The 48,488-nt window shown below is 71.3% G+C and carries 46 protein-coding genes (1 of these 46 cut by a window edge); 24 read left to right on the forward strand and 22 right to left on the reverse strand.

The genetic code is table 11. From position 1 onward, the window contains the following. From ACFOYY_RS29210 to ACFOYY_RS29245, 8 genes are all read left to right on the forward strand, one after another. Positions 1–836, forward strand: partial view of a hypothetical protein gene (locus tag ACFOYY_RS29210; RefSeq protein ID WP_386193888.1) — the 3' portion only. It extends 340 nt beyond the left edge of the window; 836 of the gene's 1,176 nt are visible here — the last part of the coding sequence; its start codon lies beyond the left edge, outside the window; its stop codon occupies positions 834–836. Beyond that, on the forward strand, positions 821–2,422 hold the full coding sequence (locus ACFOYY_RS29215; protein WP_386193891.1) for a Cas10/Cmr2 second palm domain-containing protein: 1,602 nt from the start codon (positions 821–823) through the stop codon (positions 2,420–2,422). Before ACFOYY_RS29210 ends, ACFOYY_RS29215 begins: the two co-directional genes overlap by 16 nt. Next, positions 2,419–4,776: an RAMP superfamily CRISPR-associated protein gene (locus ACFOYY_RS29220; protein WP_386193894.1), complete on the forward strand. Its 2,358-nt coding sequence runs from the start codon at positions 2,419–2,421 to the stop codon at positions 4,774–4,776. Before ACFOYY_RS29215 ends, ACFOYY_RS29220 begins: the two co-directional genes overlap by 4 nt. After that, on the forward strand, positions 4,773–6,362 hold the full coding sequence (locus ACFOYY_RS29225; protein WP_386193897.1) for an RAMP superfamily CRISPR-associated protein: 1,590 nt from the start codon (positions 4,773–4,775) through the stop codon (positions 6,360–6,362). Before ACFOYY_RS29220 ends, ACFOYY_RS29225 begins: the two co-directional genes overlap by 4 nt. Then, entirely contained in the window at positions 6,359–6,928 is a 570-nt protein-coding gene (csx19, locus tag ACFOYY_RS29230) for a type III-D CRISPR-associated protein Csx19 (protein WP_362773070.1), read from the forward strand. The genes ACFOYY_RS29225 and csx19 overlap by 4 nt, the downstream gene beginning before the upstream one ends. Continuing rightward, a complete protein-coding gene (locus tag ACFOYY_RS29235; RefSeq protein WP_386193899.1) occupies positions 6,925–9,129 on the forward strand; it encodes a TIGR03986 family type III CRISPR-associated RAMP protein in 2,205 nt (734 codons plus the stop codon). Before csx19 ends, ACFOYY_RS29235 begins: the two co-directional genes overlap by 4 nt. Positions 9,130–9,173: 44 nt before the next feature. Then, on the forward strand, positions 9,174–11,411 hold the full coding sequence (locus ACFOYY_RS29240; protein ID WP_386193902.1) for a hypothetical protein: 2,238 nt from the start codon (positions 9,174–9,176) through the stop codon (positions 11,409–11,411). 157 nt (positions 11,412–11,568) lie between these two features. After that, positions 11,569–12,570, forward strand: coding sequence for a hypothetical protein (locus tag ACFOYY_RS29245; protein WP_386193905.1), 1,002 nt, complete (start codon positions 11,569–11,571; stop codon positions 12,568–12,570). Between the two features lie 48 nt (positions 12,571–12,618). Here ACFOYY_RS29245 and ACFOYY_RS29250 read toward each other — a convergent pair whose 3' ends face one another. Beyond that, on the reverse strand, positions 12,619–12,825 hold the full coding sequence (locus ACFOYY_RS29250; RefSeq protein ID WP_386193907.1) for a DUF397 domain-containing protein: 207 nt from the start codon (positions 12,823–12,825) through the stop codon (positions 12,619–12,621). Continuing rightward, complete coding sequence (locus ACFOYY_RS29255) at positions 12,807–13,643, reverse strand: helix-turn-helix domain-containing protein (RefSeq protein ID WP_386193910.1); 837 nt, start codon at positions 13,641–13,643, stop codon at positions 12,807–12,809. The genes ACFOYY_RS29250 and ACFOYY_RS29255 overlap by 19 nt, the downstream gene beginning before the upstream one ends. Before the next feature lie 139 nt (positions 13,644–13,782). On the opposite strand from ACFOYY_RS29255, the gene ACFOYY_RS29260 reads away from it, so the two are divergent. Then, on the forward strand, positions 13,783–14,232 hold the full coding sequence (locus ACFOYY_RS29260) for an ATP-binding protein (protein WP_362773088.1): 450 nt from the start codon (positions 13,783–13,785) through the stop codon (positions 14,230–14,232). A gap of 10 nt (positions 14,233–14,242) precedes the next feature. On the opposite strand, the gene ACFOYY_RS29265 is transcribed toward ACFOYY_RS29260, so the two are convergent. Both ACFOYY_RS29265 and ACFOYY_RS29270 read right to left on the reverse strand, forming a co-directional pair. Then, a complete protein-coding gene (locus ACFOYY_RS29265; protein ID WP_386193914.1) occupies positions 14,243–15,976 on the reverse strand; it encodes a glycerol-3-phosphate dehydrogenase/oxidase in 1,734 nt (577 codons plus the stop codon). Positions 15,977–16,057: 81 nt separating this feature from the next. Next, entirely contained in the window at positions 16,058–16,936 is an 879-nt protein-coding gene (locus tag ACFOYY_RS29270) for a LysR family transcriptional regulator (RefSeq protein WP_352015529.1), read from the reverse strand. Between the two features lie 79 nt (positions 16,937–17,015). On the opposite strand from ACFOYY_RS29270, the gene ACFOYY_RS29275 reads away from it, so the two are divergent. Further along, the gene (locus ACFOYY_RS29275; RefSeq protein ID WP_386193919.1) at positions 17,016–17,912 is read left to right on the forward strand and encodes an EamA family transporter; all 897 of its coding nucleotides are present in this window, start codon (positions 17,016–17,018) and stop codon (positions 17,910–17,912) included. Continuing rightward, positions 17,909–18,538, forward strand: coding sequence for an NAD(P)-dependent oxidoreductase (locus ACFOYY_RS29280; protein ID WP_386193922.1), 630 nt, complete (start codon positions 17,909–17,911; stop codon positions 18,536–18,538). The genes ACFOYY_RS29275 and ACFOYY_RS29280 overlap by 4 nt, the downstream gene beginning before the upstream one ends. Here ACFOYY_RS29280 and ACFOYY_RS29285 read toward each other — a convergent pair. The 5 genes from ACFOYY_RS29285 to ACFOYY_RS29305 all read right to left on the reverse strand — a co-directional run bounded on the left by ACFOYY_RS29285 (position 18,532) and on the right by ACFOYY_RS29305 (position 23,123). Continuing rightward, a complete protein-coding gene (locus ACFOYY_RS29285; protein WP_362773103.1) occupies positions 18,532–19,236 on the reverse strand; it encodes a DUF5710 domain-containing protein in 705 nt (234 codons plus the stop codon). The two genes, ACFOYY_RS29280 and ACFOYY_RS29285, sit on opposite strands and share 7 nt — an antisense overlap. 79 nt (positions 19,237–19,315) lie before the next feature. Then, positions 19,316–19,870 (reverse strand): hypothetical protein, encoded by a 555-nt coding sequence (locus ACFOYY_RS29290; protein WP_352015533.1) that lies wholly within the window; start codon positions 19,868–19,870, stop codon positions 19,316–19,318. Positions 19,871–19,873: 3 nt separating this feature from the next. Continuing rightward, the gene (locus ACFOYY_RS29295; protein WP_352015534.1) at positions 19,874–21,022 is read right to left on the reverse strand and encodes a hypothetical protein; all 1,149 of its coding nucleotides are present in this window, start codon (positions 21,020–21,022) and stop codon (positions 19,874–19,876) included. 182 nt (positions 21,023–21,204) lie between these two features. Next, positions 21,205–21,609 carry a FixH family protein gene (locus ACFOYY_RS29300; protein ID WP_352015535.1) on the reverse strand — a complete coding sequence of 135 codons (405 nt, stop codon included), beginning with the start codon at positions 21,607–21,609 and terminating at the stop codon, positions 21,205–21,207. Then, entirely contained in the window at positions 21,606–23,123 is a 1,518-nt protein-coding gene (locus ACFOYY_RS29305) for a hypothetical protein (protein ID WP_386193927.1), read from the reverse strand. Before ACFOYY_RS29305 ends, ACFOYY_RS29300 begins: the two co-directional genes overlap by 4 nt. Positions 23,124–23,367: 244 nt before the next feature. Here ACFOYY_RS29305 and ACFOYY_RS29310 point away from each other — a divergent pair, with 244 nt between their 5' ends. The 5 genes from ACFOYY_RS29310 to ACFOYY_RS29330 all read left to right on the forward strand — a co-directional run bounded on the left by ACFOYY_RS29310 (position 23,368) and on the right by ACFOYY_RS29330 (position 28,459). Continuing rightward, on the forward strand, positions 23,368–24,570 hold the full coding sequence (locus tag ACFOYY_RS29310) for a sensor histidine kinase (protein WP_386193930.1): 1,203 nt from the start codon (positions 23,368–23,370) through the stop codon (positions 24,568–24,570). 42 nt (positions 24,571–24,612) lie between these two features. Then, positions 24,613–24,981, forward strand: a complete 369-nt coding sequence (locus tag ACFOYY_RS29315; protein WP_386193933.1) for an ArsR/SmtB family transcription factor — start codon at positions 24,613–24,615, stop codon at positions 24,979–24,981. Next, entirely contained in the window at positions 24,978–25,199 is a 222-nt protein-coding gene (locus ACFOYY_RS29320; protein WP_386193935.1) for a hypothetical protein, read from the forward strand. The genes ACFOYY_RS29315 and ACFOYY_RS29320 overlap by 4 nt, the downstream gene beginning before the upstream one ends. A 141-nt stretch (positions 25,200–25,340) precedes the next feature. Further along, positions 25,341–27,608, forward strand: a complete 2,268-nt coding sequence (locus tag ACFOYY_RS29325) for an MMPL family transporter (RefSeq protein ID WP_386193938.1) — start codon at positions 25,341–25,343, stop codon at positions 27,606–27,608. A gap of 188 nt (positions 27,609–27,796) precedes the next feature. Beyond that, positions 27,797–28,459, forward strand: coding sequence for a response regulator transcription factor (locus tag ACFOYY_RS29330; protein WP_352015538.1), 663 nt, complete (start codon positions 27,797–27,799; stop codon positions 28,457–28,459). 5 nt (positions 28,460–28,464) lie between these two features. Here ACFOYY_RS29330 and ACFOYY_RS29335 read toward each other — a convergent pair whose 3' ends face one another. From ACFOYY_RS29335 to ACFOYY_RS29350, 4 genes are all read right to left on the reverse strand, one after another. Then, positions 28,465–29,472 carry a hypothetical protein gene (locus tag ACFOYY_RS29335; protein ID WP_386193941.1) on the reverse strand — a complete coding sequence of 336 codons (1,008 nt, stop codon included), beginning with the start codon at positions 29,470–29,472 and terminating at the stop codon, positions 28,465–28,467. A gap of 87 nt (positions 29,473–29,559) precedes the next feature. Further along, positions 29,560–30,522, reverse strand: a complete 963-nt coding sequence (locus tag ACFOYY_RS29340) for a hypothetical protein (RefSeq protein WP_386193944.1) — start codon at positions 30,520–30,522, stop codon at positions 29,560–29,562. Between the two features lie 111 nt (positions 30,523–30,633). After that, a complete protein-coding gene (locus tag ACFOYY_RS29345; RefSeq protein WP_386193947.1) occupies positions 30,634–31,161 on the reverse strand; it encodes a MarR family winged helix-turn-helix transcriptional regulator in 528 nt (175 codons plus the stop codon). A gap of 102 nt (positions 31,162–31,263) precedes the next feature. After that, positions 31,264–32,034 carry a DeoR/GlpR family DNA-binding transcription regulator gene (locus ACFOYY_RS29350; RefSeq protein WP_352015542.1) on the reverse strand — a complete coding sequence of 257 codons (771 nt, stop codon included), beginning with the start codon at positions 32,032–32,034 and terminating at the stop codon, positions 31,264–31,266. Positions 32,035–32,138: 104 nt separating this feature from the next. On the opposite strand from ACFOYY_RS29350, the gene ACFOYY_RS29355 reads away from it, so the two are divergent. From ACFOYY_RS29355 to ACFOYY_RS29370, 4 genes are read left to right on the forward strand one after another with little or no spacing between them, the layout of a single operon-like run. Continuing rightward, a complete protein-coding gene (locus ACFOYY_RS29355; protein ID WP_386193951.1) occupies positions 32,139–33,020 on the forward strand; it encodes an SIS domain-containing protein in 882 nt (293 codons plus the stop codon). A 37-nt stretch (positions 33,021–33,057) separates the two neighbouring features. After that, a complete protein-coding gene (nagA, locus tag ACFOYY_RS29360) occupies positions 33,058–34,194 on the forward strand; it encodes an N-acetylglucosamine-6-phosphate deacetylase (protein ID WP_352015544.1) in 1,137 nt (378 codons plus the stop codon). Beyond that, positions 34,191–35,180: a 1-phosphofructokinase family hexose kinase gene (locus ACFOYY_RS29365; RefSeq protein WP_386193954.1), complete on the forward strand. Its 990-nt coding sequence runs from the start codon at positions 34,191–34,193 to the stop codon at positions 35,178–35,180. Before nagA ends, ACFOYY_RS29365 begins: the two co-directional genes overlap by 4 nt. A gap of 12 nt (positions 35,181–35,192) precedes the next feature. Further along, positions 35,193–36,014, forward strand: a complete 822-nt coding sequence (locus ACFOYY_RS29370) for a class II fructose-bisphosphate aldolase (protein WP_362916293.1) — start codon at positions 35,193–35,195, stop codon at positions 36,012–36,014. Between the two features lie 26 nt (positions 36,015–36,040). Here the strand turns inward: ACFOYY_RS29370 and ACFOYY_RS29375 are convergent, their stop codons facing one another. The 3 genes from ACFOYY_RS29375 to guaB form a co-directional block, all read right to left on the reverse strand. Beyond that, positions 36,041–36,985: a hypothetical protein gene (locus tag ACFOYY_RS29375; RefSeq protein WP_352015547.1), complete on the reverse strand. Its 945-nt coding sequence runs from the start codon at positions 36,983–36,985 to the stop codon at positions 36,041–36,043. Positions 36,986–37,276: 291 nt separating this feature from the next. Further along, positions 37,277–38,395 (reverse strand): GuaB3 family IMP dehydrogenase-related protein, encoded by a 1,119-nt coding sequence (locus ACFOYY_RS29380; RefSeq protein ID WP_352015548.1) that lies wholly within the window; start codon positions 38,393–38,395, stop codon positions 37,277–37,279. A gap of 85 nt (positions 38,396–38,480) precedes the next feature. Further along, on the reverse strand, positions 38,481–39,962 hold the full coding sequence (guaB, locus tag ACFOYY_RS29385; RefSeq protein ID WP_352015549.1) for an IMP dehydrogenase: 1,482 nt from the start codon (positions 39,960–39,962) through the stop codon (positions 38,481–38,483). A gap of 547 nt (positions 39,963–40,509) precedes the next feature. Here guaB and ACFOYY_RS29390 point away from each other — a divergent pair. Together ACFOYY_RS29390 and ACFOYY_RS29395 are read left to right on the forward strand one after the other, a co-directional pair. Then, positions 40,510–41,508, forward strand: a complete 999-nt coding sequence (locus tag ACFOYY_RS29390) for a helix-turn-helix transcriptional regulator (RefSeq protein WP_352015550.1) — start codon at positions 40,510–40,512, stop codon at positions 41,506–41,508. A gap of 98 nt (positions 41,509–41,606) precedes the next feature. Continuing rightward, positions 41,607–41,984: a DUF5319 family protein gene (locus tag ACFOYY_RS29395; protein WP_352015551.1), complete on the forward strand. Its 378-nt coding sequence runs from the start codon at positions 41,607–41,609 to the stop codon at positions 41,982–41,984. Here ACFOYY_RS29395 and ACFOYY_RS29400 read toward each other — a convergent pair. The 5 genes from ACFOYY_RS29400 to ACFOYY_RS29420 all read right to left on the reverse strand — a co-directional run bounded on the left by ACFOYY_RS29400 (position 41,945) and on the right by ACFOYY_RS29420 (position 45,871). Continuing rightward, positions 41,945–42,148, reverse strand: a complete 204-nt coding sequence (locus tag ACFOYY_RS29400) for a hypothetical protein (RefSeq protein ID WP_362773147.1) — start codon at positions 42,146–42,148, stop codon at positions 41,945–41,947. The two genes, ACFOYY_RS29395 and ACFOYY_RS29400, sit on opposite strands and share 40 nt — an antisense overlap. Before the next feature lie 91 nt (positions 42,149–42,239). Beyond that, complete coding sequence (locus ACFOYY_RS29405; protein ID WP_352015615.1) at positions 42,240–42,878, reverse strand: sigma-70 family RNA polymerase sigma factor; 639 nt, start codon at positions 42,876–42,878, stop codon at positions 42,240–42,242. Positions 42,879–43,150: 272 nt separating this feature from the next. Then, positions 43,151–44,773, reverse strand: coding sequence for a chaperonin GroEL (groL, locus tag ACFOYY_RS29410; protein ID WP_352015553.1), 1,623 nt, complete (start codon positions 44,771–44,773; stop codon positions 43,151–43,153). 90 nt (positions 44,774–44,863) lie between these two features. Then, complete coding sequence (groES, locus tag ACFOYY_RS29415; protein WP_184712660.1) at positions 44,864–45,175, reverse strand: co-chaperone GroES; 312 nt, start codon at positions 45,173–45,175, stop codon at positions 44,864–44,866. A gap of 183 nt (positions 45,176–45,358) precedes the next feature. Continuing rightward, the gene (locus ACFOYY_RS29420; RefSeq protein ID WP_386193962.1) at positions 45,359–45,871 is read right to left on the reverse strand and encodes a MarR family transcriptional regulator; all 513 of its coding nucleotides are present in this window, start codon (positions 45,869–45,871) and stop codon (positions 45,359–45,361) included. Positions 45,872–45,971: 100 nt separating this feature from the next. Between ACFOYY_RS29420 and ACFOYY_RS29425 the strand changes: the two genes are divergently transcribed. Continuing rightward, complete coding sequence (locus ACFOYY_RS29425; RefSeq protein WP_386193964.1) at positions 45,972–47,312, forward strand: FAD-dependent oxidoreductase; 1,341 nt, start codon at positions 45,972–45,974, stop codon at positions 47,310–47,312. 138 nt (positions 47,313–47,450) lie between these two features. Next, positions 47,451–48,098 (forward strand): Uma2 family endonuclease, encoded by a 648-nt coding sequence (locus tag ACFOYY_RS29430; RefSeq protein WP_386193966.1) that lies wholly within the window; start codon positions 47,451–47,453, stop codon positions 48,096–48,098. 170 nt (positions 48,099–48,268) lie between these two features. Here ACFOYY_RS29430 and ACFOYY_RS29435 read toward each other — a convergent pair whose 3' ends face one another. Then, complete coding sequence (locus ACFOYY_RS29435; protein ID WP_386193968.1) at positions 48,269–48,466, reverse strand: hypothetical protein; 198 nt, start codon at positions 48,464–48,466, stop codon at positions 48,269–48,271. Positions 48,467–48,488: the final 22 nt, after the last annotated feature.

The raw sequence follows: 48,488 nt of genomic DNA on the forward strand, positions 1-48,488 counted from the left end.
TCACCGTACGGCGGACCGTCCCTGCGTCCGGATCCGGCACCGAAAGGAAAGCCGGGGAGAACGCCGGGGGTGAGGCGGCCCGTGAGGACGCACTGGAGGTGGCCTACGAGCTGGTGAGCGCCCGGCTGACCGAGCTGTCCGCGGCCGACCCCTCGACGCCGGTGTCCCTGTACGTCAACGCCGCCCTGCCCGACGCCTTCGAGCTGGGCGCGAAGTTCAAGTTCCACATCCAGCGTGAGCTGCGGGGGATGCACGAGATCCCGGAGCGGGTCACGCTGCCGCAGCGTTCCGAACGCCCGCACACGGACTTCTTCCCCGCCGTCCGGATCAGTGGCCGGTTGAAGGACCCGCTGAGCCCGGCGGAGGCCGTACGGGCGGCGAAACTGGCCGAGGTGGTCGAGGAGCCGGACTTCGAGAGCGACCCCGAGGGGCGGGCCGTCGCCGTCGTCGTGCACCTGTCGGACAACCCGCTGATGGTCGCCCAGGCGCTGCGCGCGGCGGGCACGGGGTGCGCGGACACCCGGGGAGAGTGGGCGCGGTGCCGGGCCGCGCTGGTCGTCGACGGTGGCCCGGCCAACCTTCCCGAGACGACCGCCGACTTCGAACTGGTCGTACGGCATGTCTACGCGGCGTGGCGCGCCTGGACCCGGGCCAGACCGCAGTACGCGGGTCTGACCCACCGGCTGTTCATCGCCGCCCCCGCCAGCGTCGCCTTCACGCTGGGCTGGCTGTTCGGCCACACGGTGCGGGTCGTCGAGCCCTCCCACGGAACGCCCCCGCGCTCCCCCGGGACGGAGCCCCCTCACGAGACAGGAGAGACATGCACCTCGTCATGATCGGCACAGCCGGTCTCCAGCGCTACATCTTCGCCTCGGGCAAACGCCGGCAGATCGTCGGGGCGTCCGACCTGATCGCCCGGGTCGAGGGCGAGTGGGCCGACCACGCGCTGGAGCAGGTCTTCCCCGGCTTCGACAGGAACGGCTGGCGCGTCGACACCCATGACGCGGAGCTGCTGGTCGCGGGCGCGGGCGGAGTCACCGTGCTCGTCAGGGACAGAGCGGCCGGGAGACGGCTGGTGACGCGGATGAGGCTGGTCGCGCTGGAAACCGCCCCGGGGCTGGACATGTGCGGCGTGATCGTCGACTACGAGGAGGGTTCGCTGGCCTCCGCCGTACAGGAGGCGCGCAGGAGGCTGCCGACGGTGCGCGAACGACAGCCGGGACCGCTGGCGCGCTTCCCCCGCCTGCCCATCGTGGCGGACTGCGCGTCGGACGGGCTTCCCGCGAAGGGCCTGCACGCCGAGGGAGAGGGCGAGGCCGCCCGTCCCGAGTCCGCCGTGTCCGAGGCGAAACGCGTATCACGTCCGAACGCGCTCTCCCGGATGTCCGCCATCGCCGGAACGGACCGGGCCACGATGAGCGGGATCATCGACCGGCTCGGGTTCGAGGCCGAGTGGGTGGCGGTGGTCCACGCCGACGGCAACGGCCTCGGCGAGGTCTTCGGCGGCCTGGACGACCTCAGCGCGGAGGGCGCTTCCCTGCCGCCCGGAGAACGGGACCGCCGCCACGCGGAGAGGTTGCGCGCCCTCTCCCGCGGTGTGGACGGCTGCGCCAAACGGGCGTTCGCCGCCGCGCTGCGGCTCACCGCCGGCGAACTCGCCTCCCGCGAGCCCGTCCCCGTCCTGCCGTTGATCATCGGAGGGGACGACCTGACCGTGGTGTGCGAGGGAACGGTCGCGCTGTCCTTCGCCCGGCACTACCTGGAGCGCTTCGAGCAGCTGACGAAGGAGGACCTCCTGCTGCGTCCCGTCCTTGAACGGCTCGGGCGCGACGGTCTGAGCGCCGCGGCCGGGGTGGCGATCGTCAAGCGCAACTACCCCTTTCACTTCGCCTACGAGCTGGCCGAGGAGCTGACCAGGGAGGCAAAGGGGGTCAAGAGCTGGAGCTCGGCCCTGTCGTTCGTCGCGCTGTTCGAGAGTTCGGCTCCCGACCTGGGCCGTATCCGAAGCTCGGCCGCCCTGTCCGGCGGCGGGGGCCGGTCGGCCTCGCCGTACCTCGTGGGAGCGGGCTGTGCGAACGGCCTGGCGTCCGGGCGGCGCTGGGAGGACCTGCTCGAAGGGGTCGCCGCGCTGCGGCGGCGTGACCCGGTCTCGGGGGAGGTGCTCCTGCCCGGCGGTCTCGTGCACGAACTGCGCGAGGGGATGTGCCTGGGGGAGGAGGTCGCGACGTCCCGCTTCGAGCTGGCGCGCCGCCGCTTCGAGAAGGACGCCGTGCGCACCGGGGCCCTGCTCGCCCTGGCCCGGGACGGCGGCCTCACATGGACCGACCCCGAGGGGAGAACCGTGACAAGACTGCTGGACGTGCTGGCGGCCCGGCCGTTCGTCCCGGAGGGACCGGAAAGGTCAGAGGGAGGAAACGCGTGACGGGCGAGTTCACGATCTCGTTGTTCATGGTGAGCGACTGGGGGGTGGGCACGGGAAGGGGGGCCTCCGGATACGTCGACCGGCTCGTCCAGCGCGAGGAACAGTCGTCCGCCCTTGCTCCCGCTCCCCCGGTCGTGCCCGCCAAGACCCTGGTCGGCGTCTGGCGCGACTCCTGCGAGCTGGCGGCGTACGCCCTGGACAGCGGCTTCGTGGGGGTGTGGCACGCCTGGGTGAGATACCTGTTCGGCGGCCAGTACGCCCTCGCGAGCAGGACCCCGGAGGCGGCGAACAGGACGTCGAGCCCGGCGGCGCTGACACTGGACGGCCCGTTGCGACTGCCCGGCAGACTCTCCGAGGTGCTGCGGGAGCGGCCGCACGTCGCGCTGGCGACGACCTTCCGCAAGCCGGGTGTGGCGGTCGATCCGCGCACCGGCGGCGCGGAGGAGGGCATGCTCCGCTTCGAGGAGATGGCCAGGAACGGCGTCACCTTGGAGGGCCGGGCCAGGATCGACGGATTCGACAAGCTCGATGAGGCCCAGCGGGAGGCCGCCGTCGCCCTGTTGGACGCCGGGGCACGGTTGCTGGAACGGATCGGCGGCAAGCGGCGGCGTGGTCCTGGCCGCTGCCGGATGACCCTCGACGGCCCCGGCGTCTCCCCCGAGTGGACGCCGCCGCCCCCGGACGGTGTCCCTCCGCCGCCGGGCGGTCCACGGCACGAGGTCGCCGACCGCCCGGAACCGGCGGGGACGGCGGGCCCGGGATGGGAGCGCGTGGAACTGCTCGTCACCGTGGAACAGCCGGTGCTCGTCGCGGCCACCGTGCTCGGCAACGTCGTCAGGGGCGCCGACCACCTCCCCGGCTGGTGCCTGATGCCGGAGGTGGCCAGGAGGCTGGGCGGCGGGGCGCACGCCCTCGTCCGCACCGGAGACCTGGTGGTCACGGCGGCCTTCCCCGTGTCTCCCTCGGGAGCCGGGACGCTGCCGGTGCCCAGGGTCCTGGTGCACGAGAAGAACGCGGACGGCACGGTGATCGGCAACCAGATGGCGGAAGGCGGGCCGTCCAGGGGCAAGCCGTACCGGGAGGGGTACCTCGTGCCCGAAGGGCCGGAGAGGTACACGGTCGTCACCCCGGCCGGCACGGTACGCATGCACAACACCATCCAGGACGACCTGCAGCGGCCTACCCGGGAGGTCGGCGGCGTCTACGTCTACCGGGCGCTGGCGACCGGGACGGTGCTCCGCGCCGAGGTGCGGGTCCGTACGGGCACGCTGGACGACGGCTGGGCGAGGCGGCTGGCGGGACGCTGGCGGATCGGCCGCTCGGCCAAGGACGACTACGGAAAGATCCAGGTCACGGCAACCCCGGTCAGCGCTCCGGCCGGCGTTCCCCCGGCGGGTGGGCGCGGCGACGGCGAGCTCAGGATGTGGTTGCTGTCCGGCCTGCTGGTCCGTGACCGCAGACTCCGGCCGAGCATGGACCCGCGTGACGTCGCACGGGCGCTTGAGCGGGCGTTCGCGAAGGCGGGAGCCCCCGGTGTACGGCTGGAGCCGGTCACCGGGACCGAAGAAAGGCCAACGTCCACGACCACCGGGAGGGGAGTCACCTCCGCCCTCGGCGAGCAGCGCACCGACAGCTGGCACCGGGGGTGGAACCTTCCCCGCCCCACCCTGTACGGCCTCGCGCAGGGAAGCTGCCTGACCTTCACGGTGAAGGACGGCGCACTCACCCCGGAGGTCCTCGCCGAGGTACGGGCCGCGGGGGTGGGTGAGCGCAGGGCCGAGGGGTTCGGCCAGGTGGAGTTCGACCACCACGTCCTGCTCTGCCCCGTCGACGCCTCCCCGTCCGTGTCTCCCGTACCGGCCGGGCCCGCCGGGCCCGTCGAACCGCTCGCGCCGGACGAGAAGGGACACCGGGAGGCACGCGTCTTCGAGCGCGCCACCTGGCGTGCGGAGATCCACCGGGCCTGCGAGCGGATCAGGGCCGACCCGGCGTCGCGTGCCCGGGTCGTCCCCGCCCGGGTCTCCGGAACCCAGCTCAACGCGCTGCGGCGGATCGTCCGCGGCCTGCCGTCCGGCCGCGCGGAGAGCGAACTGCTCTGGCTCACCAGGGACAAGGCGGGACGGCCCTCCTGGCCGAAGGAGGCGGTGACGGCCCTCAGAAGGCTGCTGACCGACCCCGACACGGTCTGGGAGCTGCTCGAACTGCCGCAGGACCGGCTCGTCGTCACCCGCGACGGGATCGAGAGCCTGCGGGCCGAGCTCCGGCACGAGGCGGTGCGCGTGCTGACGGACTCCTGCCTCGCCGCGCACGTCCGCGACGAGGCGACTTCGACGGGCACCGGGAGCGAGAGATGAACCCGAGGGCGAGACACCGTTTCACCAGCAGGATCAGGGCACGCGGCTGGCTGCTCACCACGACGCCGTTGCACGTCGGCGGCCTGGGGCACGACCCGTCCGAGCCGTTGCCGATCGCGCTCGACGGCCAGGGCAGGCCGTACGTCCCCGGCACCACCCTGGCCGGAGTCCTGCGGCACTGGATGGACGGCGCCTCACCCGGCGCGCTGGACGACCTGTGGGGGTCGACGGACGAGGAGGGCCGCGCCAGCCGCGTGGTCGTCGCCGACGGCCTCGTGACGACAGAGCACCGTCTCGACGAACACGGCCTGCCCGCCGCCCCGCTCGACGTCGCCGCCCTGGAGTTCCGGCCCTCGGTGGGCATCGACAGGGTGACGGGGGCGGCGGCCCCCGGGTTCCTGTACGGCAGGGCCGTCGTCCCGGCGGGGCACCACGTCAGGCTGGAGATCGACATCGAGTCGGACGATGACGCCGCTCTCGACGAGGCCAGGATGGACGCGATGCTCACGGCGCTGCGTGCGGGGAAGGTGCGTTTCGGCGCGGCGACCGGCAGGGGTCTGGGCGCGGTACGGCTGCTCGACGACCCGTTCGAGCTGGTCGTCGACCGGTTCGACTCCCCCGAGGGGCTGCTGGCCGTACTGCGGAACGATCCCGCGCGCCGTCGCGGGGTCGAACCCGCGCTCCGGACCGATCCCGAGCTGCCGGCCGCCAGAGAGGTCCTCGACGTCCGGGTGGAGTGGCGGCCCCTGGCGCCGGTGATGGTCAGGGCCGGGGCGAGCGGCCTGTTCGCCGACACCCTGCCGCTCACCACCCGGGTCGACCGCCGTCACGTCACGCTTGTCCTGCCCGGCGGGTCGATCAAGGGGGTGCTGCGCAACCACGCCGAGCTGGTCGAACGCACCGCGCGGCGTGTTCCCGGCCTCCCGGCGCCGTTCGACGCCTCCGCGGCCGAGCACAGTGCCGCCTTCCGTGCCCGGCTCGACCAACTGCCCGCCGTACGGGCCCTGTTCGGCGCGGCCCGTGACGGGCGGGAGCGTGGGGCGGGGGCGCTGCGCGCCGAGGAGTGCGCGGCCCTGGTGACCGTCCCCGACGAGCTGTGGGACGCCGTGACCGGGGCGGACACCGGAGGCGACCCCGGGGAGTCCGGTGGGGACGAGGAGACGCGGGAGGGGGCGCTGGCCGACTCCGTCCGCGACCGGCTGGAGGACCTGGGGATGGCGCGGGCCGACCACGTCGCCCTTGACCGGTGGACCGGCGGAGCCGCCGACGGGCGGCTGTTCACCGTGCTCGAACCTCACGCGGTGAAGTGGGAGCCGATCAGGCTCTCCGTCGACCTCACCCGTCTGGGTTCCGGCTCCGAGGTCGCGCTGGCCCTGCTGCTCGTCACCCTTCGCGACCTGGCCGGGGGGCGGATTCCGCTCGGCGCCTCCGCCAACCGGGGGTTCGGCGACATCGAGGTCGCCGAGATCGTCCTGACCGGCCCACCCTGGGCACGGCCGGTCACGCTGCCGCAGGCCCTGAACTCGCCGGAGGCGTCCTCCGTGGCACGGGCCTGGACCGACTACCTGGCACGGGAGGTGTCATGACCGTTCTGCGCGCCGCCGCCGTCACGGGTCTCACGTTGCCGCGGGCGCTGGAGGCGTCCGGCCTCGACGGCGGGTGCGCCCTGCTGACGACGCCGTCGGCCTACCGGGTCGCCTCGGTGACGGGCGGGACGTGCCGTACGCCCGAGGGGGTCGTCGACCTGTCGGCCGTCTACGAGGCGCGGGTCTTCACCGGGGAGGCCGAGCTGCGCTGGACGGGGGAACGCGCGGTGCTGCTGGCCGAGGATCGCGCCTCGTTCCCGCCCGCGTTCGACGAGGAGGTGGAGGACCTGGAGGCCTTGACGACCCTGGACAACCACTACCTCCTGTGGGGCGTGGTCGACGACTCCGCCTCGCCCGGCCCCGGCTGGGTCGCGCTCTCCTCCAGCCGGGTCGGCCGCCTGACCGTCCCCATGGCGACGGCCGTTCCCCGGTCCGAGGGGCACCACAGGCGGGTGCGGTTGCTGACCCGCGAGTACGTCGTCGTCGGCGACGACCACGGCAACGTCCACGTCGCCGAGGAGCGGCTGATCGGCTTCGAGACCTATCGTGCGAAGGGAATCGCGTGACGACCGGCGAAGAGGGGTTCCTCAACCCCTACACCTTCATTCCCGCATTCCCCAGGGATGCCCTGCCCGACGCGTTCGGGGACGCCCCGCCCCCGTCGAGGGACCGGCTGCGGGCGGGGTGCCTGACCGGCCGGATCGCGGTGACGCTGACCGTGGAGACCCCGCTCCTGCTCCTGGACACCACCCGCGCCGTCCCTGCCTCGACGGGGGAGAAGGACCACCGGGTCTACCCCGTACGGCTCCGCGACGGCCGCCCGCACCTGCCCGCGACCACGGTCAAGGGCATGCTCCGCGCCGCCTACGAGGCCGTGACCAACTCCCGCTTCGGCGTCTTCGAGGACCACGACACCCCCTTCGGTTTCCGGCGCGAGGCGGGATACGCCCTGGGCATGGTGCCGGTGTACGTCGCCGGGGAGGGGACGCTCTTCCGTCTCCGGAGCGCGTTGTTCGAGATGTACGACAAGGAGAGCGGCGAGAACCTCTATCCGGACGGCGACCTCCATGCTCCTGTGCACATGGAGCGCCTTCGGGCGGTGATCAAAAAAACCAAAAACGGCGAAAAAGTGGTTGATTTCGCTCCGGCGGACTCGTCCGTAACGCTCACCGCGGAAAGAGGGGAGAAGGTGGTCAGCGGCATCGCCTACATCACCGGCCCCAACGTCGAACGCAAGAGGTACGAGCGGTTCCTCTATCTGCCGCCGGGAGACAAGCCGTCTCCCCTGCCCCTCGCCCGGGAGTGGAAGGCGCTGGCCGAGAACTGGGAGTCGCTGATCCGGAACTACCGTGCCGCCCACGACGACGACGAGCTTCGCCGGAGGCGGACCCCGGACGGCCTGCCCGCCGGGCCGGACCGGCGCGTCGGCGACGGGCCGGGCCGACTCGCCTGGAGCCCGCACCTCCACGACGAGAACCACCTGCGGCTGAGGCGTTCCGCCATCTGCTACGCCAGGCTCGTGGACGGCGGGGTCGATCGGCTGTATCCGGTTCTCATCCCGCGGGACCTGTACCCCGTCGCCCCGGCGGAGCTTCTGGGAGAGGGCCTGGCCCCGGCGCCCTCCTACGAACGGCTGTCCCCTGCCGACCGGGTGTTCGGGTGGGTGGCGCCGAAGGGGGCCGGTGTACGGCCCTCGGCATATCGGGGACGGCTGCGTGTCGGCCCGGTCACCTGCGAGGGCACCGCCGCGGAAACCGTGGACAGGTTCGAGGGGGACGGCCTGCCGCTGGCGATCCTCAGCCGCCCCAAGCCGCAGCAGGGGCGGTTCTACCTCGCGGAGTCAAGGCAGCGTCCCCAGCGGCCGATCAAGGACGGCACCCCGAAGGAGGAGCTCTACGCGCAGGGGCGTGGGCTGCGCGGCAGGAAGGTCTACTGGCACCACGCGGGCCTGGACGCCGGGAAACACTGGAGGATCCCCGGCGCCGAGGACCCGGCACAGGCTCCGGCCGGTGGCCGCCACCGGGAGTACGCGCGTTCCTGGAAGGCCCCCGACGACAGCGGCCGGCTGACCAGGGACCGGCGGCGCCACGAGACCGTCCCCGGTGCCGAGCAGCGCGACTCCCAGAACCGCTCCATCAACGGCTGGGTACGGCCCGGCACGGTCTTCCGGTTCACCGTCGAGGTCCGCGACCTCGACGAGCACGAGCTCGGGGCACTCGCCTGGCTGCTCGGCCTGCCGGAGGGACACTTCCACCGGCTGGGGTTCGGCCGCCCGCTCGGTTTCGGCAGCGTCCGGCTCGCCGTCGATCCCACCGGCACCGAACTGCACACGGGGGCGGAGTACGCGGCGTACTACCGAACCCTCACCGGCGGCCTTCCCGCGACCGACGGCGTCAAGGTCCTGGACGAGGCGAGACGGGTCTTCGAGAAGGAGGCGGCCGCCTCTCCGGCGCTGTCCACGATCCGCGACGCGATGCTCACGGTGTCGCGCGGCGACCCCGCGCTGCCGGTGCACTACCCCCGCACCCGCCCGGACGGGTTTCCCCCCGGGGTTCCCGCGCCACCGGATCCGAGGGGCAGGAACTTCGAGTGGTTCACCGTGAACGAGCAGGACGAGAAGTCACCGAGAATCCGGACGAAACGCTCGCTCCCCGGCCTGGATGCCACCACTCCCCCGCTCAGGATCTATCCGAAGAAAGCGCTGCCCGAAGAAACCATAAGAAAAGGCGCCAACGGCCCCCGGCGGAAAGGTGGTAACAAGAGATGACTCCATAAGAACGGGGGGCGGCCATTCCGGACAAGAGCGACGGCGTGCTGCTCGTCCACGCCGTCGGTGGCGGAGACCTGGGGCTCGCCTCCGCACAGACGGTTCCCGTTCTCAACGACACCCCCGAGGCGACGGGCACCGACCGCAGGCCGCTGCGGAAGCTCTTCGAGGCGCTGCCGCCGGTCTCCGCGCTCGCCCTGCTGGGGACGACCAACCCGGGCGGCCCCCTCGGCCTGCCGTTCGCCCACTGGGCCACGGAGATCGGGGCCCGTCTCGCCTCCGAGGAGGGACTGTGCGGGGTGCGCCTCGATCCCGGCGCGGTTCACGTCGTCGAGGTCGAGGAGCCCCGGATGGAGGCCGCCTCGCTGTCCCTGACGGCCTGGCTGGCACGGCACCGGCCGGAGAGGATCCTCATCAGCTACGGCTCCGGGGCGTTCGCGCTGAGCGCGGGCGCCCTGTGCGCCGCGCTGGAGACGTGCGTTCCCACCGGCCTCGTGCACATCGACGAGCCGCGCAGGCCGTACACGCTGGAACGTCCCCCGGACATGGCCGGGCACATGGAGTCCTGGCTGCTCAGGCACCGGTTCTGGGACGCGCTCGCGGAGACCGACCCCGGCGACGGGGAGCTGTGGCGGCTGCTGGCCGCCCGGCAGGCCGGGGACACCCGGCTCGCCGCGCGGACGCACGCGAGCGACACGATCACTCGGGGGGAGCTGGCGAAGTTCGCCGAGTTGCGCCCCACCATGCAGGCGGCCCTGTTCGAGCGGCTGGGGCGTGGCGAGGCCGCCGACCACGGCCTGCTGCGGGCCTGGTTCGGTGACCGGCTGCGCAAACTGTTCCGCGACGACCGGGATGGACTGCCCGTCAGGGTCAGGGAGCAGATCGAACGGCTCATCACCGCGCTCGGCACCCGGGACGACGACCAGGGCCACCTGTCCGGGCGGATCAGGCAGACCGCCCGCCTCATCGACGAGCGTGTCGACGCCGCCTGCGTCCGGCTGCTCAGGGACCAGGCGCTGACCGACCTCTACGCCAGGGCGTCGACCCACCGGGCGCATCTGCTGTCCGAACCCATGGGGCCGGGGCCGTTGCCACCCGGGCTGCTGACGGCGGCCGACCAGTGGGAACGGGGCGACCAGGGGGTCAGGCTCGTCGCGAAGACGGGCAGGACCGGCTGGCCCGTCCTGGGCAGCGGGGACGTCCTCGGACTCCTGGCCGTCGGACTGGACAGAGGCGACGGCCCCGCCGACGGCCGAAGGGACGCCGAGGACCGGCAGGCCATCCGGGTGGTCCTCACCGAGCTGCGCAGGCGGCTGGACCGGCTGCCGCGCAGGGGCGTCCCGCGGCTACGGCTGCCGGCCAGTCCCGAGGCCGCGCGGCGGGCGCACGCGCTCGCAGGCTGGGCCTCCTCCGTCGCCCTCGACACCGACGTCCGGGTGATCGAGGACGTCTCCGGCGGCATCGAGCGGGTCCGCGAGGTGATCGTCACCGCGCTACGGTCCGAGGCCGCGCCCACCGGCCGCACCGGCTCGGGCAGCCCCCGCGACATCGACGAACTGCTGCTGGTGCTCAACCCCGGGCCTCCGGCGACGAACTACGGCATGATCGCGGCGAGCGTGGAGTGGTCGCTGACCGCGGCCTGCCCGCTCCACGTCACGGAACTGGTCGGTCGCGGGAACGCCGCCCCCGAACTGCGCGGCGGCCGGCCGGTCCTGGCGCGTCTCGGCGCGGACCACGTCCTGGCCCGGCTGACCGCGAGCGCCGTCCACCGGCTGGACCTGCGCACCGCCGTACGGCTCGCCGGTCGAGGCTCGTCCCGGCTGCGCGAGTCGCTGCCCGCGATCGAAGAACTGGAGAAGGACCTGTTCGGCCCCGCCCCTTCCACCTGGACGGAGGGGGAACAGCGGGCCGCCGCGCGCAGGCGTCTGGTGTTGATCGCGGCGGCGTGCGGCGACCATCCGGGGCTGGCTGTCTACCTCGCCGTCTCCGCCCTCCAACCGGCGCTGTTCCCCTGGGGGGCTTGGAAGGACATGCGCGAGTCGCATCCCGCCCTGCGGGAGCTCGGACGGCGGGCGAACGAGGCCCTGCACGGCCACGCGCTGGACAGGCTCGACCGGCGAGGCCGTTCCGGCAACGGCGCGGACGGCCGTGGCGACGCGCGGGCGGTGTTGGCGCGGGCGATCGGCGAACTGGGTGGACCACTCAAAGGAGACGACGAGCTTATTGTTCGCCATAAATCGCTCATCGCCGAACTCTCTCTCGTATATCAGGAAAACGGTTGACGGTGATCGGACCGGCTGGAATTCTGATGCCGTTCAACGGCCGGTGCCCGCGAGCCTGAGCGGTTGTCTCCGCTCCCTCTGAGGACCTCGGATGTCGAGGTCGACGTCATAGAGCGCGCCAAAAAGCGCGTCCTTTCGTCATTCTCGGAGGAGCACCATGCACCTCGGCGATCTCGCCGCCCCCGATCGCTCGGCCGCCTTCCTCGTCTACCACGCGCTGATCTCCCCCACGCTGCGGGACCTGATCCGGGGTCCGCTGCGCAGGGCCAGACACGGCGGCCGTCCCTGCAGCGGGGTCAGCGGGACGCACTGGTGCGACGAGTGCGAGCAGGAGACGAACGACCGCCTGCTCGACGGATACGCCCCCCTCCGCAGGGCACTGGCCGGAGACCCGCCCCGCACCCGGGCGGGCGAACCGGTGCGCGAGCTTGAGACGGTCGCCCGCTGGGTGGCCTCCCCCGAGGCCGCCCGTCAGGACGTCGGTCACGCGGCCCTGCTGATCCGCAGGCGGCCCAGCGACGGGGAGCCCGCCGCGATCCGCGCGGCCCGCGCCCAACTCGTCCACTACCCGCTGCGCAGCCTGGAGGCGCAGGTACGCCGCAAGGTCGCGACGGCCAGGGGAGCCTCCGCCCAGCCGTTGCGCGACCTCAGGCAGGCCGACTGGGCCGCGCCGCTGCGCCAGGACCCGGTCGCCTTCGCCCTGCTGACCGACGCGGTCGTACGGCTGCGCGGCGTCACGCGCGACCTGTTCGCCGTCTCCCCGGCGGTGCTCGGCGAACACGGGCTGGACGTGCGAACGGCGCGGAGGCTGCTGCGCGACACGCTGGAACGGCTGCGCGAACTACGTCCCGCCTTCTACACGGCCAACGTGGCCGTCCACCTCGGGGAGCCCTCCCTCCCCCACGTCCACCCGCCGACCCCGGAGGAGGTGATCATCCACGGCGAGGAGGAACGGCTGGCCCGCGGAAGGCTGGCCACGCTGCTCGGCGACAGGCGCGCGCGGTACCGGCCCCTGATCGAGGCGGTCCGCGCCGCCGTCCCGGAAAGCGGCCCCGCCCTGGTCGAACAGACCGCCCACGCCCTCGGCCTCACCCCGAAGGCCGCGGAGAGGTTCGTCAGAACCCTCATCCGCCTGATCTCCCGCGCGAACCTTCTCTGACTCCGCCATCAAAGGACCCCGGTGGTTCCGGGGTCCTTGACGTACGGCCTAGCCGAGATGGCCGTGCTTGACGGTGGTGACGAAGGCGACCCATTCAGCGGGAGCGAAGACCAATACGGGGCCGGAACGGTCCTTGCTGTCACGGACGCCCATCCGGCCTCCGGCCAGCCTGGCGATCTCGACACAGTTGCCATCATTCGGGCCTGACAGGGAAGACTTCACCCAGGTGGCGCCGGTCAGGTCGTCCTTTTCCATCGGTCTCTCTTCTCCTCGATCATTCTCAACGAACTGCTCTGTGGGAGAGCCTCTGCACGGATCGCCTCGTACCACATCGACGCGGCTTTGGCGTCTGCTGGATCGTGTGACACCTGCCCGCGAATTGCCGATTCCAGGTACACGGTATCCGGCACCCCCGGACCCTGGGCAATCATAAAACCCCCGAGTACGCCGGTAGTGGAACGAGCTTCGGTCGGTAGGACTTGGATGACGATGTGCGGAGCCGCCGCACACTCCAGTAGGTAACCAAGCTGCCTGGCCATGACCGTATTGTCACCAATAGGACGGGACAATACGCCCTCGTCTACCACCGCCCAGAGGGCAGCCGGAGCGTCGCGCCAAAGAATTCGCTGCCGTTCCAGGCGGGATGCGACCCTTTTCTCCAGCTTTTGAAGAGGAGATCCTGGCTTCCCCATCAGAACGGCACGTGCGTAGTCCTCGGTCTGGAGCAGGCCAGGCACGATGAGAGGTTCCCAGGTGCGTAGCACGTCGGCGTGCTGTTCGGCCTCGACCCATGCCCTGAACCACGTGGGGAGCTTCGCAGCCGCGTTGTCGATCATTTCCTTGATCCGAATCAGCGCGCCTTCAAGCTCAAGGGCCTCATCGCACTTTTTGGCAAAAGCCACAGTTGGCGACTGTTGCCCTCTTTCTACGCCGCTGATCGTGCCGATCGAGTAGTTGACACGCACGGCGAGCTGCTGCTGTGACAGGCCCGCCTCGATGCGGTATTTGCGCAGCTCATACCCGAAATAGGCGGCGGGCGACTTGCCGGGGTCGAGCTTGGCGGGGTTCGGCATCTGGGACTCCTACGGTTCAAATCCGGTTACAACGGAAACACCAATAACCTCTTTAACCCGTTTGAATACTGACTGTAGCTGTGGTCTGCGAATCTGGTCAGGCGAATCCGAGAACACGGACGACCAGGCAGGGAAAATCATGGATCTTGAGGAGTCCCGTCTAGACAATCGCTGGACGCTCCTGGGCGCGGAGACGTTCGCCCTCGCACCGGAAGTCGTTTCGGAAGCCCGTGCCCGCCTTCGTCAATGGCTGGGAACCGACCATCCCGTATATGAGAGCGCGGAACTGGTCGTCTCCGAACTGGTGACGAACGCGGTCGTCCACTCGACGAGAGGAAGGCTGTACGGAAACAAGGTGAATCTGACCGTCACCGGTTCGGAGACCCGGATCTACATTCAGGTGATCGACCCCGGTGGACCCTCGTGGACACCGACCGTTCCCCGGGAGATACCGCCCGACCGGATAAGCGGCCGTGGACTGTGGCTGGTCACACGCCACTCCCGGCAGTGGGGCGTGCGGGACTACGGATCTCTCGGCCGCGCCGTGTGGGCCGTACTGGACATCCCGAAGAACCCTGATAACCGCTGAAGAACACGGTTCACGACGCAGGGCCCACCACCGGGACTATCTCCGGGGCGCCCAGGCGGATGGCGTCGGCCTCCTGGTCGGTGTCCTGTTCCTGGGAGAGGCGTTCGGCCTCGATCCGCTTGGTGTAGTGCTCGATCTCCCGTTTGATCTGTTCGTCGTCCCAGCCGAGCGGCCCGGCCATCAGTTCCGCGACCTCCTCCGCCACGGCCAGTCCCCGGTGGAAGGTCTCGATCGAGATGTGCGTGCGTCGTGACAGCGCGTCGTTCAGGTGCCGCGCCCCCTCGTGGGTGGCCGCGTGGACGATCTCCGCCCTGAGGTAGTCGTCGGCCCCCGTCAGCGGGAGCGCCAGGGACGGGTCCCGTTCGATCAGCGTGATGACCTCGTCGATCAGCGAGCCGTACCGCTGGAGCAGGTGTTCGATCCTGGCCACGTGCAGGCCGGAGGAGCCGGCCAGGCGCTGCCGGGAGTTCCACAGGGCCTGGTAGCCCTCGGCCCCGGCGAGCGGGATGCGGTCGGTGCACGACGGCGGGACGCGCTGGTCGAGGCCGTGGACCACGGCGTCGACGGCGTCCCTGGCCATCACGCGGTAGGTGGTGTACTTCCCCCCGGCCACCATGACCAGGCCCGGGACCGGGTGGGCGACCACGTGTTCCCTGGAGAGCTTGGAGGTCTCCTCCGACTCGCCCGACAGCAGGGGCCGCAGCCCGGCGTAGACGCCCTCGACGTCGTCGCGCGACAGCGGTACCGACAGCACCCGGTTGACGTGTTCGAGCACGTAGTCGATGTCGGAGCGGGAGGCGGCCGGGTGCGCCCTGTCCAGGTCCCAGCGGGTGTCGGTGGTCCCGATGATCCAGTGGCGGCCCCAGGGGATCACGAAGAGCACGGACTTCTCCGTGCGCAGGATGATCCCGGTGAGCGAGTGGATCCTGTCCCGTGGGACGACCAGATGGACGCCCTTTGAGGCGCGGACGTGGATCTGCCCGCGTCCGCCGACCAGTTCCTGGATGTCGTCGGTCCACACGCCGGTGGCGTTGACGACCTGGCGGGCCCGTACGTCCAGTTCGACGCCGTCCTCCAGGTCGAGCGCCCTGACGCCGGTGACCCGCTCCCCCTCGCGCAGGAAGCCGACCACCTGGGCCCGGGAGGCGACCTCGGCGCCGTAGGTCGCGGCGGTCCGCAGCATGGTCATCACGTAACGGGCGTCGTCCACCTGCGCGTCCCAGTACTGCACCGCCCCGGAGAAGGCCGTACGGCGCAGCGCGGGCGCCAGCCGCAGCGCCCGTCTGCGGGACAGGTGCCGGTGGCCGGGGACGCCCCGGGTGAACCCGAGGGAGAAGCCGAGCGTGTCGTACAGCGTCAGGCCCGCCCCGACGTAGGGCCGTTCCCAGCCCAGGTGGGTCAGCGGGAACAGGAACGGCACCGGCCTGACCAGGTGGGGCGCGATGCGCTGCAGCAGCAGGGCCCGTTCCTGGAGCGCCTCCCTGACGAGGTCGAAGTTGAGCTGTTCCAGGTAGCGCAGCCCGCCGTGGATCAGTTTGGACGACCTGGAGGAGGTTCCCGAGGCGAAGTCACGGGTTTCGAGGAGTCCCACGGTCAGCCCCCGGGTCGCCGCGTCGAGGGCGACCCCGGCGCCGACGACTCCGCCGCCGATCACCACCACGTCGAGTTCCTGGGCGGCCATCCGCCGCAGTGCCGTGGCCCGCTCGGCGGGGCCGAGCCGAGCCGTGCCCATTCGCGCCGTCATGTGCATCCCCCCGGGGTACGGGTCACCGGCTTGCTCCCAGGTACCTACCCCCTCGTTCCGTCCGTTACTACCGGTCGGTAGCTATTCACCCGACTCGACGCCGAGGATGGCGAGGAAGGCGGCGGCGGCCGGGGTGTGGCCGGTACGGCGCCAGATGACGTACTCGACCCGGCTCGGCGCGTCGGTGACCTCGATCGTGACGACCCCGGTGAGCCGGGGCACGTAGGCGCTGGGGAGCATGGCCACCGCGAGGCCCGGCCCGACGAGCCGGGTGATGTAGTCAGCGGTGGTCACCTCGAAGGCCACGTCCCGGCTGAGCCCGGCGGCGGCGAAGGCCTGGTCCGACTGGATGCGCCCGGCCGTCCCCACGGGGAAGTCCACGAACACCTCGCGGGAGAACCTGCGGAGGGTGACCGTGGGTTCGGCGGCGAGGGGATGGTCGCGCGCGACCACCGCGACGAGCCGGTCGCGGGCGAGTTCCCGTACGGCGACGCCCTCGGGACGCGCCGTGGTCGGCAGCCCGAGGAAGGCCACGTCGTCGCTTCCCTGCCTGACCTGCTCGGCGAGGTCGTCGCTCGCGCCGACCCGCAGGCTGATGCGCACGTTCGGGTACCGCTCGCGGAAGACACGCAGCGCGTCCGGGATGTCCACCGCGGCGACGGTGGGGATCAGGCCGACGGCGAGCCGTCCGCGCACCTCCCCGACGGCCGCGGCGACCTCGGCCGCGGCGCGTTCGGCGGCCTCCAGGCACTGGCGGGCGGCGGGAAGGAACGCCTCCCCGGCGGGCGTCAGCCGTACCCGGCGGCTGGTGCGTTCGAAGAGCCTCGCGCCGAGTTCCCGTTCCAGGCGCGCGATCTGGTGGCTGAGGGCGGACTGGACGACCAGGCACCGCTCCGCGGCCCGGGTGAAGCCGCCGGTCTCGGCGACGGCGACCACGTAGCGCATCTGCTGGAGTTCCATTGATCTATCGTGATTCACGATCGATGAGCTGACAAACATGTGTTGGACTCATCAATCGTCGTCCCGTGAGACTGCGAGGGTGACGAATCCAACCAATCTGCCGCGTACGGTCCTGACCGCGCTCGCGCCTCTGGTGTGGGGCACGACCTACGTCGTCACGACCGAGCTCCTGCCCCAGGGGCATCCGCTGTTCGCGGGGCTGCTGCGCGCGCTGCCCGCCGGTCTGCTCGCGCTGGCGATCACCAGGACGCTCCCGAGGGGAGTCTGGTGGGGCAGGGCCGCGGTGCTCGGCGTGCTGAACATCGGCCTGTTCCTGCCGTTGCTGTTCGTGACGGCGGAACGGCTGCCGGGCGGCGTCGCCGCGACCCTGGGCGCGGCCCAGCCGCTCGTCGTCGCCGTCCTGGCCGTGACGGTCCTGCGGGAGAGCCCCTCCGTCCGGCGGATCCTGTGGGGGGTGGTGGGCGTCGCCGGGGTCGGCCTGGTGGTGATCGGGCCGAACGCGGCACTCGACGCCACCGGGGTGGTCGCGGGTCTCGCGGGCGCGGTCGCCATGGCGCTCGGTGTGACGCTCACCAAGCGCTGGGGGCGGCCCGCCGGGGTCGGCCCGACCGCCTTCGCCGGCTGGCAGCTCACCGCGGGCGGCCTGTTCCTGGTCCCGGTCACCTTCCTCGCCGAGGGGGCGCCTCCGGCGATCGACCTGAACGCCGCCCTCGGCTACCTCTGGCTGGGGCTGGTCGGCGGCCTGCTCGCCTACGCCCTGTGGTTCCACGGCATCACCGTCCTGCCCGTCACCTCCGTCGCGGTCCTGGCCCTGCTGTCGCCGCTGGTCGCCGCCGTCCTCGGTGTCGTCCTGCTCGGCCAGACGCTCGGCCCGGTCCAGCTCGCCGGGTTCGGGCTCTCGCTCGCCGCGATCGTCGCGGGCCAGCTCCCCCAACCCGCCCGCCTCACCCCGTCCATGGAAAGGAAGACCTCATGAGGATCGTCGTCGTCGGAGCCGCGGGCATGGTCGGCTCGCGCGTCGTCAGCGAGGCCGTGAACCGGGGCCACGGCCTCGTCGCGGTGTTCAGGAGAACCCGGCCCGTCTCACCGCCCGGCGTGGTCCTCGTCGAGGGCGACGCCGACGACTCCGGCCGCATGGCGGGGCTGTTCGACGGCGCCGACGCGGTCGTGGCCGCCACCCGGCCCGTCCCCGGGCGGGAGCACACCGTCGCGGCGACCACGACGGCGCTGCTCGACGCCGCCGCGAAGACCGGCACGCGCGTCCTCGTCGTCGGGGGCGCCTCTCCCCTGCGGGTGCCGAACGATCCCGGCCTGCTCGTTCTCGACAGTCCCCGGTACGTGCCCCCGGAGATCCGTACCATCGCCGCCGCCAGCGCCGCGCAGCTGGACGCCTGCCTGGCGCACCCGGCGCGCTGGGTCTACCTCAGCCCGCCCGCCCTCCTCGAACCCGGGACCCGCACCGGGGAGTACCGGCGCGGCACCACGACCCTCATCGCCGACGCCGACGGCACCTCCCGGATCTCCGCCGAGGACCTCGCCGTGGCCGTACTCGACGAGCTGGAGAACCCCTGCGGGGACCGGCACCTCACGGTCGGCTACTGACGGACACCCCGTAGCCGTCGCTCGGCCTGGCGGACGCGGGCCGCCGCCTCGGGGGGAGCGGCCAGGGTGACACCGGCGTCGGTGAGGATGCTCAGGTCCAGGGTCCAGGTGATGGCCGAGCGGGTGTGCCACTCGGCGAACGCGGCGTCGATGTGGGAGTCGGCCTGGCCCGCGCTCATCCCGGTGACGGCCCGCAGGTGTGCGACGGCCTGGACCTCCTTGCCCTGTATCTGGGCCAGCCCCATGTGGGTGACGGTGTGGCAGTCGGTGCACAGGCACACCAGCCGCCGCAGCGCCTGGGTGCGGGCGGCCTTGTCGTAGGACCAGCGCTCGTGGGCCTCAAGCCAACGCTGGACGACCCGGTCCTCACCCCGGCCGCAGATCTCGCAGCGGTGTGCGGCGCGCCGGGTGATCATCCGGCGCAGCCGTTCCCAGTCGCGCCGGTCGACGCAGGACCGGACGTTGGTGAACCAGCACGAGGTGGGGACCAGATCGACGAACAGGCCGGAGCCGAAGGCGCGGTCCTCACCGGGCAGCAGGTCGGGCACGTCCGGCAGCGCCGCCCAGCGCTCCAACCCGGTCATACCGGCCTGAGGCGCGTACCACCTCCTGGCGGCCGGGTCCCACCGGGCACCCAGCGCCTTGGCCTCGTCCTTCTCGTCGTAGGGGACGTCCAACCAGAACCGTTCGGCAGCCATGCGTGATCTCCGTTCGGGGGTGAGGGGCCACCTGCCATCGGATCACGACACATCCCACCTGTCAGGCATATTTCTGGTTCTATACCTGCTCGGCGACAACCATCCTGGTACGGCGCCAGGCCACCGCGAGCAGCCCGATCAGCACCCAGAGCGGGACGGTGCCCACCGACCAGCTCAGGGCCATCGGCGGTCCCGGCTGCGGAAGCACCTGGAGGTCCTTCATGACACCCTCCCCCCGTCCCGAGGGCCCCTCGACGGCGAGGGAGAACCTCCAGGTGCCCTCCCTGGGCAGGGCCAGGGTGTCCATGCCCCACACCTCTCGCTTGCGCGGGTGCTTGGCCAGCCTGCTCCGGTGCTTCTGGCCTCCGGGCCCGGCCATGGTGATGGTGCCGTGTTTGCCGCCGATCCCGTCGTCGGGGGTGAAGGTGAAGTCCAGCGACTGCATGGCCCGCAGCGGCCAGGTGCTGAACCCCACGGTGACGCCGTACGGCCCCGCCTGGATCCGTTCGGTGTGCACGGTCTCGACCGGCGGATAGGCCAGGGCCGGGGTCGCGCTCGCCAGGACCAGGCCGGTCGCGGCCAGCACCGCCGCGACGGCACGCCGTGAACCGGAGAGAGAACCGAGAGGAGACACAGGTCACCGACCTTCCTGAGACGTGACGGGCGCCATCACGCGTAGCATGACGGCGAAGCGGCGGCCGAGGAACCCGGCCAGGGCCCCGGCGAGGGCGCCCACGGCGACCGTCGGCGCCAGGGGGAGGAACGACGGCAGCGAGTGCCCGTAGGCCAGGATCGTCTGTACCAGCCCACAGGTCGTGACGAGCGCCCCGACCAGGAGGCCCGTCAGCGGCGCGGCCAGGAGCCCGGTCCACCGGCGACCCACGGCCCGCATGATCCCCCAGGTCAGCACGGCGGCCACGAGCAGGGACATCGGCATCTGCGAGGGCACCAGCGGCGCCGCGGGCACGTAGTCGCGCAGCGGCAGGCCGACCCCGGCCGCGTACGCCCTGGTCGCCCAGGGCGAGAACCACCACAGCAGGCCCTGGGCGAGCGCGAACGCGACCCCGAAGCCCAGGATCAGCCGGGTGTCGCGCAGGAATCCCACGGCGGTGAACACCGTCAGCGTCGTCAGGAACGTGACACCGACCGCGATGGCGTCCACCGGGCCACCTTCGAACGCCTCAAGCCCCTGCGCGGCCACCAGGCTGAAGGCCAGCGTCACGATGAGGGCGAGCACGGCGCCGACCCTGGCCCAGGGGTGCTCCATGCCCGCGGCGAAGACCATCACGGCGCCGACCATGCTCAGCGTGATCGACAGCAGCAGGCCGATGTGCGGGGGTGAGGCGATCACGGCGTCGAAGCCGTACAGACTGTGCCACCACAGGTCGAACAGGCCGTAGAGCAGGAAGCCCGCAGAGCCGGTGCCGGAGACGAGGTAGCCGAGCGGCGCGGCGAAGGTCCCGCCGAACACCCGTACGGCCCGGCCGCCGACGGTGGCGTCGATCGCGCGGTCGTTGCGCCTGGCGGCGGTCGTCATGAGCACCACGGCCAGGCTGGCCAGCCCGGACAGGGCGCTGCCCGCGTACAGGAACAGGTGCGGCAGGGTGAAGAAGGTGTCCGGTCCCACGTCGATGTGCCACTGGATGTCCCAGCTCGCGGCCGTCAGCGAGAACGCCGCGCCCAGCAGGACGACATAGGCGGGGACCCATCCCTTGGGCGTGGTCACCGCTCGGGTGGACGCCGGGGCGCGTCCGCCGATCGGCAGCGCCCCGTCAGCGACGGTCATCGTTTCCTCCTCGGTTGTTTCGTTCATGTCGTCGTCCTCACGGACTCGCCCGGTCGCCGTGCCCACGGGCTCGCCGGCCACCGGTGTCCGCCGCGAGGCCGGTCGCCGGTGTCCGCCGCGAGGGTCCGTCGGTCCGTCGGTCACCGGGCCCTCGGGCCTCCCGGTCGCCGGTCAGGACGGGGTCACCCGGTCACCAGCACCGGGAAGGTGACCCGGTCGGTCCCTCCCGGCCCGTTCATGAGCACGGTGAACGCCCAGGCTCCGCCCATGGGCAGGGCCAGGCGTTCGGCCCGGTACCTGCCCGGCCCCTGGGCCACGGCGGGGACGGGTTCGAGGGCGTGGCCCATGTTCGTCATGACCGGCTCGACGGTGACGCTGCGCAGTGTCACCGGCCGTCCCCGCAGGTCGGCCACGTCGACCGTCACGGGGCCCGTCCCCGAGCGTTCGACCGTGAGCCGTACCCGGTAGTGCTCCGTCCCGTTGCGCAGCACCGTCGGCCCCGAGCCGCCCCGCGGCCACAGCAGCCACAGCGCGGCACCGGCCAGTACGGCGACGCAGACGGCCGCCCACGCCCCCCGGCGCCTCATGAGTCCCCCTCCTTCGCCGTGACGTCCAGCACGGCCGGTACGGTCACCAGCGCGTAGCCGCGCTCCACCTGCGCCCAGAGCCGGTAGCGGCCCGGTTCGGGGAAGGTGTGGGTGAAGCGCACCTCGGGCCCGAACATCGCGACGGTCTCGTCCGGACGGCTCGCCGCGCCCCTGGGCCTGGGGGCCATCGCGTGCACGTGCCCCCAGACCGGCGCGGTCTGCGCGGCGGCGCCGACCGGTGTGGAGTCCGGCAGCGGCCCGACGACGATGAGGTGTCCCACCATGCCGAGCCACGGCTGCAGGTCGGCGCGCTCACCGACCTTGACGGTGACCGTGGTGGCGGCCCCGGCCGACGGCGCCGTCACGGCCAGGTCGACCCTGACGCCGTCGATCTCCCTCGGGCCCGGGCCTCCGGGCTGCGGCGCCGCCGCGACGGGAGTGGTACCCGGGGCGACGTCCAGCCCGGAGGCCGAGCGGACCAGTTGCACGCCGCCGCCCCGTCTGGCCAGTTCCGCCGAGATCGCGTAGTGCCCTGGCTCCGCCAGGGCGAGGCCGACCCGGTAGCGGCCCGGACCGGCCATGACCGGGTGCAGGTGCCACAACCGGCCGGACGGTGAGACGACCAGCAGGTGGACCAGCGCGTCGTCGTGGACGAGCAGGTCCTCGACCGGCCGTCCCGTCGAGCCGTCCGTCAGCAGCAGGTCGAGGTCCGCCAGGCGTCCCGAGGTCGTCTCCGAGACGCGTACCAGCATGTTCACCGGTGGCCGTGAGTAGTCGGCGTTCACCGGCCTGGCCGCCGTGTAGGGCGAGACGACGTTGTCCACGGTCGCGTCCACCTGCTGGCCGGGCAGCGGCGGTTGCGGGGTGAGCGGGGACAGCGCGGCGCCGGTCACCCCGGTGGCCAGGGCCGCGACCATCCCGCAGGCCGGGACCAGCGGAAGCCACCAGCGCCGCGACCACACCGCCGTACCGAGCGCGAGGAGCAGCAGTCCGCCCGCCACCGAGAAGCCCGCGTAGGCGACCGTGTCGGGAGGCGAGCTGACCGGGGCGGGCACGACGAACGGGATCCGCCCGCTGTCACGGCCGTCGTCGACGGTCAGCTCCCACGGCCCGGGACGGTCGACCCGCAGGGTCGTGCCGTACACGCCGGGTGTGGCGCCCAGGACCAGCTCTCCCTGGCTGACGACGGTGCCCGAGGCGGGCAGGCCGTCGTCGGCGCCGCTGGCCCCGGTCGGGACCAGCCGCAGGGTGAGCCTCCCCCCGCCGACCCCCGGACCGGTTCCCGAGGTGGCCCCCGCGTGGGTGAGGACCTCGACGCGCAGCGGGCCTGGCACCTCGTCCACCCGGCGCAGGATGACCGAGAGCTCACGGGTGCCCAGGGTCTGGGCGACGTGTACGTCCTGTCCCGTGGGCGCGCCGTCGGCCAGCGCGGGCCGTTGACCGACCACCAGCACGGCCGCCAGCAGGACCACGAAGGCCGGTATGAACAGCACCCGGTGTCCGTAGGTTCTCATCGCGGCCGACGCTAACCGGGGCGCCACGGGGATTTCGTCACCTGGGAGCGGGATCCGGGTCCCCCGTTTGAGGGACACGGCGGCCCCCACCTGCGAGAACGCGCCTCAGCCGATCACCGGGCGGTACGGCCCGCGAAGGCCGTGCCCACGGGGGATACCGTGTTCTCCCCCATGGGGAGGGATCTTCCCTCCCGGAGGGAGAGCGGGCAGCATGCCGGGTGGGGACCGACGAGGAGCGAGGGCCATGGGACGTGACGCCAGCCGGTCGCTGGCCGGCCAGTCGTTGCTGGTCGCGGGTGTGTGCATGGTGGCGGACTCGGGCGTGTTCCTGCTCGGCAACCGGCCGAGCGGCGTGTGGCAGTACTGGCTGGCCCTCCTCGCCGTCCTGGTGATCGACGCGTTGCTGGCCACCCCTCCCCGTTTCTCCGGCGTCGTCGCGGTGGTCCACGGCCTCGCCGTCATGATGCCCGCGCTGCTGTTCCCCGGCGCCCTCTGGCACCCGGTCGAGGCCGGCCTCCTGGTCGCGGGATACCGCGCGGGGGCGTGGCTGCGCTCGACGCAGGCGTTGACCGCGCTCGCGGCGCTGGCGGCGGGGGTCACGGGAAGCTATCTGCTGACCGTCGGCCACATCGCCGTCCGCCCGATGAGCCCGATCGTCCTGGGGATCGACCTCACCGCCAGGGTGCTGCTGCCCTGGATGGTCGGGCGTTACACGACCGAGCGGCGCGCCTACATCGCCGAGTTGGAACGCCAGGCCGAGCTGCGGCTCCATGACGAGCGGGCGGCGGTACAGCGAGCCGTCGCCGAGGAGCGCAGCGCCATCGCCAGGGACCTGCACGACGTGATCTCCCACCACGTCAGCGCGATCGGCATGCACGCGGGCGCGGCGCGGCTCGGGCTCGGCGCGCCGCCCGGCGACGGCTCGGCGGACCGGGCCTACAGGTCGCTGTCCGCCGTCGAGTCGAGCAGCCGCGCGGCCATGGCCGACCTGCGCATGCTTCTGGCGATCCTGCACGGCGACGAGACCGAGACCGGGCGGCGTCAGCCGGGCCTGAACAACCTCGACGAGCTGCTCGACGGCGTGCGGGCCGCGGGCCTGAAGGTCACGCTGACCACCCACGGCCCGCCCCGTGAGCTGCCCGGCTCACTCGACGTCGCGGTGTACCGCGTCGCGCAGGAGGCCCTCACCAACGCCCTGCGGCACGGCCGTGGCGAGAGCGTCGGCGTCGAGCTCGAATACCGGGAGACAGAGGCGGTCGTGACCGTGACCAACCAGCTGGGCGAGTGGCACGGCCCCTTCGAGGAACGGAGTTCGCCGCACCGGGGCCTGGCCGGGATCAGGCAGCGGGTCGCGCTGTTCGGCGGCCGGATCACCTACGGCGTACAGCCCGACGGCAGACACTGGCAGGTCAGGGCCAGCTTCCCCCTGGAACGGCCATGCCCCTGAGCGACCGCCGCAGCCAACCGATGAGACATGTGTAAGATATGAATGACAGGTGTAAGTCGGTGTGATGGGAGTTGGACGCTGACCAGTGAGGAGCTACTGAGAGCGCTGGCGGCCGTCGGCCACCCGCAGCGGCTCAGGATCATCGCCGAGTTGTCGGCGGGGCGGCTGCACGTCAGTGAGCTGGCCCGGCGGCTGGGCATCTCACGGCCTCTGCTCTACATGCACCTCCAGCGTCTGGAGGAGGCCGGGATGATCACCGGCGAGCTGGAGCTCTCCCCCGAGGGAAAGGCGATGAAGTTCCACGAGCTGGTGCCGTTCAGGGTCTGCGTCACCGTGGACACGGTTCTTGACGCTCTTCGCGCGGACGAAGCGGACGAAACGGCCGGTAAAGAAGGGCAGGAGAGCCAATGACGAAGGAAACGATTCTCCCTCTGGGCGTCATATTGATCTGCACCGTGGGCGTCACGGTGGCCTTCGTGCTCAGTGCCAGGCTGTACAGGACGGCCATGGCGGAGTATCGGGCGGCCGTCGACCGGATGACCAGGCAGCAGGACCAGGTGACCGCCCAGCTCACCGAGCTGAACGGCCGGGTCGCGGAGGTCGAGCGCATCCTGCGCAGCGTCGGCTGACCCGTTCCGCTGATCACAAGAACGGGGGCGGCGAGTGCCAGCTCGCCGCCCCCGTGAAGGAAGTCGCGCGACCACGCCGTTTCCGGCGTGCCTTCATGCGCACGTACCCCCACAGAAAGGAGAGCAGTTCATGCTGCTCCCATGCAAATCCGCCCGCCCGTACGGCGCGCGTCCGTGAGCGCCCGTTCCCCCGTCGTGCGCGTGGCCGCCTGGAGCGCGGCCAACCCGTGGCGGGCGATCACCGGCTGGCTGCTGTTCGTCACGCTGTGCCTGGGCGCCGGGATCGCGGCGGGCACCCACAACGCCGGCACCGAGGACTACTGGATCGGCGAGGCCGGACGCGCCGAGGAGATCGCCACGGGCGCGGGACTGCAGCGCAGGCCCGAGGAGTACGTCCTGATCAGGGCGCGGAAGGGAGCGCTCGATCCCACGGCCGCCCGTGCCGCCGCCCGGGACGTCACCGCGCGCATGAGGCGGCTCCCCGAGGTCGAGAGCGTCGGCCCTCCCGCGCGCTCGGCCGACGGCACGGCGCTCCTGGTCTCCGTGACCATGAGGGGTCCCGAGCTCGACGCCAGACAGCACGTGGACCCACTGCTCGCGCAGACCGCCCAGACCCAGCGCGACCATCCCGGCCTGGTCGTCGAACAGACCGGCGGCGCCTCCATCAGCAAGGGCGTCAACCAACAGCGAAGCGACGACCTCGCGCTCTCCGAGGCGATCTCGTTCCCGGTCACGCTGGTCACCCTGCTCGTGGTCTTCGGCTCCGTGCTGATGGCCGCGGTGCCGCTGCTGCTGGCGCTGTCGTCGATCGCCGCCGCGATGGGGCTGTCCATGCTGGTCTCACATCTGCTGCCGGACGCCGGGGTCGGCAACAACGTGATCCTGCTGATCGGCATGGCCGTCGGCGTCGACTACACGCTCTTCTACCTCAAGCGCGAACGCGAGGAACGGGCCCGTGCGGGCGGACGGCTCAGCCCCCGGGCCGTGGTCGAACTGGCCGCCGCCACCTCGGGCCGGGCGGTGGTTGTCTCCGGGCTGGCCGTGCTCGTCTCGACCGCCACGCTCTATCTCGCCGCCGACGTCGTGTTCTCCTCCCTGGCCACGGGGACCGTACTCGTCGTGCTGGTCGCGATGGCCAGTTCGGTGACCGTACTGCCCGCGCTGCTCGTCAGGCTCGGGCTGCGCGCCGAACGCCGGGCCTCCTACAGGGCCGGACGGGGCCTGCCGCCGCGCCGCGGCCGGGATCGCGGGGCGGGCGGGGAACGGCTGTGGCGGACGCTGCTGCGGCCCGCGGAACGACACCCCGTGCTCACCCTGGCCGTGGCCGTGCTCGCGATGGTCGTCCTGGCCCTGCCCGCGCTGGGCATGCAGCTGCGTGTGCTCAACAGGGACAGTCACTCCAGGGAGATCCCGGCGCTGCGGATTCACGACCGGATGACCACCGCGTTTCCCGAACTGCGGACCCTGCACCAGGTCGTCGTACGCGACGGGCGGGGCCGTACGGAGGAGGTCGGCCGGGCGCTACGGGAGCTGGGCAGGCGGGCCCACGCCGACCCGCTGTTCGCCGCGAACGTCCCAGCCGACGTCCGTGTCTCGGCCGACGGCCGGGTGAGCGTGCTCGAACTGGCCGTGCCGTACCGGCTGAGCTCGGCCGAGGCGGAACGCTCCCTCGACCGGATCCGCGACGACTACCTGCCCGCGACGGTCGGCGCGATCCCCGGGGCCGAGGCGGCCGTCACCGGGGACGCGGCGCGCAACGTGGACGACCTCGACCACGTCAACGGGAAGCTGCCGCTGGTGACCGGACTCCTGCTGCTGGTCAGCCTGGTCATGACGATGATCGTGTTCCGCTCGGTGACGCTGGGGCTGCTCGGGGTGCTGCTCAACTCGCTGTCCGCCGCGGCCTCGTTCGGGCTGGTCGTGGTGTTCTTCCAGTACGGCCTGGCGACGACGCTGTTCGGGTTCGACCCCGGAGCCACCGGCGCGATCGGCTCCCGGGTGCCGTTGTTCCTCCTCGTGATCCTGTTCGGCCTGTCGATGGACTACCAGGTGTTCGTGGTCAGCCGTATCCGAGAGAAGGCCGTCGCCGGGGTGCCGACCCGGCGGGCGGTGCTCGACGGCATCACCGGCTCGGCGGGGGTGGTGACCAGCGCCGCGATCGTCATGGTGACGGTGTTCGCCGGGTTCGTGTTCCTGCGCCTGGCCGAGATGAAGCAGATCGGCTTCAGCCTCGCGGTGGCCGTGCTGCTGGACGCGTTCGTCATCCGCACCACGATCCTGCCGGCGGCCATGATCGTGCTCGACCGGCTGAACTGGTGGCCCTCTCCCCTGTCCCGGAACACCCACGGCGTACGGCATGGCCTCGCCTCGGACGGGCGGGTGCCAACGGCCGGCCGTTCCCGCGGGTGAGCCGGGGAGCCGCTGGATCCGGAAAGCCGGTCCAGCGGCTTCCCCAGGCTTTATACGGAAATTTCTCCATATAACAAACCGTCCGCGAAAGTCCACGTCTCCGGGAGACAATCGCCGTCCGTGACACGTTCTCCGCACGGAACCGGCTTCCGTCCGGAACCTCCCAGCCCCCGAGACCTGGAGACGCCGTGACGCTGCGCGTGCTGCTCGCCGACGACCACGCGATGTTCCGTTCCGGTATGCGCGCCGTACTCGAAACCCAGCCGGACCTGCTCTGCGTCGCCGAGGTCGGAGACGGCCACGAGGCGGTCGCCGAGACCCTGCGGCTCCGCCCGGACGTGGCGATCCTGGACGTGCGGATGCCCAGGCTGGACGGCCTGGCCGCGACGGAGGCGATCCTGGCGGCGCCGGGGAACGTCACCAGGGTCCTGGTGCTGACCACCTACGACAACGACGACTACGTCTACCGCGCGTTACGGGCCGGGGCCAGCGGCTTCCTGCTGAAGAGCCTGCCTCCGGAGGAGATGGCGTCCGCGATCCGGGTGGCCGCCCGGGGGGACGCGCTGATCGACCCCTCGGTGACCCGGCGCCTGATCGCCCGGTTCACCACCAGCATCGAGCCGACGGCCGTGCCCGCCGACTTCGAACGGCTGACCTCCCGGGAGCGTGAGGTGTTGCTCCTGCTGGCCGACGCCCGCAGCAACGCCGAGATCGCCGCGGCCCTCCACGTCGGCGAGGAGACCGTCAAGACGCACGTCTCCCGCATCCTGTCCAAACTCAGCCTGCGCGACCGGGTCCACGCCGTCGTCTACGCCCACCTGAACGGCCTGGCCGGGACGCCGCCCCGATGAAGCCCTCAGGAGCCGAGCGGGTCGACAGGGGCGGCCGGGTCGGCCAGGCGCTCCAGGTCGCGGCGGACCAGCAGCTGGTTGGCCATCAGGACCGGGCCGTCGGGCTTGACGGTCAGCAGGGCGCGGTGGACCGTACGGTCACCCGAGCTGACGTCGTCGTGCGCGACCGTCTCGACCGAGTCGGACAGGGGCTTGCCCGCGACGACGGCGGTCGTGGTGAGGCGCTCCTTGAACACCTTGCCCACCTCGGCGGCCCTCGGCAGCACGCACACCACGTCGACCGCCTTGTCGGCCGTGGACGCGGGCCTGCGCAGGCCGACGCCGTACAGGACGACCCCGCCCGGCTGCGTGGGGGCCATGACGATGGCGGAGACGACGTCGCCCAGGCAGTCGGCGACGGCGGCGTGGTCGGGGTTCTCGGCCAGGGAGGAGCCGGTGCCGAGAGCCGCCGCGACGGGCTCGGCCGCGGCACCCGCGACCAGCGCGGAGTCCGTGACCACCACCTGGTTGAGCTGGTTGATCAGCCCGAGCCCGGACTGAGGGCCCTTCATGTCGATCATGTTGTCCTCGGCGAGGGACAGCCCCTCCTGGCCGCCGATCTCCCGGGGCTTGGCCCCCATGGAGGTCAGTTTGGCGCTGATGCCCGAGGCGTCGAGAGCGCCCTCGACACGGATCGCGGTCTTCGGCGGGACTCCGATGTTGACGGCCTGGTTCGCGGCGAACACGTTGAGACCGGTCGCCTCGGCGAGCCTGTCCCCGCTCACCGCGAGGTCGCCGAAGCCCGAGCCGACGGCGGCCCTCCAGCGCTTGTCCTGGCCCGGCCCCTTGTCGGTGACCACGCCGAGCTTGCGCCAGTGCGCCATGTCGCCGTATTCGAGGTAGGTCGCGGCGGGGCCGGAGGCGTCGAGACGCGCCATCGCCTGGCGCAGGCCCTGTCCCTCCTCCGAGCCGCCGGTGCCACATCCGGCAAGCACCAGTCCCGCAACCGCCAGAGTCCATCCGAGAGCACGCATGCCCAGGACCTTAGCCATCCACACCGCACCGCACGTCACCCAAAAGGGTGAAATGATCACCCCATTCCCCCCGAAACGGTACAAAGGTCACTCAGCGAGAAGCCCGCACACCCGCTCGATCCCCAGCCCGCTGATCAGCAGCCGTTCCTTGGCGTTGCCGAGCAGCGCCGCGGTCCAGGTGGTCGACCCGCCGTCCCCGAGGTTGAGGGTCTCACCCCGTGGCGTGACGACGTCGATCCCGAACGAGACGCCGGTGTAGTAACCGCGCCCCGTCACGCGCTCGTCGTCGAAGACGAAGGTGACGTCCGGGTGCTCCGGCGCCAACCGGTCGAGGACCCGTTCGCGCAGCGCCGTACGGTGCCGTCCTCCGGTCAGGTCGGTGAGGCCGACGCGCACCGCCGGGATGGCGTGGCCGAGTTCGCGGGCTCCGTCCAGGATGTCCAGGTGAACGCCGACGTGCTCGACGAGGGCCTCCGTCTCGAAGCCGAAGGAACCCTCGTCCCGGCCCGCCGTGCACAGCCCGAGCAGCGCGAAGTGCTGCGTCATGCCCGGCCCGAACGGCTGCGCGCGCAGGACGCGCTGTGCCGCGCCGAGCCGTACCCTCGACCGGGAGCGGGGCTCGTCCCGGAGCAGGCCCCGGCGGCGGACGGCGCATTCCAGGGCCAGGACGTTGGTCACGTCCGAGACGACCTCGGTGTTGCGGATCGTCGTCAGCACCTTGTCCTGGCTCACGGTCGCCACCGCCGAGGCGGTGCCCAGCGGGCAGACCGGCGCCGTCGCGAGGCCGGTGAACCCGTGCCCGGTGAGACGTTCGTGGGCCAGCAGGGTCAGGCGCGCCAGGTCGCCCGCGTCGACCGGTGAGAGGGCGGTGAACCGGTCACGTTCGTACCGCCGGAGCAGATGGGCGGGCGTGACGTCGGCCGCACGACGCCGATGGACGGCCATCAGCAGCGTCTGAAGATCCGCGGGGGACAGCCGCTCGGCCAGCGCCTCAAGCATCTCCGGCGCCGCCCCCTCACGGAGAATCCGCCCAAGCCAGGGGTCGTTCATCGGAACATCGTGGCGTACGGCCCACTCCCGCCGCACCGGGTTATCCGCCGCCGAACCCCTGAAAGACCGCCGGACCCCGGAAAGCCACCGGGTCCGGAGAGCCGGTCGGTCTCAGACGCCCCGGGAGGCCCTGCGCTCCGGGCCCTCCTTCTCCAGGTGCTGGAGGACGTGCCTGAGCGACTCCCCCAGCTCGGTCAGGCGCCTCTCGCCGAGGCCGGAGAGCACGAACTGCTCCTCCCGGTTGAACTCGGGGAACAGGGTGGTCATCAGCTTCCTGCCCTCGGGGGTGAGGGAGAAGACGGTACGCCTGCGGTCGGTCGCCGGGATCTCCCGCAGGATCAGCCCGCGTGCCTCAAGCGTCTGCGCCACCCCGGTCAGCGTGCCCTTGGTGATGCCCGCCTCCTCGGCGACGTGCCGGTTCTCGATCGACTCCCAGATCCACACGACCCACAGCACCACGAAGGCGGTCCAGGTGAGCTCGGCCTCCTTCAGGACGGTCTGCTCGAAGTGGTTCCTGATGGACGAGGCGACCCGGTAGAGGTTCGAGATCGCGGTCATGGCGCGAAAGTCCAGCTCCAGCCCCTGGAGCTTTCCCGAGACGGCCTCCTCGGTCTGCCGCAGGGTGTGCGCGCCACTCACAGACAAGCTCCTCGGGGGTTCGGCCATATCGACCCCGGGCGGCGGAATCGTCCGGACCCTCCTGATCCTAGATGATTTCCGACAAATCCCTGTTCTGGGACGCTAGACGCGGACCACATTCACGCCCGCGTCGGTGAACCGGGCGGCCTCCTCGTCCGGCAGGCCCTCGTCGGTGATCAGGGTGCCGATCGCGTCGATCGAGCAGATCCGCGCGAAGGCCCGCCCGCCGATCTTGGAGGCGTCGGCGACCGCGACGACCTGGGAGGCCCTGCCGATCAGCAGGTTATTGACGCTCGCCTCGCCCTCGTGGTGGGCGAAGGCACCCGCGACCGGGTCGAGCGCGTCCACGCCGAGGAAGGCGATGTCGAGCGCGACCTGTTCAAGCACCCCCGAGGCCAGCGGGCCGATCAGCTCGTAGGACTGCGGCCTCGCCACCCCGCCGGTCACCACGATCTTCACGTGCTGCCTGACCGTCAGCTCGGCGGCGATGTTCAGCGCGTTGGTGACCACGGTGAAGCCGAGGTCGGGGTCGGCCCTGATCGCCAGGGCGCGGGCCACCTCCGAGGTGGTCGTGCCGCCGTTCATGCCGACGATCGCGCCCGGTGTGACCAGTTCGGCCGCGGCGTCCGCGATCCGCTGTTTCTCGTCGGCGTGACGGGCGGTCTTGTAGCGCAGCGGCAGGTCGTAGCTCACGCTCTGGGAGACGGCGCCGCCACGGGTGCGCATGAGCATCTGCTGCTGGGCGAGCTGGTCGAAGTCGCGGCGGATCGTCGCCGTCGAGACGGTCAGCGCCTCCGCGGCCTCCTCGACGGACAACCGCCCCTCCTGCGAGAGCAGTTCGAGGATCGCGTTCCAGCGCTCATATCGGCTCACAGCAGTCAGCCTTGCACACGGGGCGATCAAAACCCACCTCTGCACAAAATTGCTCATTTCTGGTATAAATCAATCACAAACGAAGCTTCTTGGGGAGGCGCGCCGTGACCACGCACACCGAATCCGAGATCGTGTCCCAGCCCGACTGCTGGCGCAGAGCCGTCGCCGAGACCCCGAGGGACGCGCTGCCCCGCCCCGGGGAGCGGGTGGCCGTCATCGGCTGCGGCACCTCGTGGTTCGTCGCCCAGTCCTACGCGGTGCTCCGCGAGCGGGCCGGACAGGGCGAGACCGACGCCTTCGCCGCCTCCGAGTTCCCCGTGGGACGTCCGTACGACCGGGTGCTCGCGCTGACCAGGTCGGGCACGACGACCGAGGTCCTCGACGCGCTGGCGGCCCTGCGCGAGCGGGGCGTCAGGACGAGCGCCGTCACCGCCTCCCCCGGCACCCCCGTCGTGACCGCCGCCGACGAGATCGTGATGCTCGACTTCGCCGACGAGCGGTCGGTCGTGCAGACCCGCTTCGCCACGACGCAGCTCGCCCTGCTCCGCGCCCACCTCGGCGAGGACCTGAGCGGCGCGATCGCCGACGCCGAACGGGCGCTCGCCGTCCCGCTCCCCGAGATCACCCTGTCCGCCGAGCAGTTCACCTTCCTCGGCCGGGACTGGTCGTACGGCCTGGCGCTTGAGGCCGCCCTGAAGATGCGCGAGGCGTGCCGGGCGTGGACCGAGTCCTATCCCGCGATGGAGTACCGCCACGGCCCGATCAGCATCGCGGGCCCGAACCGCGTCACCTGGGTCCTCGGAGAGGGCGCGAAGGGGCTGCGCGCCGAGGTCGAGGCCACGGGTGGAGCGTTCCTGAACAGCCTCCTCGACCCGATGGCCGAGTTGGTCCTGGTTCAGCGGGTGGCCGTGGCCAGGGCACTGGCCCAGGGACTCAACCCGGACGAACCACTCAACTTGACCCGTTCTGTCATCCTCCCCTCCTGAACATTGACCGGTGGGAGAAACGGGAAGAACTGACGCCATGAGCATCACACTCTCCGACGCCCGTGTCGTGACCCCCGAAGGTGTCCACGAGGGCTGGCTCACCATCGAGGACGGCCGCATCACCCATGTGGGCCGGGGCGCCGCCCCCGGCCCCGGGCTCAGCCTCGGGGGCCGCCACGTGGTTCCGGGCTTCGTCGACATCCACTCCCACGGCGGCGCCGGAGGATCCTTCCCCAGCGGCGACCAGGAGGAGGCCCGCCGGGTCGCCGCCCTGCACGCCGCGCACGGGACGACCACGATCGTCGCCAGCCTGGTCACCGCGACCACGAACGAGCTGACCAGGGCCGCTTCCGCCCTGGCCGACCTGTGCGAGGACGGCCTGCTGGCCGGCGTCCACCTTGAGGGCCCCTACATCTCCAAGGCCCGCTGCGGCGCGCACAACCCCGCCCTCCTGCGGGAGCCCTCCGTCCGGGAGTTCACCGAGCTGCTCAAGGCGGGCCGAGGCCACATACGGATGCTCACCCTCGCCGCCGAGCTGCCCGGGGCGCTGGACACCATCAGGGAGGCCGTCGCCAACGACGTGATCGCCGCCCTCGGGCACAGCGACGCCGACTACGAGCAGACCCTGCTGGGCATCGAGGCGGGCGGCAGCGTGGCCACCCACCTCTACAACGCGATGCCGCCCCTGCACCACCGCGACCCCGGCCCGATCGCCGCACTGCTTGAGGACGAGCGGGTCACCATCGAGCTGGTCAACGACGGTGTGCACGTGCACCCGGCGATGATGCGCCTGGCCTACGACGTCGCCGGTCCCGGCAGGACCGTGCTCATCACCGACGCCATGGCCGCCGCGGGCATGGGCGACGGCGTGTACGGTCTCGGCCCGATGCGGGTCGAGGTCGTCGACGGCGTCGCCAGGCTGGCCGGCGGTGGCTCCATCGCGGGCAGCACGCTCACCATGGACGTGGCCTTCCGCCGCGCCGTACAGCAGGTCGGCCTGTCGCTGCCCGAGGCGGTCGAGATCACCTCGCTCACCCCCGCCAAGGTGCTCGGCCTGGCCGACGACCTCGGCTCCATCTCCGTCGGCAAGCGGGCCGACCTGGTGGTGCTCACCGACGACCTGGAGGTCTCCGGCGTCATGCGGCACGGAAACTGGACGACGGCTCCCCGATGACCTCCCCGCCCGCCCGTGGTCCGGTCCTGACCGTCACGCTGAACCTCGCACTCGACGTCACCTACGTGACCGGGGACGTCGACTGGGACGGCGTCAACCGCGTCGGGGCCGTGCACCGCAGGGCGGGCGGCAAGGGCGTCAACGTGGCCAGGGTGCTCGCCGCCCTCGGCTGCGAGGTGCTCGTCACCGGTCTCGCGGGCGGCCCGAACGGCGAGGCGGCCCTGGCCGACCTCGCCGCCGCGGGCCTGCCCACCGCCCTCACCCCGATCTCCGGTCCCTCCCGCGCCACCCTGGCCGTCCACGACCACGGCCGTGCCCCGGGACGCACCGCGCTGTTCAACGAACCGGGTCCGCTCGTCACCGAGGACGAGATCGGGCGTTTCCTGAGCGACTACGAGGCCCGGCTCAGGGGTGCCGCCGCGGTCGTGATCTCCGGCAGCCTGCCCTCAGGGGTCTCCCCGCGCCTGTACGCCGAACTCGCCGCCCGCGCCCGGGCCCACGGCGTCCCGGCGGTCGTGGACGCCGACGGCGAGCCGCTCAGGCACGCACCCGGCGGGCGGCCCGAGATCGTCAAGCCCAACGCCGAGGAACTCGCCCGGGCCCTGGCCCTGTCCGGCCCCCAGGAGGCTCACAGCCCCGGCACCGGCCCCGGCACCGCCGTGCGGGGGGCCCAGGTCCTCAGGCGTTCCGGGGCCAGGGCGGTCGTGGTCTCCCTCGGGGCCGACGGCCTGCTCGCGGTGACCCCCGAGGGGGCGTGGCGGGCGGCGATGCCGTACCGGGTCGAGGGGAACCCGACCGGCGCGGGTGACGCGCTGGTCGCGGGGCTGACGCTCGGCCTGGTCGAGGGCACCCCCTGGCCGGAACGGCTGCGCCGGGCGGCGGCGCTCGGCGCGGCGGCGGTCGCGGCCCCGGTCGCGGGTGACTTCGACGCCGACGTCCTGCGGGAGGTCCACCCGGGTGTCCGGGTGGAAGCGGAACCTGTGTAACGGAGGCCAATCATGTCCCTCGTCGGAATCGGCGACATCGTCGGGAACGCTCCAAAGGGCGTCGGCGCGTTCAACGTCATCCAGCTCGAACACGCGGAGGCGATCGTCGCCGGGGCCGAGGCCGCAGGCACACCCGTCGTGCTGCAGATCAGCGAGAACTGCGTCCGCTACCACGGCGCGCTCGCCCCGATCGCGGCGGCGTCCCTGGCGGTCGCCAGGGCGGCGGCCGTGCCCGTCGCCGTCCACCTCGACCACGCCACCGACCGCGCGCTGGTCGAGGAGGCCGCGGAGCTGGGGATCGGCTCGGTGATGTTCGACGCCTCCGCGCTGCCCGACGAGGAGAACGTGGCACTCACCGCCGAGGTCGCCGCCCACTGCCACGCCCGTGGCCTGTGGGTGGAGGCCGAGCTCGGCGAGGTGGGGGGCAAGGACGGGGTGCACGCGCCCGGGGCGCGGACCAGGCCGCACGAGGCCGTGGACTACGTGGCCAGGACCGGGGTGGACGCGCTGGCCGTGGCCGTCGGCAGCTCGCACGCCATGACGACCAGGGACGCCGTGCTCGACCTTGAGCTGATCTCCGCGCTGCGCGCCGCCGTACCCGTCCCGCTGGTGTTGCACGGCTCCTCGGGCGTGCCGGACGAGACCCTCCGCGCCGCCGTACGGCACGGCATGAAGAAGATCAACATCGCCACCCACCTCAACAAGACCTTCACCGGGGCGATCCGCGACCACCTGGCCGCCGACGAGCGGGTCGTCGACTCCCGCGTCTACCTCGCCGCCGCCCGTACGGCCGTCGCCACCGAGGTCACCCGCCTCCTGAAGGTCCTGGCCTAACCCCTACGACACCCCTACGACGTCCCCTACGGCCAGTTCCAGCGGATGCCGATCAGGCCGGGGCGCAGTGAGTCGGCCACCAGGTGGACCGCGTGGTGGGCGTTGAGGGTCAGTTCACCGTGGTCGTGCTCCTCCGCGGCGTGGTCGTGCCGGGAGAAGCGGCGGATGCCCGCGGGCAGCGCCGAGGCGGCGAAGCTCACCCTGAGCGTGTACTGCCCGGCGGGGAAGCGGAACCCCCGTTCGTACTCGGTCGTCTCCACCCCGCTCGGGTCGGCCAGCTCGTAGCGGATCACCTGGGTCTCCCCCACCCGCAACCTGCGGTCGAACAGCAGCTCGGCCGCCACGAGCGCGGTCGGGCCGTCCCGCCTGACCCTGCCGACCCGGCAGTCCTCAAGCGCCCTGATCCGCACCCGTTCGACGTCGCACCCCAGGTCGCCCCGGTAGACGATGATGTGGCGGTCGGTCGCCTCCTGCGCCCGCATCACCTGGAGCGTCTCACGGCGCACGACGCTGCGGTCCGGGCCGATCTGCAGCGTCTCGTACATCCCGCTGATGTGCAGCCGCCTGTCGTCGGCGGAGCCGTCGAGGTCCTGCAGCAGGGCCGAGAGCGCTCGTGAGGGCTCAAGGATCGTGGCGTAGGGAACGGCGGCGGAGATCGGGACGGACGTGCCCCCGCCGTTCTGCCCCCGGCCCCGGGGCCGGGGCGGCCCGAGCAGGCCCATCAGCGAGCGCGGCGGGAGGATGAGGATCTCCTCAAGCGCCCGTACGGCCCGCAGCGACTCGGGCCGCTCGGGGCGGCGCAGTCCCTGCTGCCAGTAGCTCAGGCTCGTCATCCCGACCCGCAGCCCGCGCTCCTCAAGGCGGTGGCGGAGCCGGTCAAGGGTCAGCCCCCTCGCTTCGACCGCGGCGCGGAGCGCGACGTGGAACGGGCCTTCCCGAAGAGCGACCCGCAGCTCACGATCATCCGACACATGGGAATGTTCACAGATTTTTCGGCTTACGTCACTTTTGCCGACGCAGACAGTGTCAATTTCGTGACCAGCCGCCGGTCTGCGTCGACACCCATGACAGTGTCCCCCAGCGCCAATCCCTGGCACCCAGCGCACATCCGGCGCGCCTCCCATGCCGTCCGACGACACCCGACCTGGGGCCTTCCCGGTCGGTGATGGACCTGTTCCGGAGCGGCACCGGGCCACGGCGCACGGGCGGGAAAACACACGTGCCCGGAGCGAATCGCTCCGGGCACGGCAGAAACGGCGGTGTCAGGAACCCTGGGGGGCGACGACGACCTCGACCCGCTGGAACTCCTTCAGGTCGGAGTATCCGGCGGTGGCCATCGTCCGCTTGAGCGCGCCCATGAGGTTCATCGAACCGTCGGCGACCGAGGAGGGACCGTGCAGGATCTGCTCCAGCGTGCCGACCGTGCCGAACTGCACCCGCTTGCCCCGGGGCAGCTCGGGGTGCTGGGCCTCGGAGCCCCAGTGGAACCCGCGGCCCGGGGCCTCCGTGGCCCTGGCGAGAGGAGAGCCGACCATGACCGCGTCAGAACCACAGGCGATCGCCTTGGCGATGTCACCCGAGGTGCCCATGCCGCCGTCGGCGATGACGTGGACGTACCGGCCGCCCGACTCGTCCATGTAGTCGCGCCGGGCCGCGGCCACGTCGGAGATCGCGGTGGCCATCGGCACCGCGACGCCGAGCACCGTGCGCGTGGTGTGCGAGGCGCCGCCGCCGAAGCCGACCAGGACGCCGGCCGCGCCGGTCCGCATGAGGTGCAGCGCCGCGGTGTAGGTGGCGCAGCCGCCGACGATCACCGGCACGTCCAGCTCGTAGATGAACTGCTTGAGGTTGAGCGGCTCGGCCCGCCCGGAGACGTGCTCGGCGGAGACCGTGGTGCCGCGGATCACGAAGATGTCCACACCCGCGTCGATGACGGCCTTGTGGTACTGGACCGTGCGCTGCGGGGACAACCGCACCGCCGTGGTCACCCCGGCCGCGCGGATCTCCTCGATGCGACGGCCGATCAGCTCTTCCCTGATCGGCGCGTTGTAGATCTCCTGGAGCCGCCTGGTCGCGGCCTCCCCCTCAAGCTCGGCCACCTCGGCCAGCAGCGACGTCGGGTCGTCGTAGCGGGTCCACAACCCCTCAAGGTCGAGTACGGCCAGCCCGCCGAGCCTGCCCACCTCGATCGCCGTCGCCGGGGAGACCACGCTGTCCATCGGGCTCACCACGACGGGCAGCTCGAACCGGTAGGCGTCGATCTGCCAGGCGATCGAGACCTCCTCGGGGTCACGGGTGCGGCGGGAGGGAACGATGCCGATCTCGTCGAGCGCGTAGGCACGGCGGCCGTTCTTGCCGCGGCCGATCTCCACCTGAGTCATATGCCTGTCTTTCCATGTCATGCCTGTACGGCGGGCCGTACCGTGCCGTCACGGCCCGGCCCGTCGCGAGAACCGGGTCGGGACTCTATCGGCGGTGGTAGTTCGGAGCCTCGACGGTCATCTGGATGTCGTGCGGGTGGCTCTCCTTGAGCCCGGCCGCGGTGATCGGCATGAGCTCGCACCTGCTGTGCATGTCCTCGATCGTGCGGCACCCGGAGTACCACATGCCCTGGCGCAGACCGCCGACGAGCTGGTGGGCGACCGCGGCGACCGGCCCGCGGTAGGGAACCTGGCCCTCGATGCCCTCGGGGATGAACCTGTCCTCGCTGCCGACGTCGGCCTGGGCGTAGCGGTCCTTGCTGAAGGAGGTCCCGCCGCGCTCGCGGTTGCGGACCGCGCCCAGCGAGCCCATCCCCCGGTAGGACTTGAACTGCTTGCCGTTGATGAAGATCAGTTCACCCGGCGACTCCTCGCAGCCCGCCAGGAGCGAGCCGAGCATGACCGTGTCCGCCCCGGCCGCGATGGCCTTGGCGATGTCACCGGAATACTGCAGGCCACCGTCGCCGATCACCGGGATTCCGGCGGGACCGGCCGCGAGCGAGGCCTGGTGGATGGCCGTGACCTGCGGCGCGCCGACGCCCGCGACCACCCGGGTGGTGCAGATGGAGCCGGGCCCGACGCCGACCTTGACCGCGTCGGCCCCCGCGTCGACCAGCATCTGGGCACCCGCGCGGGTGGCGATGTTGCCGCCGACGACCTGGACGCCGCTGTTGGCCTTGAGCTTGGAGATCATGTCGGCCAGGCCCTTGGAGTGGCCGTGCGCGACGTCGACCACGACCACGTCGACCCCGGCCTCGATCAGGGCCGCCGCCCGCTTCTCGGCGTCCTCGCCCACGCCGATCGCGGCTCCGACGACGAGCCTGCCGTCGGCGTCCTTCGTGGACAGGGGGTACTGCTCGCTCTTGGTGAAGTCCTTGACGGTGATGAGCCCGCGCAGCCGTCCGCCCGCGTCGACCAGCGGCAGCTTCTCGATCTTGTTCTTGCGCAGCAGCGCGAAGGCGTCGTCCCTGGAGACCCCGACCGGCGCGGTGACCAGCGGCATCGAGGTCATGACGTCGCGCACGGGGCGGCCGTGGTCGGTCTCGAAGCGCATGTCGCGGTTGGTGACGATGCCGACCAGCACGCCGTTCTCGTCCGTCACCGGGACACCGGAGATGCGGTAGGTCGCGCACAGGCGCTCGACGTCGGCGAGCGTGTCCTCGGGCGAGCAGGTGACCGGGTTGGTGACCATCCCGGCCTCGGAGCGCTTGACGAGATCGACCTGCTGGGCCTGCTCCTCGATGGAGAGGTTGCGGTGCAGGATGCCGATGCCGCCCTGACGCGCCATCGCCACCGCCATCCGCGCCTCGGTGACCGTGTCCATCGCGGCGGAGACGAGCGGGATGCGCAGGGTGATGCCCCGCGACAGGCGGGTGGTGGTCTCCGCCTCACCCGGCTGTAGATCCGAATAGGCGGGAACCAGGAGCACGTCGTCGAACGTGAGCCCGGTCTCGGTGAACCTTGCCATCTGCGACCCTCCTGCCACGGCGCTCTCAAGTGGAGTGGGGAAGGCGCCGGCCCCCGGGTCACAGTTTAGAGTCTGGCGCCAAACCCGGAGGACACCGGGGAAGGTGGGGAACCGGACGGCCGGTGAGCGTCCGGTTCCCCTCCCTGAAGGACGGGAGCCGGGCGGCCGACGGACCGCCCGGTCCCGGCCGGGGTTTGGGGAACCGAGCGGTCGGTGACCCGCCCGGCTCCCCGGTCACCGGCGGGAGGCGCGGGGACACCGCACGCCGCCGGACCCCCCTCCGCGTCCGAACGGCCACTACGCCCACGCCCCTCGCCGACGCTGGGTAAAGTCTGCGTTACCTTCCGTTCACACGCAATGTACGGACGTGCAGTTGCACGAAGCTGCACCCGACCGCCCAGGAAGGACCGGGTTCCCCGATCGGCGACGGCTCGGGACGAGTCGTCCACGAGACCGGAAGAGGCCCAGAAGACGCAACGCCCGGACACCGGTGATTTCGGGACGTTATTCTCGCGGAACGCCGTGCCATCTCTGGAGCCTCTCGCCGATGCGTACCGACACACCGCCGCTTGAGAGTCTGGGCTTCACCTCGGCCCAGATCTCTCTCTACAACGCGGTGCTACGCCTGCACCGCGCAACCTGCGCCGAACTCGCCGACGCCCTGGACGGCTCGCCTGAGCGGCTGAGCCGCGAGCTGGCCACCCTGGTGAAGCTGGGCGTGGTCCACGAGCAGGGCGGCGAGTACCTCGCCCGTCACCCCGCGACGGCCCTGGGCCACCTGCTCGCCGACCGGCTCGACCGGCTCGCCGCGGAGAGCCGCAGGATCGACACCGTCGTCGGGTCGATCCGCGACCTCATCCACGAGTACGACGCGGGCCGCGACTACCAGGCGGGCCGGTTCTCCGTCGACCTGGTCGGCGGGGCGGACGAGCTGTACGAGAGCGTGATCGGCATGGCCGTACAGGCGCCGCCGCTCGAACTGCTCTCGGTCATCCCCGACCGGCGCACGATGAACGACTTCGCGCACCGCTACGCCGACCAGTGGATCGGGGCGCAGCGCGCGGGCCTGCTGTCCACCAGGAACATCATCCCGGTCCAGACCCTGGAGATCCCCGCGCTGCGGGAGAAGCTGAGCCAGTTCCAGCAGGCCGGGGCCCGCGTCCGCACCCTGGACACGGTGCCGAGCTGGTTCCTGATCGCCGGGACGGACGCCGCGGGTGTGCCCGCCCGGTGGGGCGGCACGCTGGCGGAGAGCGCCTACAACTTCCACCTGGTCAGAACCCCCGTCGTGGTGGACGCGCTGCGTTCCCTCTTCGACGAGCTGTGGGCCCGCGCGGCGCCGCTGCCCTGGCCGCGCCGGGGCGACGGGATGATCCAGGTGCTGCGGCTCGCCGCCCAGGGCGTCTCCGACGAGATGATCGCCAGGCAGCTCGGGGTCTCGGTGCGCACGGTGCGGGCCCGCTTCGCCGACGCCATGGCCGAGCTCGGCGCCCAGTCCCGCTTCCAGGCGGGCGCGGAGGCCGCCCGGCGCGGCTGGCTGACGTGAAGGCCTCTTTGCGCGCCTGCGCGTCGCTCCGCGTGCCCGTGGGCCGCCGGTTGGACCTGCCGCACATCAAGGTCATATCAAGGCCATAAGGTGGGATCGTGCTCGACGACGTCCCCCGCGACCCGTTCGCGGACGACCCCGACGACCCGGCGGCGGCACTGGGTGAGACGGACTCCCCCCAGTCGCTGACCTCCGCCGAACGCGACGAGGCCATGACGGACCTCGCCGACGTCGAGGTCTTCCGGTCTCTCCTTGAGCCCCAGGGGGTGCTCGGGCTGGTGCTCGACTGCCCCGAGTGCGGGGAACAGCACTACTTCGACTGGGAGCTGCTGCGCGGCAACCTGCGGCAGATGATCGACAACGGCAGGCCGCAGGTTCACGAACCCGCCTACCAGCCCGACCCCACGAACTATGTGACCTGGGAGTACGCCAGGGGTTACGTCGACGGGGTGACCGACACCGAGGGGCACCGCTGATCGACGTCGTCGATCAGCGCGGCCAGTAGACCGACGGCGACGTCCGAGGACGAGGCGGGCTCACGCCGGGAGAGCCCGTCGAGAAGGCGGTCGGTCTCGGTGACGCCCCGATCCTCCTCAGGGCCGTATCTCCGGACGGGACGCCTGGGGTGGACCGCCGTCATGGGCTCACCCGCCAACGGGTCTCACCGGACCGGCGAGACCCACTCCACGCTTCCCGGCGGCGCCGGCGAATCCGGCCCGGCTGGTCCGCGGTCAAGCCGTCGACTCCAGCTCCGCCATCGCGCGCAACCGCGCGAGCGCCCGGTGCTGCGCGACCCGGACCGCGCCTGGTGACATGCCGAGCACGTTACCCGTCTCCTCGGCCGACAACCCCGAGACCACGCGGAGCATGAGCAGTTCACGCTGGTTGTCCGGGAGCCTGGAGAGCAGCCTGCGGGCGTGCTCGGCCTCGATGTAGCGCACCACGGTCTCCTCGGGCCCCGGCCCCTCGTCAGGACCGTCGGGAAGGTCCTGGGTGGGTACGGCGGAGCGCACCGAACTGCGCAGCGCGTCGGCCACCTTGTGGGAGGCGATGCCGAAGACGAAGGACGCGAAGGGCCTGCCCATGTCGCGATAACGCGGCAGGGCGGACAGAACCGCGATGCACACCTCCTGCGCCACGTCGTCCGCGATGTGGTACTGACCGGAAACCCGCCCGAGGCGAGCACGGCAATATCGGACGACCATTGGCCGTAACTGCGCGATCAGAGATTCGATCGCGGTGCGATCTCCCTGAACGGCGAGGCTCGTCAGATCCTTGAGATCGTCCCTGTGGGGGACCCCTTCAGATCTCGTCGCAAGCCTTACCCCACTTTTGGCGTCGGCGACGCATCCCTCGGTCACGTTAGGCATGATGCCCGCCCCGATCGAGCCTGTCGTCATGGCGAACGGCTACGGATTGGTCACATTGAGAGGGTGATAACGGGGCGTAATCAATCGACCACAGTAAGGCTTTGCGCCTGAAGGAATATTTCATTGGACCGCTGATTATGTCGGCCATTGGTCACATGAAAGTTTACTCCTTACGCGCATCCTCGCATGACGCTTTGAGGCACGTTTCGGTTTACCGGAAAACGAAACGGCCCGCATCCGGTGAGAGATGCGGGCCGTACGGCGAAAGCGGATCAGTGGCCGTGGCCGTGACCGTGGCCGTGCCCGGCGGCGGCCGGAGCCTCCTCCTCGGGCTTGTCCACCACGAGGGCCTCGGTCGTCAGCAGCATGCCGGCGATGGAGGCGGCGTTCTGGACGGCCGAGCGGGTGACCTTGACCGGGTCGATGACGCCCTGGGAGATCAGGTCGCCGTACTCGCCGGTGGCGGCGTTGAGACCCTGACCGACGGGGAGCTCGGAGACCTTGGTCGTCACGACGTAGCCCTCAAGGCCGGCGTTCTCCGCGATCCAGCGGGCGGGCTCGATGAGCGCCTTGCGGACCACGGCGACACCGGTCGCCTCGTCACCGGACAGGCCCAGGTCGTCGAGGACCTTGGAGACGTGGATGAGCGCGGAGCCACCGCCGGAGACGATGCCCTCCTCGATCGCGGCGCGCGTCGCGGAGATGGCGTCCTCAAGGCGGTGCTTCTTCTCCTTGAGCTCGACCTCGGTGGCCGCGCCGACCTTCAGCACGCAGACACCGCCGGAGAGCTTGGCCAGACGCTCCTGGAGCTTCTCACGGTCCCAGTCGGAGTCGGACTGCTCGATGGCGAGCTTGATCTCCTTGACGCGGTCGGCGATGGCCTGCGCGTCGCCCGCGCCGTCCACGACCGTGGTGCTGTCCTTGGTGATCACGACACGGCGGGCCGTGCCGAGGACCTCCAGGCCGACGTGCTCCAGCTTGAGGCCGACCTCCTCGCTGACGACCTCGCCACCGGTGAGGATGGCGATGTCCTGCAGCATGGCCTTGCGGCGGTCACCGAAGCCGGGGGCCTTGACCGCGACCGAGGTGAAGGTGCCGCGGATCTTGTTGGTGACCAGGACGGCCAGGGCCTCGCCCTCGACGTCCTCGGCGATGACGAGCAGCGCCTTCTTGGTCTGCGCCACCTTCTCCAGCAGCGGCAGGAAGTCCGCGACCGAAGCGATCTTGTTCTGGTTGATCAGGATGTAGGGGTCTTCGAGAACCGCCTCCATCCGCTCCTGGTCGGTCACCATGTAGGGCGAAAGGTAACCCTTGTCGAACTGGAGACCCTCGGTGAACTCCAGTTCGAGGCCCATGGTGTTGGACTCTTCGACGGTGATGACGCCGTCCTTGCCGACCTTGTCGAACGCCTCGGCGATCAGCTCACCGATCTTGGCGTCCTGCGCGGAGATCGTCGCCACGTGGGCGATCTCCTTCTTGTCCTCGACCGGCCTGGCCGAGTCGATCAGCTTGTCGCTGACGGCCTTGGCGGCCAGGTCGATGCCGCGCTTGAGGGACAGCGGCTGGGCGCCGGCCGCGACGTTGCGCAGGCCCTCGCGGACCATCGCCTGGGCGAGGACGGTCGCGGTGGTCGTGCCGTCACCGGCGACGTCGTTGGTCTTGGTCGCGACCTCCTTGGCGAGCTGGGCGCCGAGGTTCTCGTACGGCTTCTCCAGCTCGACCTCACGCGCGATGGTGACACCGTCGTTGGTGATGGTCGGCGCGCCGAACTTCTTGTCGATGACGACATTGCGGCCACGGGGGCCGAGGGTCACCTTGACCGCGTCGGCGAGGGCGTTGACACCACGCTCAAGAGCGCGGCGCGCGTCCTCCTCGAAGGACAGGATCTTGGGCATTGTGGTCCTCTCTGAAAGCACGTCGGCGCATCAAAGCCCCGGGCGCTCGCGCGACCCGGGGCTCGATACGTCATCTCTGCGAAGTGTCGGTTACTTCTCGATGATGGCGAGCACGTCGCGGGCGGAGAGCACGAGGTACTCCTCGCCGCCGTACTTCACCTCGGTGCCGCCGTACTTGCTGTAGAGGACGACGTCGCCCTCCTTGACGTCGAGCGGAATGCGCTTGTCGCCGTCCTCGTCCCAGTTGCCAGGGCCGACAGCGAGGACCTTGCCCTCCTGCGGCTTCTCCTTGGCGGTGTCCGGGATGACGAGACCGGAAGCAGTGGTCTGCTCGGCCTCAAGCGGCTGGACCACGATGCGGTCGCCGAGCGGCTTAACGGGAACCTTGGTGGCGGTCGTCACGTCGGACCTCCCCTTCAGATTTGAATGATCTAGAAGAGGCGACCAGCGGTCTGCCGTCGCGGGTGTCAGACCTGCCTCGTCGCGTATGTTTGGCACTCTCACCGGGAGAGTGCCAATACGGAACAGTATGCAAGGAGGCCTTGACAGTCAACACGAACCGCCTCCGCACTGGGTACGCGAACCTCAAACCCTGCGCCGCCCCGCCGCGGGCAGGCCCCTGACCCGCGCGATCTCGGTCTCGTACAGCTCCCGCGAACCGCGCAGGAAACCCAGCACGAAACGGATCTCCTCGTCGGAGTAACCCGAGATCAGCCGCCTCCCCCGTTCGACGACGGGACCGTACAGCTCCTCGACCTTCGCGAGGGTCTCGGGGGTGGCGCGTACGACCACCTTCCTGCGGTCCCCGGGATCGGGGGAGCGCGTCAGGTATCCGGCCCGTTCGAGGCGGTCGAGCATCGCGGTGACGCTGCCCGTGGTGAGCCCCAGGCCCGTCCCGAGGACGCTGGGTGTGACGTTCCCCTCAGCCCCCTCGCGCACCAGGATCTCCAGGCAGCGCAGGTCGGTCCTGTTCACCCCGAGGTGGATCGCGACCGCCTCGTCGAAGGCGTCGACGGCCGTCTGACCCGCCTGGACCTCCCGCCCCAGCTCCGCCCTGAGAGCGCCGTCCCCATGCGCGGGACCATTTTCCCTTGACATTCAAGCCTCTCGACCATCAAGCTAAATATGCCTCGAACATCAAGATACATGGCGTTCGAGAAGAACACCCCTGTCCAGACCCGTCCTCCAAGGGAGACCCGTGTCCCCTCTCCACGTGATCGTCATCGGTGCGGGCACCGGCGGAATGTGCCTGGCCCACGGCCTGCGGCGCGCCGGGATCTCGGTCGCGGTCTACGAACGCGACCGCACCCGCGCCGACGGCGTGCACGGCTACCGCGTCGGCATCGACCCGACGGGCAACCAGGCGCTCCGCGAGTGCCTGCCCCCCGAGCTGTTCGACACCTACACCGCCACCTGCGCCAGGACGCCCGCCCACTTCAACGTGCTGACCGAACGGCGCAGGACGATCGCCTCCTTCCGGCTGCCGGAGAGCACCGACCCGGTCCACAGCGAACGCTCGGTCTCCCGGATGACCCTGCGCCAGGTGCTGCTCACCGGGATGGACGACGTCGTGCGCTTCGGCAAGACCTTCACCCACTACGAGCACGGCGCCGACGGCACCGTGACCGCCTTCTTCGACGACGGCACCTCGGCCACCGGCGACCTGCTCGTCGCCGCCGACGGCACCGGCTCCAGGGTCCGCAGGCAGTACCTCCCGCACGCGAAGGTCAGGGACACCGGGGTGATCGCGGTCTCCGCCAAGGTCGCGGTGACCCCGGAGACCAGGGCGCTGCTGCCCGAGGAGGTCTTCAACGGGATCTCCGCCACCTTCGCCCCGAAGGGCCAGTTCTGCATCTGGCACGTCGTGGAGTTCAAGTGGGACCGCGACGGCGAGGTCAAGCACGGCGTCGGCGGCAACGACGCGGAGCTGATCGCGCGCTGGCCCGGCCTGCTTTACGACAACACCCGCGACTACATCAACTGGGGCTTCTCCGCCTCGGCCCGCAGGTTCCCGCCCGGGGTGATGGACCTGCGCGGCGAGGACCTCAAACGGGTGGTCCTGGACATGACGCCCAACTGGCATCCGGACCTGCGCGCGCTGTTCCGGGCCGCCGACCCGGGCAGCTGCTTCCCCATCGCCATCCGCACCTCCGAACCGGTGGACCCGTGGGAGACCACCAACGTCACCTTGCTCGGCGACGCCGTGCACACCATGACCCCCGGGCGGGGCGTCGGCGCCAACACCGCCCTGCGCGACGCGATGCTCCTGACCAGGCGGCTCATCACCGTCCGTGACGGCGCCCCGCTGCTGGACGCCGTCGCCGCCTACGAGGAGGAGATGATCCCGTACGGCTTCGCCCGCGTCGCCGACTCCCTCGCCCAGAACGGCACCAACGGCGACGACCTGCTGCACAGGCCGGTCGTCGGCCGGGCGGTCCTGGCGGCCAACCGGACGTTCTTCCGCGCGGTCGGCCGGGTCCCGGCGCTGCGCAGGAGGTTCGTCGACGCCCTCGTGGCCTACCGCGCCGCGGACGCCTGAGGACCTTCACCCCGATTCCCGCGCTTCGGGGCGACACCGGGACGCTCATCGGGGAACATACGACTTCGGGAACATACGAGCGAGCACCGGGGGGAACGCGACCCGATGGCTACGAACGGTGACGGGAAAGACGCCACGGTGAGCGATGTAACCAGCACGCTGAGCGAGGAGACGAGCGCAACGCGCGAGGTCGGCGAGCTTCTCGCCAACTGGCCCTATCCGCCGCCCGGCGGATGGACGGCCGACGACCTCGACCGGCTTCCCCAGGAGGGCCCCCACGGCGAGCCGGACTTCTTCAAGCACGTCGAACTCGTCGATGGAGCCCTCATCTTCATGTCCCCCCAGAAGCGTTTCCACGAGCACGTCCTGTACGGCCTGCGGACCTGCCTCAACGTTCAGGCACCCAGGCACCTGAAGGCCGTGACCCAGATGGACGTCGTGCTCGGCCCCCGGCAGCGGCCGTGCCCGGATGTCCTGATCATCGACAGTGAGGTGGCGAAGGACAGGTCCCGAACGGCCTACACCCCCGAGGAGGTGCACCTCGTCATCGAGGTCGTCTCCCCGGAGTCCGAGCTGCGTGACCGTGACGTGAAGCCGAAACGCTACGCCGCCGCGGGCATCCCGCACTTCTGGCTGGTGGAGAACAACGCCGACGAGCCCGTGGTCTACGTCTACGAACTCGACCCGGTGAATCAGGGCTACGCCATCACCGGCATCCACCATGGACGCCTCAAGCTCGCCGACCCCTTCCCCATCGACGTCGATCTTGGCGAACTGCCCGACTGACCGCCCCGCTGGGCTGAGGAGAGGCTCCATCCGTCCGAGGCGGTAGCGTCGGGCGGTGTGGAGCTTGACTCGTTCCTGGAGCTGTTGACACCCCGAGGCCAGGAGGCCCTGGCCGCCGCCGGAGCCGCGGGAGACGACCCGGTCGCGGCGGTCACCCGGCTCAGGAAGACCTACGACGCCGATCTGACCTCCGCGGCGCTCACCCAGACGGGGCTCAGACGCCGCGCCGTGGAGAAGTTCGGCGCCGACGCCGGGGTGATGTACTTCACGCCGAACGGCCTTGAGCAGTCGACCCGCCGCGAGGTGGCCGACCACCGCGCCCGGCGCGTCCCCCCGGGCTCCCGGGTCGCCGACGTCTGCTGCGGCATCGGCGGGGACACCCTGGCCCTG

Source organism: Streptosporangium jomthongense, assembly GCF_042650425.1.
Taxonomy (GTDB): domain Bacteria; phylum Actinomycetota; class Actinomycetes; order Streptosporangiales; family Streptosporangiaceae; genus Streptosporangium.

Excerpts from the sequence above, each read along its gene's own strand:
- ACFOYY_RS29215 (WP_386193891.1), top strand. The coding sequence starts at position 821 with ATGCACCTCGTCATGATCGGCACAGCCGGTCTCCAGCGCTACATCTTC.
- ACFOYY_RS29225 (WP_386193897.1), top strand. The coding sequence starts at position 4,773 with ATGAACCCGAGGGCGAGACACCGTTTCACCAGCAGGATCAGGGCACGC.
- csx19 (WP_362773070.1), top strand. The coding sequence starts at position 6,359 with ATGACCGTTCTGCGCGCCGCCGCCGTCACGGGTCTCACGTTGCCGCGG.
- ACFOYY_RS29245 (WP_386193905.1), top strand. The coding sequence starts at position 11,569 with ATGCACCTCGGCGATCTCGCCGCCCCCGATCGCTCGGCCGCCTTCCTC.
- ACFOYY_RS29250 (WP_386193907.1), bottom strand. The coding sequence starts at position 12,825 with ATGGAAAAGGACGACCTGACCGGCGCCACCTGGGTGAAGTCTTCCCTG.
- ACFOYY_RS29255 (WP_386193910.1), bottom strand. The coding sequence starts at position 13,643 with ATGCCGAACCCCGCCAAGCTCGACCCCGGCAAGTCGCCCGCCGCCTAT.
- ACFOYY_RS29260 (WP_362773088.1), top strand. The coding sequence starts at position 13,783 with ATGGATCTTGAGGAGTCCCGTCTAGACAATCGCTGGACGCTCCTGGGC.
- ACFOYY_RS29265 (WP_386193914.1), bottom strand. The coding sequence starts at position 15,976 with ATGACGGCGCGAATGGGCACGGCTCGGCTCGGCCCCGCCGAGCGGGCC.
- ACFOYY_RS29270 (WP_352015529.1), bottom strand. The coding sequence starts at position 16,936 with ATGGAACTCCAGCAGATGCGCTACGTGGTCGCCGTCGCCGAGACCGGC.
- ACFOYY_RS29280 (WP_386193922.1), top strand. The coding sequence starts at position 17,909 with ATGAGGATCGTCGTCGTCGGAGCCGCGGGCATGGTCGGCTCGCGCGTC.
- ACFOYY_RS29285 (WP_362773103.1), bottom strand. The coding sequence starts at position 19,236 with ATGGCTGCCGAACGGTTCTGGTTGGACGTCCCCTACGACGAGAAGGAC.
- ACFOYY_RS29295 (WP_352015534.1), bottom strand. The coding sequence starts at position 21,022 with ATGACCGTCGCTGACGGGGCGCTGCCGATCGGCGGACGCGCCCCGGCG.
- ACFOYY_RS29300 (WP_352015535.1), bottom strand. The coding sequence starts at position 21,609 with ATGAGGCGCCGGGGGGCGTGGGCGGCCGTCTGCGTCGCCGTACTGGCC.
- ACFOYY_RS29305 (WP_386193927.1), bottom strand. The coding sequence starts at position 23,123 with ATGAGAACCTACGGACACCGGGTGCTGTTCATACCGGCCTTCGTGGTC.
- ACFOYY_RS29310 (WP_386193930.1), top strand. The coding sequence starts at position 23,368 with ATGGGACGTGACGCCAGCCGGTCGCTGGCCGGCCAGTCGTTGCTGGTC.
- ACFOYY_RS29315 (WP_386193933.1), top strand. The coding sequence starts at position 24,613 with ATGACAGGTGTAAGTCGGTGTGATGGGAGTTGGACGCTGACCAGTGAG.
- ACFOYY_RS29320 (WP_386193935.1), top strand. The coding sequence starts at position 24,978 with ATGACGAAGGAAACGATTCTCCCTCTGGGCGTCATATTGATCTGCACC.
- ACFOYY_RS29325 (WP_386193938.1), top strand. The coding sequence starts at position 25,341 with ATGCAAATCCGCCCGCCCGTACGGCGCGCGTCCGTGAGCGCCCGTTCC.
- ACFOYY_RS29335 (WP_386193941.1), bottom strand. The coding sequence starts at position 29,472 with ATGCGTGCTCTCGGATGGACTCTGGCGGTTGCGGGACTGGTGCTTGCC.
- ACFOYY_RS29340 (WP_386193944.1), bottom strand. The coding sequence starts at position 30,522 with ATGAACGACCCCTGGCTTGGGCGGATTCTCCGTGAGGGGGCGGCGCCG.
- nagA (WP_352015544.1), top strand. The coding sequence starts at position 33,058 with ATGAGCATCACACTCTCCGACGCCCGTGTCGTGACCCCCGAAGGTGTC.
- ACFOYY_RS29365 (WP_386193954.1), top strand. The coding sequence starts at position 34,191 with ATGACCTCCCCGCCCGCCCGTGGTCCGGTCCTGACCGTCACGCTGAAC.
- ACFOYY_RS29370 (WP_362916293.1), top strand. The coding sequence starts at position 35,193 with ATGTCCCTCGTCGGAATCGGCGACATCGTCGGGAACGCTCCAAAGGGC.
- ACFOYY_RS29380 (WP_352015548.1), bottom strand. The coding sequence starts at position 38,395 with ATGACTCAGGTGGAGATCGGCCGCGGCAAGAACGGCCGCCGTGCCTAC.
- guaB (WP_352015549.1), bottom strand. The coding sequence starts at position 39,962 with ATGGCAAGGTTCACCGAGACCGGGCTCACGTTCGACGACGTGCTCCTG.
- ACFOYY_RS29390 (WP_352015550.1), top strand. The coding sequence starts at position 40,510 with ATGCGTACCGACACACCGCCGCTTGAGAGTCTGGGCTTCACCTCGGCC.
- ACFOYY_RS29400 (WP_362773147.1), bottom strand. The coding sequence starts at position 42,148 with ATGACGGCGGTCCACCCCAGGCGTCCCGTCCGGAGATACGGCCCTGAG.
- ACFOYY_RS29405 (WP_352015615.1), bottom strand. The coding sequence starts at position 42,878 with ATGCCTAACGTGACCGAGGGATGCGTCGCCGACGCCAAAAGTGGGGTA.
- groL (WP_352015553.1), bottom strand. The coding sequence starts at position 44,773 with ATGCCCAAGATCCTGTCCTTCGAGGAGGACGCGCGCCGCGCTCTTGAG.
- ACFOYY_RS29420 (WP_386193962.1), bottom strand. The coding sequence starts at position 45,871 with ATGTCAAGGGAAAATGGTCCCGCGCATGGGGACGGCGCTCTCAGGGCG.
- ACFOYY_RS29435 (WP_386193968.1), bottom strand. The coding sequence starts at position 48,466 with ATGCCGCAGCAGACGTCGGCGACCCGGGAGCCCGGGGGGACGCGCCGG.